Origin of the sequence: Halomonas sp. DP4Y7-1 (genome assembly GCF_019800705.1) — a bacterium.
GTDB lineage: Bacteria > Pseudomonadota > Gammaproteobacteria > Pseudomonadales > Halomonadaceae > Halomonas > Halomonas litopenaei_A.
In genome coordinates, this window is sequence record NZ_JAHVKS010000003.1 from 287,210 (window position 1) to 342,211 (window position 55,002).

The 55,002-nt window shown below is 62.9% G+C and carries 58 protein-coding genes (2 of these 58 only partly in view); 34 read left to right on the forward strand and 24 right to left on the reverse strand.

Going from position 1 to position 55,002, the window contains the following annotated elements; all coding sequences use genetic code 11:
- The 17 genes from KUV72_RS07690 to ruvX form a co-directional block, all read left to right on the forward strand.
- Positions 1-448: the final stretch of a TRAP transporter substrate-binding protein gene (locus KUV72_RS07690; RefSeq protein WP_222237927.1), read on the forward strand. 527 nt of this gene lie to the left of the window's left edge; only the last 448 of its 975 coding nucleotides appear in the window; its start codon lies beyond the left edge, outside the window; the stop codon is at positions 446-448.
- Between the two features lie 108 nt (positions 449-556).
- Positions 557-1,111 (forward strand): TRAP transporter small permease, encoded by a 555-nt coding sequence (locus KUV72_RS07695; protein ID WP_222237928.1) that lies wholly within the window; start codon positions 557-559, stop codon positions 1,109-1,111.
- Positions 1,108-2,391, forward strand: a complete 1,284-nt coding sequence (locus KUV72_RS07700; RefSeq protein WP_222237929.1) for a TRAP transporter large permease — start codon at positions 1,108-1,110, stop codon at positions 2,389-2,391. The genes KUV72_RS07695 and KUV72_RS07700 overlap by 4 nt, the downstream gene beginning before the upstream one ends.
- 56 nt (positions 2,392-2,447) lie before the next feature.
- A complete protein-coding gene (locus KUV72_RS07705; RefSeq protein ID WP_222237930.1) occupies positions 2,448-3,443 on the forward strand; it encodes a 4-hydroxythreonine-4-phosphate dehydrogenase PdxA in 996 nt (331 codons plus the stop codon).
- A 163-nt stretch (positions 3,444-3,606) separates the two neighbouring features.
- Positions 3,607-4,779, forward strand: coding sequence for an L-rhamnonate dehydratase (locus tag KUV72_RS07710; protein WP_222162244.1), 1,173 nt, complete (start codon positions 3,607-3,609; stop codon positions 4,777-4,779).
- 7 nt (positions 4,780-4,786) lie between these two features.
- A complete protein-coding gene (gene araD1 / locus KUV72_RS07715; RefSeq protein ID WP_222237931.1) occupies positions 4,787-5,788 on the forward strand; it encodes an AraD1 family protein in 1,002 nt (333 codons plus the stop codon).
- 78 nt (positions 5,789-5,866) lie between these two features.
- Positions 5,867-6,877 (forward strand): TRAP transporter substrate-binding protein, encoded by a 1,011-nt coding sequence (locus KUV72_RS07720; protein WP_222237932.1) that lies wholly within the window; start codon positions 5,867-5,869, stop codon positions 6,875-6,877.
- 29 nt (positions 6,878-6,906) lie between these two features.
- Positions 6,907-7,893, forward strand: a complete 987-nt coding sequence (locus tag KUV72_RS07725) for an amidohydrolase family protein (RefSeq protein ID WP_222237933.1) — start codon at positions 6,907-6,909, stop codon at positions 7,891-7,893.
- 120 nt (positions 7,894-8,013) lie between these two features.
- Positions 8,014-9,009: a TRAP transporter substrate-binding protein gene (locus KUV72_RS07730; RefSeq protein WP_222237934.1), complete on the forward strand. Its 996-nt coding sequence runs from the start codon at positions 8,014-8,016 to the stop codon at positions 9,007-9,009.
- Positions 9,010-9,077: 68 nt separating this feature from the next.
- Positions 9,078-9,635 carry a TRAP transporter small permease gene (locus KUV72_RS07735; RefSeq protein ID WP_222237935.1) on the forward strand — a complete coding sequence of 186 codons (558 nt, stop codon included), beginning with the start codon at positions 9,078-9,080 and terminating at the stop codon, positions 9,633-9,635.
- Complete coding sequence (locus KUV72_RS07740) at positions 9,632-10,912, forward strand: TRAP transporter large permease subunit (RefSeq protein ID WP_222237936.1); 1,281 nt, start codon at positions 9,632-9,634, stop codon at positions 10,910-10,912. The genes KUV72_RS07735 and KUV72_RS07740 overlap by 4 nt, the downstream gene beginning before the upstream one ends.
- A 9-nt stretch (positions 10,913-10,921) precedes the next feature.
- Positions 10,922-11,839: an amidohydrolase family protein gene (locus KUV72_RS07745; RefSeq protein WP_222237937.1), complete on the forward strand. Its 918-nt coding sequence runs from the start codon at positions 10,922-10,924 to the stop codon at positions 11,837-11,839.
- Between the two features lie 102 nt (positions 11,840-11,941).
- Positions 11,942-12,286 carry a hypothetical protein gene (locus KUV72_RS07750; protein WP_206942150.1) on the forward strand — a complete coding sequence of 115 codons (345 nt, stop codon included), beginning with the start codon at positions 11,942-11,944 and terminating at the stop codon, positions 12,284-12,286.
- Positions 12,287-12,395: 109 nt separating this feature from the next.
- Positions 12,396-13,148 (forward strand): S1 RNA-binding domain-containing protein, encoded by a 753-nt coding sequence (locus KUV72_RS07755; RefSeq protein ID WP_206942151.1) that lies wholly within the window; start codon positions 12,396-12,398, stop codon positions 13,146-13,148.
- Between the two features lie 64 nt (positions 13,149-13,212).
- A complete protein-coding gene (gene gshB, locus KUV72_RS07760) occupies positions 13,213-14,187 on the forward strand; it encodes a glutathione synthase (protein WP_206942152.1) in 975 nt (324 codons plus the stop codon).
- Positions 14,188-14,364: 177 nt separating this feature from the next.
- Positions 14,365-14,922: a YqgE/AlgH family protein gene (locus KUV72_RS07765; RefSeq protein ID WP_206942153.1), complete on the forward strand. Its 558-nt coding sequence runs from the start codon at positions 14,365-14,367 to the stop codon at positions 14,920-14,922.
- A complete protein-coding gene (gene ruvX, locus KUV72_RS07770; protein ID WP_222237938.1) occupies positions 14,922-15,377 on the forward strand; it encodes a Holliday junction resolvase RuvX in 456 nt (151 codons plus the stop codon). The genes KUV72_RS07765 and ruvX overlap by 1 nt, the downstream gene beginning before the upstream one ends.
- A gap of 36 nt (positions 15,378-15,413) precedes the next feature.
- On the opposite strand, the gene ada is transcribed toward ruvX, so the two are convergent.
- Both ada and KUV72_RS07780 read right to left on the reverse strand, forming a co-directional pair.
- Positions 15,414-16,505 carry a bifunctional DNA-binding transcriptional regulator/O6-methylguanine-DNA methyltransferase Ada gene (gene ada, locus KUV72_RS07775; protein ID WP_222237939.1) on the reverse strand — a complete coding sequence of 364 codons (1,092 nt, stop codon included), beginning with the start codon at positions 16,503-16,505 and terminating at the stop codon, positions 15,414-15,416.
- Between the two features lie 422 nt (positions 16,506-16,927).
- On the reverse strand, positions 16,928-17,071 hold the full coding sequence (locus tag KUV72_RS07780) for a hypothetical protein (RefSeq protein ID WP_222237940.1): 144 nt from the start codon (positions 17,069-17,071) through the stop codon (positions 16,928-16,930).
- Between KUV72_RS07780 and KUV72_RS07785 the strand changes: the two genes are divergently transcribed.
- A complete protein-coding gene (locus tag KUV72_RS07785; protein WP_222237941.1) occupies positions 17,070-17,798 on the forward strand; it encodes a DMT family transporter in 729 nt (242 codons plus the stop codon). The genes KUV72_RS07780 and KUV72_RS07785 overlap by 2 nt on opposite strands.
- A 173-nt stretch (positions 17,799-17,971) precedes the next feature.
- On the opposite strand, the gene pyrB is transcribed toward KUV72_RS07785, so the two are convergent.
- Positions 17,972-19,000, reverse strand: a complete 1,029-nt coding sequence (pyrB, locus tag KUV72_RS07790; RefSeq protein ID WP_206942159.1) for an aspartate carbamoyltransferase — start codon at positions 18,998-19,000, stop codon at positions 17,972-17,974.
- A 264-nt stretch (positions 19,001-19,264) separates the two neighbouring features.
- Between pyrB and KUV72_RS07795 the strand changes: the two genes are divergently transcribed.
- The 7 genes from KUV72_RS07795 (at position 19,265) to KUV72_RS07825 (ending at position 26,477) form a co-directional block, all read left to right on the forward strand.
- Complete coding sequence (locus KUV72_RS07795; protein ID WP_222237942.1) at positions 19,265-20,170, forward strand: PhzF family phenazine biosynthesis protein; 906 nt, start codon at positions 19,265-19,267, stop codon at positions 20,168-20,170.
- A 198-nt stretch (positions 20,171-20,368) separates the two neighbouring features.
- Complete coding sequence (locus tag KUV72_RS07800; protein ID WP_222237943.1) at positions 20,369-20,773, forward strand: hypothetical protein; 405 nt, start codon at positions 20,369-20,371, stop codon at positions 20,771-20,773.
- Positions 20,774-21,179: 406 nt separating this feature from the next.
- A complete protein-coding gene (locus KUV72_RS07805; protein ID WP_222237944.1) occupies positions 21,180-22,121 on the forward strand; it encodes a hydroxymethylglutaryl-CoA lyase in 942 nt (313 codons plus the stop codon).
- 137 nt (positions 22,122-22,258) lie between these two features.
- Positions 22,259-23,416 (forward strand): CaiB/BaiF CoA transferase family protein, encoded by a 1,158-nt coding sequence (locus tag KUV72_RS07810; RefSeq protein ID WP_222162226.1) that lies wholly within the window; start codon positions 22,259-22,261, stop codon positions 23,414-23,416.
- A gap of 144 nt (positions 23,417-23,560) precedes the next feature.
- Positions 23,561-24,559 carry a TRAP transporter substrate-binding protein DctP gene (gene dctP / locus KUV72_RS07815; RefSeq protein ID WP_222162225.1) on the forward strand — a complete coding sequence of 333 codons (999 nt, stop codon included), beginning with the start codon at positions 23,561-23,563 and terminating at the stop codon, positions 24,557-24,559.
- 44 nt (positions 24,560-24,603) lie between these two features.
- Positions 24,604-25,197: a TRAP transporter small permease gene (locus tag KUV72_RS07820; protein WP_222237945.1), complete on the forward strand. Its 594-nt coding sequence runs from the start codon at positions 24,604-24,606 to the stop codon at positions 25,195-25,197.
- Positions 25,194-26,477, forward strand: coding sequence for a TRAP transporter large permease (locus tag KUV72_RS07825; protein ID WP_222237946.1), 1,284 nt, complete (start codon positions 25,194-25,196; stop codon positions 26,475-26,477). Before KUV72_RS07820 ends, KUV72_RS07825 begins: the two co-directional genes overlap by 4 nt.
- A gap of 14 nt (positions 26,478-26,491) precedes the next feature.
- On the opposite strand, the gene KUV72_RS07830 is transcribed toward KUV72_RS07825, so the two are convergent.
- The 5 genes from KUV72_RS07830 to hmgA all read right to left on the reverse strand — a co-directional run bounded on the left by KUV72_RS07830 (position 26,492) and on the right by hmgA (position 31,856).
- The gene (locus KUV72_RS07830) at positions 26,492-27,400 is read right to left on the reverse strand and encodes a LysR substrate-binding domain-containing protein (RefSeq protein WP_222162222.1); all 909 of its coding nucleotides are present in this window, start codon (positions 27,398-27,400) and stop codon (positions 26,492-26,494) included.
- 30 nt (positions 27,401-27,430) lie between these two features.
- Positions 27,431-28,639, reverse strand: a complete 1,209-nt coding sequence (locus tag KUV72_RS07835) for a multidrug effflux MFS transporter (protein ID WP_222162221.1) — start codon at positions 28,637-28,639, stop codon at positions 27,431-27,433.
- A 197-nt stretch (positions 28,640-28,836) separates the two neighbouring features.
- A complete protein-coding gene (gene maiA / locus KUV72_RS07840; RefSeq protein ID WP_206942167.1) occupies positions 28,837-29,472 on the reverse strand; it encodes a maleylacetoacetate isomerase in 636 nt (211 codons plus the stop codon).
- A gap of 21 nt (positions 29,473-29,493) precedes the next feature.
- Positions 29,494-30,510, reverse strand: coding sequence for a fumarylacetoacetate hydrolase family protein (locus KUV72_RS07845; RefSeq protein ID WP_222237947.1), 1,017 nt, complete (start codon positions 30,508-30,510; stop codon positions 29,494-29,496).
- A 26-nt stretch (positions 30,511-30,536) separates the two neighbouring features.
- Complete coding sequence (hmgA, locus tag KUV72_RS07850) at positions 30,537-31,856, reverse strand: homogentisate 1,2-dioxygenase (RefSeq protein ID WP_222237948.1); 1,320 nt, start codon at positions 31,854-31,856, stop codon at positions 30,537-30,539.
- A gap of 525 nt (positions 31,857-32,381) precedes the next feature.
- Here hmgA and KUV72_RS07855 point away from each other — a divergent pair.
- Together KUV72_RS07855 and KUV72_RS07860 are read left to right on the forward strand one after the other, a co-directional pair.
- Complete coding sequence (locus KUV72_RS07855) at positions 32,382-33,584, forward strand: GGDEF domain-containing protein (protein WP_261317391.1); 1,203 nt, start codon at positions 32,382-32,384, stop codon at positions 33,582-33,584.
- A gap of 221 nt (positions 33,585-33,805) precedes the next feature.
- Positions 33,806-34,312, forward strand: coding sequence for a MarR family winged helix-turn-helix transcriptional regulator (locus KUV72_RS07860; protein WP_206942173.1), 507 nt, complete (start codon positions 33,806-33,808; stop codon positions 34,310-34,312).
- 133 nt (positions 34,313-34,445) lie between these two features.
- Here KUV72_RS07860 and KUV72_RS07865 read toward each other — a convergent pair whose 3' ends face one another.
- The 4 genes from KUV72_RS07865 to KUV72_RS07880 all read right to left on the reverse strand — a co-directional run bounded on the left by KUV72_RS07865 (position 34,446) and on the right by KUV72_RS07880 (position 37,257).
- Entirely contained in the window at positions 34,446-35,042 is a 597-nt protein-coding gene (locus KUV72_RS07865) for a nucleotidyltransferase family protein (protein ID WP_261317392.1), read from the reverse strand.
- A complete protein-coding gene (locus KUV72_RS07870) occupies positions 35,039-35,413 on the reverse strand; it encodes a Rieske (2Fe-2S) protein (RefSeq protein WP_222237949.1) in 375 nt (124 codons plus the stop codon). Before KUV72_RS07870 ends, KUV72_RS07865 begins: the two co-directional genes overlap by 4 nt.
- Before the next feature lie 43 nt (positions 35,414-35,456).
- Positions 35,457-36,293 (reverse strand): IclR family transcriptional regulator, encoded by an 837-nt coding sequence (locus KUV72_RS07875; protein WP_222162214.1) that lies wholly within the window; start codon positions 36,291-36,293, stop codon positions 35,457-35,459.
- Between the two features lie 154 nt (positions 36,294-36,447).
- A complete protein-coding gene (locus KUV72_RS07880; protein WP_222162213.1) occupies positions 36,448-37,257 on the reverse strand; it encodes an enoyl-CoA hydratase in 810 nt (269 codons plus the stop codon).
- A 231-nt stretch (positions 37,258-37,488) separates the two neighbouring features.
- On the opposite strand from KUV72_RS07880, the gene KUV72_RS07885 reads away from it, so the two are divergent.
- Positions 37,489-38,049, forward strand: coding sequence for a GNAT family N-acetyltransferase (locus KUV72_RS07885; RefSeq protein WP_222237950.1), 561 nt, complete (start codon positions 37,489-37,491; stop codon positions 38,047-38,049).
- A 124-nt stretch (positions 38,050-38,173) separates the two neighbouring features.
- On the opposite strand, the gene KUV72_RS07890 is transcribed toward KUV72_RS07885, so the two are convergent.
- The 4 genes from KUV72_RS07890 to serA form a co-directional block, all read right to left on the reverse strand.
- On the reverse strand, positions 38,174-39,523 hold the full coding sequence (locus KUV72_RS07890) for a uracil-xanthine permease family protein (RefSeq protein WP_222237951.1): 1,350 nt from the start codon (positions 39,521-39,523) through the stop codon (positions 38,174-38,176).
- Between the two features lie 199 nt (positions 39,524-39,722).
- A complete protein-coding gene (locus tag KUV72_RS07895; protein WP_222237952.1) occupies positions 39,723-41,078 on the reverse strand; it encodes an 8-oxoguanine deaminase in 1,356 nt (451 codons plus the stop codon).
- A gap of 322 nt (positions 41,079-41,400) precedes the next feature.
- Entirely contained in the window at positions 41,401-42,303 is a 903-nt protein-coding gene (locus KUV72_RS07900) for a DMT family transporter (RefSeq protein WP_222237953.1), read from the reverse strand.
- Positions 42,304-42,452: 149 nt separating this feature from the next.
- The gene (gene serA, locus KUV72_RS07905; RefSeq protein WP_222237954.1) at positions 42,453-43,703 is read right to left on the reverse strand and encodes a phosphoglycerate dehydrogenase; all 1,251 of its coding nucleotides are present in this window, start codon (positions 43,701-43,703) and stop codon (positions 42,453-42,455) included.
- Positions 43,704-44,040: 337 nt separating this feature from the next.
- Between serA and KUV72_RS07910 the strand changes: the two genes are divergently transcribed.
- The 3 genes from KUV72_RS07910 to dxs are packed head-to-tail and all read left to right on the forward strand — an operon-like array spanning position 44,041 to position 47,111.
- Positions 44,041-44,319 (forward strand): exodeoxyribonuclease VII small subunit, encoded by a 279-nt coding sequence (locus tag KUV72_RS07910; RefSeq protein ID WP_206942185.1) that lies wholly within the window; start codon positions 44,041-44,043, stop codon positions 44,317-44,319.
- 4 nt (positions 44,320-44,323) lie between these two features.
- A complete protein-coding gene (ispA, locus tag KUV72_RS07915) occupies positions 44,324-45,193 on the forward strand; it encodes a (2E,6E)-farnesyl diphosphate synthase (RefSeq protein ID WP_222238055.1) in 870 nt (289 codons plus the stop codon).
- Positions 45,194-45,209: 16 nt separating this feature from the next.
- A complete protein-coding gene (dxs, locus tag KUV72_RS07920) occupies positions 45,210-47,111 on the forward strand; it encodes a 1-deoxy-D-xylulose-5-phosphate synthase (RefSeq protein ID WP_222237955.1) in 1,902 nt (633 codons plus the stop codon).
- A gap of 41 nt (positions 47,112-47,152) precedes the next feature.
- Here dxs and KUV72_RS07925 read toward each other — a convergent pair whose 3' ends face one another.
- Positions 47,153-47,323 carry a hypothetical protein gene (locus KUV72_RS07925; RefSeq protein ID WP_222237956.1) on the reverse strand — a complete coding sequence of 57 codons (171 nt, stop codon included), beginning with the start codon at positions 47,321-47,323 and terminating at the stop codon, positions 47,153-47,155.
- A gap of 249 nt (positions 47,324-47,572) precedes the next feature.
- Between KUV72_RS07925 and djlA the strand changes: the two genes are divergently transcribed.
- Positions 47,573-48,352, forward strand: a complete 780-nt coding sequence (djlA, locus tag KUV72_RS07930; protein ID WP_222237957.1) for a co-chaperone DjlA — start codon at positions 47,573-47,575, stop codon at positions 48,350-48,352.
- An 80-nt stretch (positions 48,353-48,432) separates the two neighbouring features.
- On the opposite strand, the gene KUV72_RS07935 is transcribed toward djlA, so the two are convergent.
- Positions 48,433-49,353: a LysR family transcriptional regulator gene (locus KUV72_RS07935; RefSeq protein ID WP_222237958.1), complete on the reverse strand. Its 921-nt coding sequence runs from the start codon at positions 49,351-49,353 to the stop codon at positions 48,433-48,435.
- 216 nt (positions 49,354-49,569) lie between these two features.
- On the opposite strand from KUV72_RS07935, the gene KUV72_RS07940 reads away from it, so the two are divergent.
- On the forward strand, positions 49,570-50,586 hold the full coding sequence (locus tag KUV72_RS07940; RefSeq protein WP_222237959.1) for an aldo/keto reductase: 1,017 nt from the start codon (positions 49,570-49,572) through the stop codon (positions 50,584-50,586).
- Between the two features lie 163 nt (positions 50,587-50,749).
- Complete coding sequence (locus KUV72_RS07945; protein ID WP_206942202.1) at positions 50,750-52,309, forward strand: Na+/H+ antiporter NhaC family protein; 1,560 nt, start codon at positions 50,750-50,752, stop codon at positions 52,307-52,309.
- Positions 52,310-52,516: 207 nt separating this feature from the next.
- Here the strand turns inward: KUV72_RS07945 and KUV72_RS07950 are convergent, their stop codons facing one another.
- From KUV72_RS07950 to ribA, 6 genes are all read right to left on the reverse strand, one after another.
- Positions 52,517-52,810 (reverse strand): hypothetical protein, encoded by a 294-nt coding sequence (locus tag KUV72_RS07950; protein WP_222162205.1) that lies wholly within the window; start codon positions 52,808-52,810, stop codon positions 52,517-52,519.
- Positions 52,811-52,931: 121 nt separating this feature from the next.
- Positions 52,932-53,225 carry a hypothetical protein gene (locus KUV72_RS07955; RefSeq protein WP_222237960.1) on the reverse strand — a complete coding sequence of 98 codons (294 nt, stop codon included), beginning with the start codon at positions 53,223-53,225 and terminating at the stop codon, positions 52,932-52,934.
- 271 nt (positions 53,226-53,496) lie between these two features.
- Complete coding sequence (locus tag KUV72_RS07960; RefSeq protein ID WP_222237961.1) at positions 53,497-53,790, reverse strand: hypothetical protein; 294 nt, start codon at positions 53,788-53,790, stop codon at positions 53,497-53,499.
- 376 nt (positions 53,791-54,166) lie between these two features.
- Entirely contained in the window at positions 54,167-54,367 is a 201-nt protein-coding gene (locus tag KUV72_RS07965; RefSeq protein WP_222162203.1) for a hypothetical protein, read from the reverse strand.
- A 188-nt stretch (positions 54,368-54,555) separates the two neighbouring features.
- Complete coding sequence (locus tag KUV72_RS07970; RefSeq protein WP_222162202.1) at positions 54,556-54,834, reverse strand: hypothetical protein; 279 nt, start codon at positions 54,832-54,834, stop codon at positions 54,556-54,558.
- 85 nt (positions 54,835-54,919) lie between these two features.
- Positions 54,920-55,002, reverse strand: partial view of a GTP cyclohydrolase II gene (ribA, locus tag KUV72_RS07975; RefSeq protein ID WP_206942213.1) — the 3' portion only. Its footprint extends 553 nt past the window's final position; 83 of the gene's 636 nt are visible here — the last part of the coding sequence; its start codon lies off the right edge, out of view; it ends in the stop codon at positions 54,920-54,922.

Consider the following 55,002-nt stretch of genomic DNA (forward strand, 5'->3'; position numbering starts at 1 on the left):
CGAGACCTGGGGGGCCAATCCCACGCCGATGGCCTTCTCCGAGGTGTTCGTGGCGCTGCAGACCGGCGTCGTCGATGGTCAGGAGAACCCGCTGTCCAATATCGACGGCGCCAAGTTCCAGGAAGTACAGGACTATCTGTCGCTGTCCAACCACGTCTATTCGCCGATCTGGCTGACCGCCGGCAAGGGCGGCTGGGAAAAACTGCCTGAGGACGTGCGCAGCGCCATCCAGGAGGTGGCCGTGGAAACCCAGGGGTGGGCGCTGGCCAAGGGTGAAGCGCTGGACGGCGAGCTGGTGTCGGTGCTGGAGGAGGCCGGCATGCAGGTCAATATGGTCGACCGCGGCGCTTTCGTGGAAGCCAGTACACCGGTCTATGAGGCCTTTGCCAGTCAGGTGGACGGCGGCCAGGCGCTGATCGATCGGGCGCTGGGCCTGGCCGGCGAATAACTGGCCGGGTGCCACCAGGGACGTCGCCATGGCATCCCTGGTGGCTACTGTCCTTTCTCTTTTGTTGCTATACCCGCTGCCCATATATCCCTGCTGGAGATCGAGACCATGACGCCGCTCGACACGGCACGCCTGTGGCTGGAACGCCTGCTGGAGTGCTTTACCGTCACCTTGCTGCTGACACTGACGACCATCGTGCTGGTCGCCGTGGCACTGCGTACCTTTGGCGGCAACCTGCCCTGGTACGACGAGGTGGCCTCCATCAACCTGGCCTGGTTGAGCTTCTACGGCGCCTGTCTGGCCGCGCTCAAGCGTGCCCACATGGGCTTTCCCGGTCTTGTCGCCAAGGCCAGCCCTGGCCTTCGCAGCAGTCTGTTTGTGCTTTCCGAGATCATCGTTGTCGGCTTCTTTCTGGCGGTGGGCTACTACGGCTACCTGGTGCTGCCGATCCTGGCCTGGGACAGCCTGGTGGCGTTGCCGTCGATCGGGCTGGATGTGACCCAGTCGGTGATTCCGATCAGCGCGGCGCTGTTCATCCTGTGTGAACTGCTGAGCCTACCGGTGGCGTGGAACAAGGTGCGTGCCGGTATCGACAGCGAAGAGGAAGCCATCGAAGAGGCGATCCGCATCGCCGAGCAAGACTTGAAGGAGCACCGCTCATGACGCTTTTGATCGTGATCGCCGCGCTGTTCGCGTTGGTACTGATCAATGTGCCCATCGCGGTGGCCATCGGCACCGTGGGCGTGGTCGGGGTGGCCGTCTTCATGGGCGTCGATTCCCTGGTCAATGTGCCATTGACGCTGTTCAACGGCGCCACCAAGTTTCCGCTGATCGCCATTCCGCTGTTTATCTTTGCCGGCGCCCTGATGAATACCTCCGGCATCTCGCTGCGCCTGATCAACCTTGTCTCCGCCATGGTCGGCTTCGTCCGTGGCGGCCTGGCCATGGTCAACGTTGGGGTGTCGATGTTCTTCGCCGAAATCTCGGGGTCCGCCGTGGCTGACGTGGCGGCCACCGGTTCGGTGTTGATTCCCGAGATGAAGCGGCGCAAGTACAACGCCAACTTCTCTGCGGCCATCACCTCATCCTCGGCGTCGCTGGCGATCATCATTCCGCCGTCGCTGTCGATGATCCTGTACGGCGCCATCGCCGACACCTCCATCGTCAAGCTGTTCGTGGCCGGCATCATTCCCGGCATCCTGGGCGGCGTCGGTCTGGCCATGGCCTGCTACTACTACGCGGTGAAGTACGACCTGCCCCGCGAAGAGGCGTTTTCGCTGTCGCGCCTGGGCAAGGCGTTCAAGGACGCCTTCTGGGCGCTGACCCTGCCGGTGATCATCCTCGGCGGCATCTTCGGCGGCTTTGTCACCGCCACCGAGGGAGCAGGTATCGCGGTGCTGGCCGCGCTGGTCATCGGTGGCCTGGTCTACCGCGAGCTCAATCTCAAGATTCTCTACCGCGCGGTGATCGAAGGCGTGATCCAGACCGCGGTGGTGATGCTGCTGGTGGCGACCTCCGCGGTGCTGGGGCTGTTTCTCACTGAAATGCAGCTGCCCCAGGAGCTGGCGCGCCAGATTACCGCCATTACCAGCGACCCGGTTGCGGTACTGGCGTTGCTCAACATCCTGCTGCTGCTGCTCGGCATGTTCCTGCACGGGGCCGCCGCGATCATTCTGGTGGTGCCCATCGTGATGCCGCTGGTCCAGCAGATCGGCATCGACCCGATTCACTTCGGCCTGATCCTGACGCTCAACCTGGCCATCGGCCAGCAGACGCCGCCGGTGGCCTCGGTGCTGGCGACCTCCTGCTCGATCGCCAAGACCGACATGTGGGAGGTGACCAAGGTCAACCTGCCGATGATCTTCGTGCTGTTCGTGGTGCTGATGCTGGTCACCTACGTGCCGGCGATCCCCATGAGCCTGGTGCATGCCTTCTACGGCTGACGCTTTCGAACTTCCGCCTCACTGGCGCTACAGACAATCGAACAAGGAATAACGACATGACCCAGAAGACTCCCCTGATCGCGCTGACCCTCGGTGACCCTGGCGGTATCGGCCCGGAACTGGTGGCCAAGCTGTTGGCCGAGGGCGAGGCCACCCAGGGCTGCCATACCGTGCTGATTGGCGACCGCTGGCTATGGCAGGAAGGCCAGCGCGTGGCTGGGGTGAACCTCGAACTGCCCGAGGTGGAGAGCTTCAAAGAGGCCCGCGATCACCGTGGTCCTGTGTTTCTCGAGATGGACACGGTGTCGCCTGAGCAGACCGCCTACGCCGAGGCCAACGCCGCGGGTGGCGCCTCGGTGCTGGCGGTGCTGAGCCGCTGCATCGAAGCCCACAAGGCCGGCGAGGTCGACGGTATCTGCTTTGCGCCGCTCAACAAGTACGCCATGAAGCTAGGTGGGCTGGGCCACGAGGACGAGCTGCACTGGTTCGTCGAGAAGCTGGGTGTGACCACCTTCTTCAGTGAATTCAATACCCTGGGAACGCTTTGGACCTCGCGTATCTCGTCCCATGTGCCACTCAAGGACGCCCACACCTACATCACCGAGGAGCGTATCGTCGCCGCGGCCACCCTGATTCACGACACCCTGAAAAAGGCCGGCTTCGACGCGCCCAGGGTCGCGGTGGCGGGCTTCAATCCCCACGCCGGCGAAGGCGGCACCTGTGGACGTGAAGAGATCGACATCATCGCCCCGGCGGTGGAGGCATGCGTCGCCAAGGGCTACCCCATCGTGGGGCCTTTCCCTGCTGACACGGTGTTTCTCAAGGCCCGTGATGGCGAGCTGGACGCGGTGGTCACCATGTACCACGACCAGGGCCAGATCGCGATCAAGATGCTGGGCTTTGATCGTGGCGTGACCATCCTCGGTGGCCTGCCGGTGCCGGTAGGGTCGCCGGCCCATGGCACCGCCTTCGATATCGCGGGCCAGGGCAAGGCCAACCTGACCCCGACTCGTAACGCCTTCAACCTGGTCAAGGCCATGTGCCTCAACTGATTGACGGCTTCTCGATTTACCAGCCCTTTTAACCAGCCCTATGAACCAGCCCTTTTAACCAGCCCCGGCCATCGGCCTTGGCGGCAACTCTTGCCGATAGCGGTGATGGCGATACGAGCATCGGCAGCTTGGGCGGCATGACAAGAATGCGACAGGAACCGACATGAAGATCACAAACGTACGTACCCGAGTCTTTGAGTGGAACGGTCATACGGTAGCGCCCCAGGCGCACTTCTGCTCCAACGCCATGGACGAGCTGTGGGACAAGGGCGACTCCATGGGGACCTTCCGTTTCCACGGCTGGACCACGGTCGAGGTCGAGACCGACGCTGGCCTCGTTGGCCTCGGCAATGTGGCCCTGGCACCGCGCATCGCCAAGGCGATCATCGATCAATATCTGGCGCCGCTGGTGATTGGCCAGGACCCCTTCGACTACGAGTACCTGTGGCAGCGCATGTATCGCTCGACCCATGCCTGGGGTCGTCGTGGTATCGGTATGGCGGCGATTTCCGGCGTCGATATCGCCATCTGGGACCTGATGGGCAAGGCGGTCGGCAAGCCGGTGTTCAAGCTGCTTGGCGGACGCACCAAGGAAAAGATTCCCTGTTACGCCTCCAAGCTCTATCGCACTGACCTCAATGAGATGCAGCGTGAGGCCCAGTCCTATCTGGACCAGGGCTTCAAGGCCATGAAGATGCGCTTTGGCTATGGCCCGAAGGACGGCCCGGAAGGCGTTCGCGAAAACCTCAAGAGCGTCGCAGCGGTGCGCGAGGTCATCGGCGACGACATCGACCTGATGCTCGAGTGCTATATGGGCTGGAACCTGGAGTATGCCAAGCGCATCCTGCCCAAGCTCGAGCGCTTCGAGCCGCGCTGGCTCGAGGAGCCGGTGCTGGCAGATGACATCGACGGCTACGCCGAACTCAATGCATTGACCAGCATTCCGATCTCCGGTGGCGAGCATGAGTTCAACCACTACGGTTTCCGCCAGCTGCTGGAGAAGCGCGCCGTATCGGTGGTGCAGTACGACACCAACCGGGTCGGGGGTATCACCGCCGCGCGCAAGATCAACGCCATCGCCGAGTCGTTCAGCGTGCCGGTCATCCCCCATGCCGGCCAGATGCACAACTACCATCTGACCATGTCGACATTGGCGTCTCCGATGTCAGAGTTTTTCCCGGTGCATGACGTCGAAATCGGCAATGAACTGTTCTATTACCTGTTCAAGGGCGATCCCGAACCGGTCAATGGCTTCCTCGATCTGGATGACGACCTGCCTGGTCTGGGGCTCGAGCTCAACGAACAGTACTTCGACCAGTTCACCATCATCGAGTGAGACGACCATGCGTGTGATCCAGTACGAAGAGCAGGGTCGTCTGCGCGCTGCGCTGGTCGATAGCCCTGAGCGGGTCATCCCCATCGATATCGATGGTGGGGTCTATGCCCTGGCCTTGCAGGCCATCGACACGGGGACGTCTCTCGCCAGCGTGATCGAGGCACGTCTGGAGACGGGCAGCGTCGACTACCAGGCACTGGTCGACGAAGGACGCTTGCGGCCGCCGCTGACCCATCCGGACCCGGCCCACTGTCTGGTGACCGGTACCGGCCTGACCCACCTGGGCAGCGCCGATACCCGCAGCGCCATGCATGCCAAGATCGAGGGTGCCAGCGAAGCCGAGCTGACCGATTCCATGCGCATGTTCCAGATGGGGGTCGAAGGCGGCAAGCCTGGCCCGGGTCAGAGCGGCGCCCAGCCCGAGTGGTTCTACAAGGGGGACGGACGCTGGGTAGTGGCCCCGGAGGCTACGCTGACGTCACCGGCCTTTGCCGAGGATGCCGGTGAGGAGCCGGAGCTGGTCGGGCTGTACGTCAATGGGTCCGACGGGCGCCCCTACCGGGTCGGCTTCGCCATCGGCAACGAGTTCTCCGACCATGTCACCGAGCGCCACAACTACCTGTGGCTGGCCCATTCCAAGCTGCGTCAGTGCAGCTTCGGGCCGGAGCTGCATATCGGTGAGCTGCCCGAGCATCTGGAAGGGGTGAGCCGTATCACCCGTGCCGGCGAGGTGCGCTGGGAGAAGTCGTTTCTCACCGGCGAGGCCAATATGTCCCACAGCATCGCCAACCTGGAGCGCCACCACTTCAAGTACGCAGGCTTTCGCGCCCCTGGGGATGTGCACGTGCATTTCTTCGGTACCGCCACCCTGAGCTTCGCCGACGGCATCCAGGTGGCACCGGGGGATCGTTACGAGATCGAGTTGCCGGCCTTTGGCCGTCCATTACGTAATCTGCTGGCTCAGGAGGAGGCAGCCCCCGAGGCCGAGACCCGGCCCACTGCACTGTAAACGCCGACGCGCATAGCGCAGATCACCGCCGCGCCTGGATGACGTGGCGGTGTCTATCACCTCCTCGAGGATACGATAATGATAACGTCCCTGAACGCCTTTGCTCCGACCCTTCGTTTTACCGCGCTCGCTGCCCTGGCCGGAGGCTGTGTCCTTGGCGCGGCCTCGGTGTCTGCCGCGACGCTGACCTTCGCCCACACCCACCCGGTGCAGGATGCCCAGCACAAGGCCGCCGAGCGCTTCGCCGAACTGGTCAAGGAGGGCAGCGATGGCGAGCTGGAAGTGCGTGTCTTTCCCAGTGGCCAGCTTGGCAGCGACACCGCCCTGGTCAGTGGGGTACGCAGCGGCAGCGTCGATATCGCACTGACCGGCAATCCCTACTACACAGGCCTGGTGGGCGAACTCAACGTGCTCGATCTGCCGTTCCTGTTTGACGACTACGACCATGCCTACCGGGTGCTGGACGGCGACGTCGGTCAGTCGCTGCTGGACAAGCTCGGCGAGCACGACATGACCGGACTGGCGTTCTGGGAGATCGGCTTTCGTAACCTGACCAACTCCCGCCGGGCGGTGGAAAGCGCCGCCGACATCGAGGGGCTGAAGCTGCGCACCACGCCGAATCCGGCCCATATCGCGGCCTTCCAGGCGCTTGGGGCCAACCCTACGCCGATGCCTTTCACTGAGCTGTTCACGTCGTTGGAGACCCGCACCGTGGACGGTCAGGAGAACCCGGTCAGCCTGATTCGCTCGGCCAACTTCTACGAGGTGCAGGACCACCTGTCGCTGACGGCTCACGCCTACACCGCGGCCCCGCTGGTGATGAACAAGGCCAGGTTCGAAGGACTGCCCGAGGACCAGCGCCGGCTGTTGGTGGAGGCCGCCCGGGAAGCTGCCAGTTACGAGCGTGCCCTGTTGGCGGATGGCATGGCCGACGACCTGGCCTTCCTCAAGGAGCAGGGCATGCAGGTGGTCGAATCCCCGGATCGAGATTCCATGCGCGAGGCGGTGGCGGATTCGGTGCGCTCGACCTTCGCCGACGAGTACGGCAGCGAACTGATCGATGCCATCGTCGCCGCCAAGGCCGAGTAGCCCTGGGCGCCCCAGCAGGAGGAGTGGTCATGCAGCTTGACGTAGCGCGCCGGCGCTTTCTGGAAAGCGGTGAGGATCGCGATCTGCCGATCGTCGATGCGCACCTGCATTTCTGGGACCCGACCCAAAATTACCATCCCTGGCTGTGTGACGAGCCGCTGATCCCGTTTCGCTACGGCGATTACCGGGCCATTCGGCGTCCCTTTCTGCCACAGGAGTACCGGCGCCTGGCCGGCGTTCACCGAGTGCTGGGGTGCGTCTACATGGAGGCCGAGTGGGCGCCGGACCAGGCCGTGGGTGAGGCGGCCTGGATCCAGCGCCTGCATCAGGCGACAGGCTGGCCCAATGCCATGCTGGCCCAGGCCTGGCTGGACCGTGACGATATCGAGGAGCAGCTGGCGGCGCTGTCCGACTATCCGCTGGTCAAGGGGGTGCGCCACAAGCCGACCAGCATGCGACGGCAAGACTATCGGCCGGGTCATGGCCTGGCCGGTTCGCTGGAATGCTCGCGCTATCAGACCGGCGTGGCGGCCCTGGCGCGGCGGGGCTGGATCTTCGAGCTGCAGGTGCCCTGGTGGCATTTGGGCGAGCTTGTGACACTGCTCGAGCGCCACCCCGACATGCCGGTGGTGATCAACCATGCCGGTGTTCCGGGAGATCGCGGTCCCGCGACCCTGGCAGGCTGGCGCGCCGCCATGCACAAGATCGCCGGCTATCCCCAGGTCATGCTCAAGCTCTCGGGCATTGGCCTGGCGGACCAGCCCTGGCGGCTCGCCGACAACCGGGAGCTGTTGCACACCGCCATCGAGCTGTTCGGCCCCGAGCGCTGCATGTTCGCCAGCAACTTCCCGGTGGACAGCCTCGTTGTCGATCTCGCCGAGCTGTTCGATGCCTTCAAGGCGGTGAGCGCGGGCTATACCCGTGAGCAGCGTCTGGCGATGTTCTGCGATAACGCCGTGCGCTGCTATGGCCTGGACGATTCCCGCCTGGCGCTCATCTCTGACGATCACCCCTGACGACTACACCTGCCGCTGGCCCTGGCATCAACTCTGGTATCAAGCCTGGTATCAAGCTTGGTATCAACCCCAGGGCGGCGAATGAACCCCCTAACGGATAACGAAAAAGGTAGCCCCAACATGATATCCGCAAAGCACATTCTGCTCGCTTCAGCGCTGGTCGCCGGCCTCGGTCTTGGCGGTACCAGTCAGGCCGCGGTCACCGCGCGTATGGGCACCAGCCTGCCCGATACCCACCCCCAGACCCTCGGGGCAAAACGCTTCGCCGAGCTGGTCGAGGAGAAGACCGATGGCGAGATCAAGGTTCAGGTCTTCAGCAACGGCATTCTCGGCAACGACGTCAACATGACCTCGATGCTGCAGGCGGGCACCCTGGCCTTCACCGCACCGTCTACCGCCACCCTGGCCAGCCTCAACCCCAATTTCAGCATCGTCAGCCTGCCGTTCCAGTTCGACGACAGCGAACATGCCGACGCCGTGCTCGACGGCCCCGCCGGGCGTGATCTGCTGGCGAGCCTCGCCGACAAGGGCCTGGTGGGCTACGAGTTCTGGGAAAACGGCTTTCGCCATATCACCAACAGCCGCCGGGCGGTTGAGGCCGCCGACGATGTGGAGGGCCTGAAGATCCGCACCATGCAGAACGAGCTGTACATCGACATGTTCAATGGCCTGGGCGCCAACGCCGTGCCGATGCCGGTGAATGAGCTGTTCACCGCGCTGGAGACGCGCACCGTCGACGGCCAGGAAAACCCCTATAGCGTGATCGAGTCCAAGCGCTTCTTCGAGGTGCAGCAGTACCTGTCCCAGACCGCCCATGCCTACGACGCCCAGGTGTTGATCGGCTCGGCCAGCTTCCTCGACGGCCTGACCGACGACCAGCGCGAGGCCATCGCCGAGGCAGCGCGGGAGGCCACTCTGTATCAGCGTCAGGCCAGCCGCGAGCTGAATGACCGGCTGCTGGCAGAGCTGTCCGACAAGATGACCGTCAACGCGGTGCCGCTGGAGCAGCGTCGCGCCATGGGCGAGCGCCTGGCGCCAGTGATCGAGGCCCATCGTGACGCCCTGGCTGCCGACTTCGTGGCTGACTTCGACAAGGCCCTGGCCGAGGCCCGTTAACAGGCGCCAACGCCAGGTAGGTATCTCCGGGGCGGAGTGTCCGCCCCGACTGCAAGGAGGTCGACGCCATGTCGCCATCCTCTCCGTCCTCCGTGAAACACGATCCGCCCGCCCACGGCGTGGGGGCGTCGCTGATGCGACTGTCACGGGTTACCGAGCGTCTGCTCAATGCCCTGATGGTGCTGGCGCTGGTGGCCATGATCGCGCTGGTATTCACCAACGTGGTGCTGCGTTATGGCTTCAACAGCGGCATCTCCATGAGCGTCGAGCTGTCGCGCTTCCTGTTCGTCTGGGTGACCTTCCTGGGCACCGTGGTCTGCCTGATGCGCCACGAGCATCTGAGTGTGACCACCTTCAGCGACCGCCTGCCGGCGCCGTTGCAGGCCGTGCTGGCTCGCCTGGTGACCCTGGTCATGCTGGGCTGCTGCCTGATGCTGCTCAAGGGTAGCTACGCCCAGACCCTGCTCAACTGGAGCAACGTCTCGCCGATCAGCGGTATCCCGGTGGGGGTGTTCTATCTGGCGGGGCTGGTGGCGGGGGGGCTGATGTCGGTGATCCTGCTGTTTCGGCTGGTAGCGCCGGCCTCGTTGAGCCGCCCGGCTGTCTCTGGGGAGGAATTGCCATGACCATCGGTCTGTTTCTGACGTCACTGCTGGCGTCCATCGGTCTCAGCCTGCCGATCGCCTTCGCACTGCTGGTCAGTGCGGTGGTGCTGATGCTCCACCTGGGGCTGTTCGACTCCCAGATTCTGGCCCAGAACCTGGTCAACGGCGCCGACAGCTATACCCTGCTGGCGATTCCGTTCTTCCTGGTGGCGGGCGAGGTGATGTCCCGGGGTGGCCTGTCCAAGCGCATCGTGGTGCTGGCGATGAGCCTGGTCGGCCATCGCAAGGGCGGGCTCGGCTTTGTGGCCATCTTTGCCGCTATCGTCATGGCCAGCCTGTCCGGTTCGGCGGTGGCTGATACCGCGGCGCTGGCCAGCATGCTGCTGCCGATGATGCGCGAGGCGGGCTACCCGCTGGGGCGTTCGTCGGGGCTGATGGCGGCCGGGGGCATCATCGCGCCGATCATTCCCCCGTCGATTCCGCTGATCATCATCGGCGTGGCGGGCAGCATCTCCATCACCAAGCTGTTTCTGGCAGGTATCGTGCCGGGGCTGATCATGGGCGTCACCCTGGTGGTGATGTGGCTGTTCATGACCCGCAAGGAAGACCTGGTGGTGGCTGAGAAGGCGTCCGGCAAGGCGCGCCTCAAGGCATTACGCCAGAGCTTCTGGGCGATGATGCTGCCGGTGATCATCATCGGGGGCATCAAGACCGGCATCTTCACCCCGACCGAGGCCGGAGTGGTGGCGGCGGTCTACGCCATTGTCGTGTCGACCTTGATCTACCGTGAGCTGAATCTGTCCGAGCTGTACCAGGTGCTGATCCAGGCGGCGCGTTCCACCGCCGTGGTGATGTTCCTGATCGCCGCTGCCAGCGTGGCCTCATGGCTGATCAGCATTGCCCAGCTACCGATGCTGGTGGCGGACCTGCTGGCGCCCCTGGCCGACAACCCGCGGCTGCTGATGCTGGCGATCATGGCTATCGTGCTGATCGTTGGCATGGTCATGGACCTGACGCCGACCATTCTGGTGCTGACACCGATCCTGATGCCCATCGTCAAGATCGCCGGCATCGATCCGGTCTACTTCGGCATCATGTTTGTACTGAACTGTGCCATCGGGCTTATCACGCCGCCTGTCGGCAACGTGCTCAACGTCATCACCAGCGTGGGCCAGCTCAAGTTCGAGAAAGCGGTGGCGGGCGTCATGCCCTTCGCCCTGGCCTATGTGGTGATCCTGCTGCTGTTCGTGGCCTTCCCGCAGATCATCACCGTGCCGCTCTACTGGCTCGCAGGATAAGGAGACATCATGGCAATCCAGGATCTGATCGACGCCCACCATCACTTTTGGGCGCTGGATGGCAGCGTGCATTACCCCTGGCTCGAGGACGAGATCAATCCCCACTTCTTCCTCGGCGACTATCAGGCCTTTCGCCGCCCCTTCGAGGCGCCGGACCTCAAGGCGCTGGTGCCGGAAGGCTATCGCCTGGTCGGCACGGTGCACTGCGAGGCCGAGGCCGAGCGCAGCGACCCCGCCCGGGAAACCGCCTGGTTGACCGAGCATGCCGAGCGCCACGGGCTGCCGGTGGCGCTGGTGGGCTGGGCCGACTTTGCCAGCGCCGATTGCGAGGCGCAGCTCGAGGCGCAGATGGCCTCGCCGCTGTTTCGTGGCGTGCGCGCCAAGCCGGTGACCGCGGCGCGGCCTGACCAGGTGGGCGAGATCGTCGGCCAGCCTGGCTCGCTCAGAGATCCTGCCTGGACCCGGGGGCTGCGCTTGCTGGAGGAGCGGTCGCTGTCCTGGGATCTGCGTGTGCCTGCCTGGCATCTGGAAGAGGCCGCCGAGGCGCTGGAAGCGACGCCCGCACTAGAGGTGATCCTCAACCATACCGGTCTGCCCTGGGACCGCTCCCCCGAGGGGCTTGCCCAGTGGCGGCGGGGCATGCACCGGTTGGCCGACAACTCGCGGGTCACGGTCAAGCTGTCGGAGCTGGGTAGTCCCATGGCGGCCTGGGATGAACAGGCCAATATCGCCATTCTGGCCGAGGCCATCGACATCTTCGGGCCCGAGCGCTGCATCTTTGCCAGCAATTTCCCGGTGACCGGGCTCAATGCCAGCTACGCCACCTGGTTGGCCATGGTGGAGCGGGCCATCGCCCAGGCTGCGCCCCAGGCTCGCCAGCGGATTCTCCACGACAACGCGGTGCGCTGTTACCGCCTTGATGCCTGAACGTGATGCCTGAAGGGGAGCATTCTCCGCTATCGTAAGGAAGTATGCTTTTTCGCCTACCCTGCAAAGGGTACTTCTGCCCGATGATGAAGGAGTCGCGCCATGGCAAGACGTCCTGCCGGAATGTCGTCCGCTCAGTGGGGATCCCCCCTTGGCTATTGGTTGATGGGCATGCAAATGACCCAGATGATGGTCGAAGCGCAGTGGGTCATGGGCATGCGCTTGCTGGGTATGCGAGGTCTGTGGGCGGTGGCGCCCAACGAGGATGTGCGCATGGTCACGGAGAAGATGACGGCGTTCACCCAGTCGGCCCTGGCCGCACAGCGGGCCGTGATGAAAGGCCACAGCCCTGATCAGGTATGGACCGCAGCCATCCGGCCGCTGGGGCGCAAGACGTCGGCCAACAGCCGGCGCCTGGGGCGTCGGGGTCCCCGCTGGCCGAACTGAAGGGCGTCATTGTTGACGTTGCCTGATCGTAGGGTCTGCCGCGGGCGGTATCATGTGCCCGCGGTAGTCGCCATAATAGGCGCTGCACACTTTTGCGGAACCCTTCCCCATGTCCGATTCCCGCCATCGCGGGGCGCCCCCGCGCTCCAGCAATAGCCGTTCTTCCTCCTCACGGACCCGCCAGGGCCACGGCGCGCCGAAGGTGATGGTGGGTGAGGTGGCCGACCTGCGTGTGGTGCAGGTCACCGACTTCGGTGCCTTTCTCGATTGGGGGCACGAGCGTGACCTGCTGTTGCCCCGCAGCGAACAGCGCCTGACGCCCGCGGTCGGGCGCCGTGTGCTGGTCAAGGTCAGCGAGGATCACAGCGGTCGTCCGGTGGCCTCTCAGCGGCTTGAGCGCTACCTCAGCGATCATAGCGACGAGCACCGCACCGGTGACCAGGTGGTGTTGATCATTGCCGATACCACCGAGCTCGGGGTCAAGGCGGTGGTCGATCACCGCTGCTGGGGTCTTCTGTACCATGATGAGATCAGCCGCCCGCTGCGTCGCGGCCAGCGCTTGACGGGCTACATCAAGCGCGTGCGCGAGGATGGACGGCTGGATCTGTCGTTGCTGCCTCCCGGCGAGGCCCGCCTGGACGTGGTGGGGGAGCAGGTACTGAAGGCGTTGCGAGATGCCGGGGGATATCTTCCCCTGTCCGACAAGAGCCAGGCTGCAGAGATCAAGGCACGCCTGGGCGTCAGCAAGAATGCCTACAAGCAGGCGATCGGCAGGCTCTACAAGCGCCGACTGATCGTCATCGAGGACAGCGGCGTGCGGCTGGCGCCCAGGGAATCGGGCTCGGTTGCCGACAGTGACTGACCTTGGTGGCGCCGGGGGTGTCGGGCATACTTGACGTCATCAACCGCTAGCGGACGACGCCCGAATGACCAATCGCCCCCTTCGCGTCGGCGTGGTGATGGACCCCATCGACCAGCTGACCTACAAGAAAGACACCAGCCTCGCCATGCTATGGTCCGCTCAGGATCGTGGCTGGAGCCTGTCCTACATGGAGCAGGAGGACCTGTTTCTGCGGGAAGGACGGGCGTATGCCCGGCAGCGCCCGCTCCAGGTACACCGTGATCCGACCCACTGGTACGACCTGGGCGAGGCCGAGTCACTCCCCCTGGCCGAGCTTGACGTGATCCTGATGCGCAAGGATCCGCCGGTGGATAGCCACTTCCTCAACGCCGTGCACCTGCTGGCCTTCGCCGAGCGCGAAGGCGTGCTGGTGGTCAACCCCACTCGGCCGCTGTTCGAGTGCAACGAGAAGCTGTTCGCCCAGCAATTTCCGCAGTGCTGTACACCGACCCTGGTGTCCTGTCGCGACAGCGAGATCCGCGCCTTCCAGGCCGAGCACGGCGACGTCATCCTGAAGCCGCTGGACGGCATGGGTGGCAGCGGGATCTTCCACATCGGCCCCGAAGGCCGCAATCTTGGCGCGGTCATCGAGACCCTGACCGAACGTGGCCAACGCCAGATCATGGCCCAGCGCTTCCTGCCCGAGATCAAGGACGGTGATACCCGCATCCTGCTGGTGGACGGCGAACCCGTACCCTACGGTCTGGCCCGTATCCCTTCCGCTGGCGAGACCCGCGGCAATCTGGCCGCCGGTGGCCGAGGGGTCAGCCGCGAACTCACCGACCGCGACTACTGGCTGGTCGAGCAGGTCAAACCGGTGATCAAGGAAAAGGGGCTGATGTTCGTTGGGCTGGATGTGATCGGTGACTACATCACCGAGATCAACGTGACCAGCCCCACCTGCGTGCGCGAGATCGATGACCAGCGCGGCACGGACATCGCTGGACTGCTGATGGACGCCATCGAGCGTCGTGTGGCTGCGCATCACGCCGGGCGCTGACTCGGCTCACGGGGTGGCGTCGGACAACGCTTGCCTGGCCCACTGTCGCTGAGCGCGATAGTCACTGAGTGCGATGCCCCCGAATGGTACAATGGGGGCATTCTGCCGGGGCATATGGGCTGACAGCCCTTCCCCGGCCATGCATCTGGATGGCGCGCGAGACCGCCTGGGAGACACATGCAAAGCTTGAAGAATCATTTCCTGATGGCCATGCCCCATCTGGAAGACCCGAATTTCGCAGGAACGCTGAGTTATCTGTGCGATCACGATGACAACGGCACCATGGGCGTGATCGTCAACAAGCCTACCGACCTGACCCTCGAAGCGTTGTTTGAGCAGCTGGAAATCAGTGTCGAGGAAGGCGCCATTGCCGAGGCCCCCGTGTATTACGGTGGTCCGGTTCACAAGGATCGCGGCTTCATTCTGCATACCGGCTCCGCCGAACCTTGGGACTCCAGTATCCAGGTCACCGATGACATCGCCCTGACCACGTCCATGGACATGCTCCAGGCACTGGCCCAGGGCCAAGGCCCCGAGAAGTTTCTGGTATGCCTCGGCTGCGCTGGCTGGGAGTCCGGTCAGCTCGAGAACGAGCTGATGGAGAATGCCTGGCTCACCGTGGAAGGTAGCGCCCATGTGCTGTTCGAGACGCCGCCGGAACAGCGCTTGACGGCCAGTGCCGGAATCCTTGGTGTCGACCTCAACCTGATGACCCGTGAAGCCGGGCACGGCTGATGGCCGGTTCCAAGCGTTCCCCGGGCGAGCGCCTGATCCTGGCCTTTGACTTTGGCACCCGCCGTATTGGTGTCTCGGTCGGCAACGAGCTCTTGCGCAGTGCTCGGGAGCTGTCTCCGCTGCCGGCGCGGGACGGCATTCCCGACTGGGATCGTATCAGCGCGCTGGTGGAGGAGTGGCAGCCCGACCGCTTTGTGGTGGGGCTGCCGCTCAACATGGACGGCAGCGAGAGCGAGATGAGCACCCGCGCGCGCAAATTCGGCAAGCGGCTGTTTGGCCGCTACGGTGTCGAGTGCGAGATGTTCGACGAGCGCGGCACCACCCGGGAGGCCAAGGCCATCGCCCGTGAGCAGGGACATGGGGGGAATTTTCGCAAGGAGAGCGTCGATGGCATCGCCGCCGTCCTTATCCTTGAGGGTTACTTCGCCCAAGAGGAAGGACTGCCCAGCCGCTGAGGGGCCTCCTCTATCTCGATGCCCCGTATTTCCCGTTCACTTAGCGGCTTTTCCTTGTGCCAACTCTCGCATCAGCAGGGTGCGCTTTCTGTCTACGCCCCAACGGTAGCCGGACAGGGCTCCATCGCTGCGCACGACCCGGTGACAGGGAATCGCCAGTGCGAGGGAGTTGGAGGCGCAGGCCCTTGCCACGGCTCGCACCGCCTTGGGCGAGCCGATCCGCTCTGCCAACTCGGCGTAACTGATGGTGCTGCCAAGGGGAATCTCGGTCAGCGCCTGCCAGACCCGCTGCTGAAAGGCGGTCCCGCGAATATCCAGCGGCAGTGACAGTCCGACACCAGGCTCTTCGACGAATGCCACCACCTTGGCCACCCAGGCGTCGAAGCGCTTGTCGCCGGGGGTCAGGCTGGCGTTCGCGAACTGCTCCTGAAACGCCTGCAAGAGCTGTTCCGCATCGTCCCCCAAGGAAATGGCACAGATGCCCTTGTCGCTGGTCGCCACCAGTATCGTGCCCAGTGAGCATTCTCCCAGGGCGAACTGAATCTCCATGCCCTTGCCGCCTTCACGGTAGCGCTTCGGGGCCATGCCCAGGATACGTTCGGCACTGGCATAGAAGCGTCCGCTGGAATTGAAGCCTGCCGCATAGATCGCGTCGGTGACCGTGTCTTGCCGAGTCAGCGCTTGGCGAACCCGTTCGCTGCGGCAAGCGGCCGCGTAGGCCTTGGGCGTCAGCCCGGTGACGGCAGTGAAGACACGATGGAAGTGGAAACGACTTAGCCCCGCCACCTGGGCCAGTTCATCAAGCGATGGCAGCGTGTCAGCGTGCTGTATCAGCCGACAGGCCCTGGCGACACTCTGGGCGTGCCGCTGGGGCAAGGAGGCGGCCTGGGGATGGCAGCGCTGACAGGGCCGGTACCCGGCCTGCTCGGCGGCGGCCGCATCGGCATAAAACTCGGCGTTCTCTCGGCGCGGACGGCGCGATGGGCAAGTAGGGCGGCAATAGATTCCGGTGGTGCGCACGGCGTAGATGAAGGCATCCACCGCGGCGACGTCGCGGGCCAGTACCGCGGCCCATCTGGCCTCATCGGAAGCGAAGCGTTGCGGACTATCTTCGGGTATCTCGTTCATGGCGGGCTCCTGCAGATGCTGCGGCAATTTTCATGGGGACAAGATGCGCCCCGACGGCGCCTGACACACTCCGCCTCTTGCTTTCAAAACACCTGCACACTGGTGGCGTGACATGCCCGTTACCTCGTGTGCCGCCCCGCCCATCTGCCACTCTACCACGCCGATCGCCACCGCCAGGCAGGGAAGGCCTCTGAGGTGGCGTCGAGTCGCGTGACCATTATCTCGTTTCTGTCTATTCCCCACCTCGACGCTATCTCGACGTTATCTCGACTTTCGCAGCAATAAACGAAGTTCGCTCGCCGTGTCATCGGCCTAGGCTGCCAGGGTGTCCCGACCGGAGTCGCGTAATGAAGATGATCGATCGCACCATGGGGCCCATGGAGTGGGCGCTATTGCTGGGCTTGTCGATATTGTGGGGTGGCTCATTCTTTTTCGTGGGAGTGGCCGTCGCGGAACTTGGGCCGCTCACCATCGTGGCCCTGCGAGTGGGCCTGGCTGCTGTGGCGCTGAACGTCCTGATACTGCTGCGAGGCCAGCGCATGCCCCTGGACTGCCTTCTTTGGCATGGGGCTGCTCAACAACATGCTGCCGTTCAGCCTGATTACCTGGGGGCAGGGGGTTATTGCCAGTGGCTTGGCGTCGATTCTCAATGCCACCACGCCATTTTTTACCCTCGTCGTGGCGCACTTTCTTACCCGTGACGAGCCCCTGAGCGCAGGGCGGCTGTTGGGTGTGGCGATTGGCTTTGCCGGTGTGGTGTATATGCTGGGCAGCGAGGTTCACGCGGGTTCCGATAGCCACTCATGGGCAGCGCTTGCGGTGCTGGCTGGCGCCCTGTCCTATGCCTTTGCCGGGGTCTTCGGGCGCCGTTTTCGCACCCTGGGCTGTCCGCCCCTGATCGCCGCCTGTGGCCAGGTCACGGCCTCGGCATTGGTGCTGATGCCCTTGGCCTTGGGGGTAGAGCGTTTCTGGCAATCACCCTGGCCGGGGCTGGCAACGTGGACGGCGGTGGTCAGCCTGGCACTCTTCTCGACCGCCCTGGCATATCTGATCTACTTTCGCCTGCTGGAGCGTGCGGGGGCAACGAACCTGCTGCTGGTCACCTTGCTGATCCCGGCCAGCGCCATTCTGCTGGGAATGTGGGTGCTGGACGAGCGCCTGGAGTGGCGCCATCTGGCAGGCCTGGGGCTGATCGGCCTTGGGCTGTTGGCCATCGACGGGCGGCCATGGAGATGGTGTCGAAGCGTTGCCTGGACGCGTGGGAAGGCCCGGCGAGAAGGCGCGAGGCACTGACGCCCACGGCGGGAGTTCAGGAAACACTGCATAGATGCCGGCGCCGACGATGCGCTGCGTTGCGCGCTGCTCGAACTCGTCACCTATACCGCATAGGCTCGGGGTGCTGCGCGGCGGGCGCCTAGCGCTTCCTTCAGGCGCCCGCCGGATAAGTGCGGCCCGGGACGATCTGCCTAGAACGCTGCGTCATCGACCCCGACGGTGGCTGGCACGAACCAGGGAACATCGCGCATGTCGCGCTCGATCAGATGCTCGACCTTCAACAGCGTCGCGAAGATCGCCATACGCACCGGGATGCCGTTGTCGGTCTGACGGAAGATCGCCAGGCGCGGGTCTCCGTTGAGGTCCACGTCCAGGTCGTTGGCTTCTGGCCGGCTGTCACGGGGCAGTGGGTGCATGATGATGGTCGAGGGGTTGCAGCGGCTGTCCATGAAGGCGCGATGGACGGTGAAATCCCGCGACAGGTTGAAGCCTTCGCTCATCTCGGCGGTGAAGCGCTCCTTCTGGATGCGAGTGGTGTAGACCACATCGACGTCGGAGAAATCGCCCGCCAGGCTGTCGCGCACTTCCACGTCCAACCCCTGGCGGCTGACGCGCTCGATCAGATGTTGCGGCATCTCCAGCCCGGGCGGCGCCACCAGCGTGATACGCATGGGCGCGTACAGTGCCAGCAGCTTGATCAGCGAATGCACGGTACGGCCGAACTTCAGGTCACCGGTCATCAGCACATGAGCGCCCTTCAGCGCCTTGCCCTGACGGTTGAACTCCTTGTCGATGGTGTAGAAGTCCAGCAGCGCCTGGCTCGGGTGCTCGCCGGGACCGTCGCCTGCGTTGATCACCGGTACGTGGGTGGCGCTGGCGAATTCGGCCACGGACCCCTGATCCGGGTGACGCATCACGATCGCGTCGCAATAGCCCGCCATCACCCGGCTGGTGTCGTAGAGCGATTCCCCCTTGGCCATGGACGAGAAGGTAAAGCCGGTGGTGTCACAGACGCTACCGCCAAGCCGCGAGAAGGCGGTGTGGAAGCTGACGCGGGTGCGGGTGCTGGCCTCGAAGAACAGGTTGCCGAGTACCGCGCCTTCCAGAACCCTGGTGACCTTGCGCCGCTGGGCAATGGGTTCCATGGTGGCCGCCACCCGCATCAGGTGGTCGATATCGTCGCGGGACAGGGAATCGATGGAGAGCAGGTGGGACATCACAGCGGCCTCGGCAGTGGGAACGGGCGCTAGTGTAACGCCGGAGCACAGTCAGTTCAGCCTCGATAAGCCCCTCAGCTGTCTGGGGTCAGCTCGAAACCCCTGATAGCCCCCGTTGCCGTGGCCTGGCGCTGACTTTGCCGTAGAGAAAAGTGGCGCGCCATGTGCTGGCGAGAAAGCGGCCCAGGCCAGTATGCTGGAAGGCGCTACCTGGCCCGGGTGAATGTTGCCTGTTGCTGGTCCAACCTGCTTCCCGTGGAGTCGCCGATGCTACCGTCCTTGACCCGCTATTATCTGCTCGATGTGTTTACCGACCGGCCCTTCGCCGGAAACCCCCTGGCGGTATTTCTCGATGCCGATGGTCTTGAGGCGGAGCGCATGCAAGCGATCGCCAATGAACTCAACCTGGCCGAGACGGTGTTCGTTGGGCGGGCCCAGGCGGGCGCTCACTTTCCGCTGCGCATCTTTACCCCCGACAGGGAGCTGCCCTTTGCCGGGCATCCTTGCATTGGCACGGCGCACCTGCTGGCGGCCCAGGGACTGGTGGATAACGCCCGCAGCGAACTGGTGCTGGACCTTGCGGCAGGGCCCCTGAAGGTGACCTATGAAGGCGATCTGGCACGCTTTCGCATTGCCCGTGCCCCGGAGGTTGGCACCAGCACCCTGGGACAAGCCAACGCGGCCGAGCTTGCCGGTCTCGCCCCGGATGACATCACGGGTGATCCGGTCCAGGCGTCCTGCGGGCTGCCGTTCCACCTGGTTCCGTTGGCCAGTGTCGATGCCCTGTCGGGCATTCAGCTGGCCTCGAGTGTCTGGCATTCTCACGTTTCGCCCAGCGGCGTGGAGCAGGTCTATTTTTACGTGAGTGCCGACAACGCCAGACAGGCGAAGGGCGCCGGCACGCTTCACGCGCGAATGTTCTCCCGTCACGGGGGCAGCTTTGTCGAGGACCCGGCAACGGGCAGCGCTGCGGCCGCACTGGCAGGATTTCTAGGGACAGAAATGAAGGGCAAGAGCGTCGACTGGCGAATCCATCAGGGCGATGCGATGGGGCGGTCTAGCCTGATCCATGCGCGTGCCCGGCGCGATGACAAGGACAAGGTGAGCATCGAAATTGCCGGCCAGGCCGTGTTGATCGGCGAGGGGGGACTCTATCCTCAGCCCGGTGGCTAACGCCTGCTTTCGATGACGGCGCCCGCTGAAGACATGCACAGTGAGGCATGGGGAGCCAACCCGCCACGATGGCGGACGCGGCGCTTTTCCTGATGGCCCTTGAGCGATATAGGCCGCCGTGGGAGTCTGATGAACACCAGCCGGACGCTGCTGGTGTCAGAGAATGATCCCTGTCCACGCTTCTCAGGAGGAGTCGCCATGTCCCGCCATCTTGCCCTTGCCTTCGCCGCCGGATTTCTTGCCGTCATCTGCTTCCACCAACCCGTGGTGGGATTGCTCAACGCCTACGGAGTGATCCCCTTTTCACCTTATTCCATGACGCCGGTCGCCCCTCTCGACGTCCCCGCCTGGTTTTCTGCAAGTTTTTGGGGCGGTGTCTGGGGCCTGGTCATGATGCTGGTGTTTGCGGCAGCACGTATTGAGCGCGGTGGCTGGTGGAAGGCGGGCCTGTTCGGCGGTATCGCGCTGACGCTGGTGGCGATGCTGGTGGTCTTCCCGCTCAAGGGGCGCGGTATCGATCCTGCCGTGTTCCCCATTGGCTTTCTGGTCAATGGCGCCTGGGGCATCGGCACCTGGACCTTCGTGCGCGCCTGGCGCCAGTAGCAGCGCCGCAATGCCAGCGGCCCCGTCGGGTCAGTTCATCTCGACGGGGCCGCTTGGCGATGGAAGAGAATGCAAAAGAGAGGATTCAAGGGGAGGCGTGTGCACCAAGCATTCTGCTCGGGAACGATTGTAGAAATCGACGATGTTTCCACTGTCCCAACACTATCGCGATATCAGATGGATGTTTGATATATACGCCTTTAGTCGATGAAGAGCAGACCAAGGTTGTAGAGACCGGCTAGCAAATAGTCTTTTCATTTATTATATAAGAGTTTGAAAGTTATCTGGTTATGGTCTTATCGTTCCATCCTGGAACGTGTTGGTTGAAAATTGCGAACTGTTGTTCCTTTCTCGGGCTTTCTAGAGTCGGTTTACCACTTGCCACTACGACTCATCGGAGTTGCCCATGGTTTCCTCTGCGTTTCACTCCGCTACCATCTGTGAGGTGGGTCTTCGTGATGGTCTGCAGAGCCTGGCGATGACCCTACCTACCGAGCGAAAGCTCCGCTGGATTGAAGCCGCCTACCGGGCTGGTCTGCGGGAGATCGAAGTGGGCTCCTTTGTGCCCCCACGCTTGATGCCACAACTGGCTGACACGGCTGAACTGGTGTCACTTTCCCGTCAGTGGGAGGCGCTCTTTGTTTCGGTGCTGGTGCCCAATCTAAAGGGCGCCGAGCTTGCTATCGACAGTGCCGCAGATCTCATGTTGCTGCCATTGTCGGCAAGCCACGCCCACAGCATAGCCAACGTCAAAAAGACGCCTGATGCGATGGTGGAGGAGGTGGCCCGGATACGCGATGCCCGGGACAGTGCGGCGAGCGCCACCTTGATCGAAGTCGGAGTCGGTACAGCCTTTGGCTGCACGCTCCAGGGCGAGGTTCCACGGGAGGAAGTGCTGCGGCTGCTAGAGGCAGCGCTTCAGGCTGGTGCGGACCGCGTCAGCCTGGCCGATACGGTTGGCTATGCCGACCCGCAAAGTGTTCGGGAGCTGTTCACCGCCGCCCGCCAGGTAGCGGGCGATGCCTTGTGGCGTGCCCACTTCCACGATACGCGAGGTCTCGCCCTGGCCAATACCCTGGCCGCGCTCGATGTCGGCATCACCCGCTTTGATGCTTCCCTGGCCGGCATCGGAGGCTGCCCTCATGCGCCTGGCGCCAGCGGCAATACCACCACCGAAGACCTGGTCTTCATGCTCGAAGCCATGGGACTGGCTACCGGTGTCGACATCGACAGGCTGCTTGAACTGCGCGCCGATCTCGTCGGCTGGCTGGACGGTGAAGCCACCCACGGCACCCTGTGGCGAGCTGGGCTGCCTCGCACCTTCTGCAGGGGGCGGGTCGCTTCCTGACAGAAGCCGCCACGCCGAAAGTCCTGTGTCTCTACCCCACCATATCCCGTGGACCCTGCCGTGCATCCCTGGGCCTCTGACATGACCGCGCTAGCAATGCGTTAGATAGCCATGACCTTGATTGAAAGGACCGTGCCATGACCGCTTCTGCCGACACCCCGCTGCCACTATCAGGCATCCGGGTCATTGAATTCAGCCATATGGTAATGGGCCCGACCTGCGGCATGATTCTTGCCGACCTGGGGGCCGAGGTGATCAAGATTGAGCCTCCATCAGGGGACAAGACGCGCAAGATGAGTGGAGTGGGTGTGGGCTTCTTCCGTACCTACAATCGCAACAAGAAGAGCGTTGTGCTGGATATCAAGTCGGAAGCGGGTCAACAGGCGTTGCATGCCTTGCTCGCAGAAGCTGACGTGATGATCGAGAACTTCCGCCCCGGATTGATGGAGAGTCTTGGCTTTGGCTATGCAGAGCTGTCATCACGCTACCCCGCGTTGATCTATGTCTCCCACAAGGGCTTTCTGCCTGGCCCATATGACAAGCGACTGGCGCTCGACGAGGTGGTGCAGATGATGGGTGGCCTGGCTTACATGACCGGTCCACAGGGGCGGCCGCTGCGGGCAGGTGCCTCGGTCAATGACATTATGGGAGGCATGTTCGGGGCGATCGGAGTACTGGCGGCCTTGATGGAACGGGGCAAGACCTTGCGCGGCCAGGAGATCCAGAGCGCGCTGTTCGAGAACTGTGTGTTCCTCAGCGCCTCGCATATGCAGCAGGCGGCCATGTCGCAGCAGGTTCCGCCACCGATGCCCTCCCGCGTATCGCCATGGACCGTGTATGACGTGTTTACCCTGGCCGAAGGCGAACAGTTATTCATCGGTGCCGTCAGTGACAAGCAGTGGGCCCAGCTGTGCGAGGTGCTAGGGAGAAAGGACCTGCGCGACGATCCGTCGCTCGCCACCAATGAGCAACGTCTGCCGCTCCGACGAGCGCTGCTCGATACACTTGGAGAGACCCTGGCGGGCCTGGAGATCGACGATGTCAGCCGTCGACTGGATGAGGCGGGCTTGCCTTATGCACCGATCACCCGCCCCGATGAGTTGCTTAATGATCCTCACCTCAAGGCCAGCGGTGGCCTGACACCGCTGTTGAGTGAGAAAGGAGAGCCCACCCAGACGGTACTGCTGCCGCTGCTGATGGGGGGGAGACGGCCACAGGTTCGCATGCCACTGGCCAGCATTGGTGAGCACACCGACGAGATACTGGGGCGCGCGGGTATCACCCCCACAAACTGAACAGGTCCGCCGGGCCCTCGAGCCTGGACAAGGCCGTGCGAATGAATCGAGCACAGCAAGTGACGGTCATCCTGATGGATGACACGCAACGTGTGACGAGAGCAACGCACAACCACGTACAACGATAACAAAGAGAGTCCAGCCATGACCCCATCCCATCGAAGCGTCTCTATCCTAGCCGCCGCCATCGCTCTGTTTGGCCTGTCGAGTAGCGCCTGGGCCGCGGATTACAGCCTGCGTCTGGCTCATCAGCTGCCGGCATCTCACCATGTTGCCCAGGCGCTGGAGACCTTTGCCGACGAGGTCGAGGCCGACAGCGACGGACGTATCGATGTCGAGATCTTTGGCGCTGCCCAGCTCTATGGCCCGACCCAGTTCCATGCTGCGGTCGCACGCGGGCAGATCGAAGCGGCATCGATGCTTAACTTGCTTTGGGGTGGGACGATACCTGCCATGCAGGTTTTCAACATACCCTACCTGATCACCCGTCCTGAAGACCTGGCAGCCTTCGCTGACTCGGAGGCGGCCAGCTGGCTTGATCAGCGCATGGCGGAAAAAGGGGTCACCAATTTGGCCTGGCTGGTGGATGCCAACAACCTGGTCTACACCTCCGCCGATGCGCCGTTAGCGAGCCCGGATGCCTTCCAGGGCATCAAGATTCGTGGGCTCAGCAAGGTCTTTGATGCGGGCCTGATCGCCATGGGCGCCTCACCCTCCACCATGCCCGGCTCCGAGGTCTACCAGGGGCTGCAAACCGGCGTGATCGATGCCGCCATGAGCAGTGCCAGTGCTGTCTATGCGCGCCGTTACTTCGAGGTGCAGTCGTTTGGTGTGGGATCCAACCTGATCACCGTCTTCCAGAATGTCATCGTCAATCCGCGCTGGTGGAACGATCTACCCGACGACCTCAAGGAGGTGGTGGGCGCCGCGCTGGAGCGCGCCGAACAGCAGCTGCTGCCTACTGAACCGGGAATCCCTGACGATCAGGTCGCCAAGCTCGAGGACAACGGCATGCAGATCACGCTGCTTGATGAAGCGCAGCAACAGGCCATGGCGGAGATCATGCGACCGGCGGTGGAAGCGGCTTTTCTGGAGAGTGCTCCCCGCGGACAAGAATTGCTGGATCTGATTGAACAGCGCTGAGCCGATCTTCGTTGAATTCCATGCCCACCGGAAAGGAGGGTGACATGTCTATCGAGACGTCTTCCCGCCCAGCAGGATCCGTCAACCTGGCAGCACGCCTATGTCGCTGGATATCTCCCTTGGTGACGGCCATCACTACCCTGTTTATGGCGCTATCCGCCGTGGGCGTGCTCGCCGCCATGCTGTTGATTGGCTACTCGGTGATCGCTCGCTATCTGCTGGGCAGCCCATCGCTATGGGTCGATGATGTGGTGACCTTTGTTCTGGTCGGTATCGTCATGTGCGCCACCGCATCGGCGCTGCGCGAGGGACGCCACCTTGGCGTCGACTTGATGACGGAGCGACTGGGGCAAGGGCATCGTCGCTGGGTTCAGGCCTGGTCGATGATCGCAGTGCTGGTGGTTGCGGTGTTTCTGGTGGTGGATGGCTGGCAGACGGCGATGTTCTCGCGAATGCTCGGCATGACGACCATCGGCTATGTTCAGATCCCCCTGTATCTGTTGCAGCTGATGATTCCTTTTGGTGGCGCGATGCTGGCCATGGTGGCGCTGGAGTCCCTGCTGCGACTCGCTGGTGGGGGGCATGCCTTTGTCAAAGCCGATTCGTGCGAGTCTCACGTACGAGGGGGTCGCGCATGATGACCATCGCTGCCATTTTGCTGGGCCTGGTGGTACTGCTGTTTACCGGTCTGCCGATCTTCGCCGGGCTGTCGATCTTTGGGGGAGGCCTGCTGCTGGCGTCAGGAGCAGGCATTGAAGGTATTTCCGAGATCATCTTTCACAAGATCAGTCTGTATGTGCTGCTGGCCATCCCGCTGTTTGCTTATATGGCACATATCATGATTCGCGCGCGGATCATCGATGATCTCTACGCTACCGCCTACACCTTGACCCGGCATCTTCCGGGTGGCGTCGGCGTCGCCACCATTCTGGCCTGCATGATCTTCTCGGCGATTTCCGGCTCCAGTGTGGCGACGGCCTTGACCATCGGAGCGGTGGCGATCCCGCAGATGATTCGCTATGGCTATGATCCTCGAGTGGCCTATGGTCTGGTGGCCGCTGGCGGGACCCTGGGCATCCTGATACCGCCCTCGGGTCCCATGATCATCTATGGGGTGGCGACCGACACCTCCATCGGCGGACTGTTCATGGCGGGCCTGGTGCCCGGCCTGATGCTGGCGCTGATCTTCATGCTGTCGACGGCCTTTCAGCAGCGTCATTGCCGACGAGAGCCAAGGGCCGGCCTGGGCGAAGTACTACGAGCCTTGCGAGCGTCGTGCTGGGCGCTTGCGCTGCCAGCACTGGTGCTTGGGGGAATGTACGTCGGAGTGTTCACGGCCACCGAGGCGGCAGCTGTAGGAGCCTTGTTGGCCCTTGCCGTAGGAGGCCTCATCTACCGAACTATCGGTCCACGCCAGATCTGGGCCTCCGCCATCGACGCCAGTCGTACCTCGGCGATGCTGTTCATGATCCTGGCCGGTGCGGCGGTGTTCAGTCATGCCTTGACCAAGCTGCTGATTCCCCAGCAGATAGTGAGCCTGGTGTCGACCATGGAACTGGGCACCTTTGGTTTCTTGCTGATGATGATGGCGCTGATCTTTGTGCTCGGGATGTTCCTCGAATCCATCGCTATCATCTTGATCACCTCGCCGGTCGTGCTGCCGGTGCTCGCGTTGCTCGAGATTAGTCCCATCTGGTACGGCGTGATGCTGGTGATCAACCTGGAGCTGGCGATGATTACACCGCCGGTTGGGATGAACCTGTTCACCATCAAGGCGGTGACTGAGGCCCCCATCGGTCAGATCATTCGTGGCTCACTGCCCTTTGTGTTGCTGATGTTGCTGGGCCTTGCTCTGGTGATGGTGTTTCCGGGGCTTGCGCTTTGGCTACCCGGCACCATGCTGGAACTTGGCCCATAGCCGTCGAGAAACGCTCAACGACCGGATGAATCCGTTGGCGTGTCGGTCAAATAGTCAAACAGGTGGCGCGCCGGAGCGCTGAGAGCGTCGATGTCTCTGACGAAGGCGACGAAGCGCCGGGTGGCCCAGTCATCGGTCAGCGGAATGGCTCGTATATCCATCGCCTTGGCATAGAGAACCGCCGCATCCATAGGGACCACGGCGACCGCCAGGCCCGAATCCACGATTCGGAAGGTAGCGTCAAAGGTAGTGACGTGGACGCGAAAGCGAATCGGCTGGCCCAACAGTGACGCTTCTCGCTGCAGGGTCAGGCTGACCAGGCTACCAGGCAGAATCTCTACATGGTCGTAGGGAAGGGTTTCTTCGAAGCGCAGACACTGTCGGTTGGCCAGTGGATGTTCCGGTTTGACCACCAGGCCAAGCTGGTCGGTGTGGTAGTGCCGATGATGCAGGTGATGGGTACGCGCGTTTTCCCAGCACAAGCCGATATCGGCACGACCTTCCTCGATGCCCCGGGTGATCAGTGCACTGATCTTTTCTTCCAGATTGACCTGGACGCGGGGGTGTTCCTTCATGAACTGGCTGATCTGGCCGGGCAGAAATTGGCATACCGCCGACAGACTGGCAAGAATGCGCAGGTTGCCTTGCAGGCCATGACTGAACTCGCTCAGCTCAGCCTGGAGGCGTTCCAGTGAGGACAATGTCTCGCGTGCCGCACGCAGCATGACCTCTCCCGCCGGTGTCACCATGATCCCGCGCTTGCGCCGAATCAGCAGGCGTACCCCTGCCTGCTGCTCAAGTGCCGTCATGCGTTTGCTGATGGCCGAGGGCACGATGGCCATCTGCTCCGCGGCGGCCGCAATGCTACCGTGATCGCACACGGCGACGAATAGTGCCAGGGAGTGAGGGTCGAAGTGTCGCATTGGCTATCCTCCAGTGGCCCGGTCGCAGGATCAGGCCGTTGCCCCTGCACGTTCTGGTTGACCCCTATCGCTGACAATACAGCGGTAGCAGACCAGCGCCAGCATCCCGGAAAGCCCGATGGCGATCGCCATGCTATGGGAGGTGCCGTCGTGTAACTGGCCGACCAGCGCGCCTGCGGCGGCGGCGATACTCATCTGGATAAACCCGAACAGCGCCGAGGCCGAGCCCGCACAATGGGGGTTGGGCGCCAGGGCGCCTCCCATGGTCTGCGGCATGATGATGCCGAAGCCGACCATGTAGACCATGTTGGGGACGATGACCGCCCAGGGCGTATGCACCCCGGCCACTGACAGCAAGGCCATGGTGATACCGCCCAGGGCAGCGATCAGCGTTGCTACCGTCAGCAGCTGGTGTCGGCTACGCCGACGGCTGAGCTTGGCGCTTGCCATCGAGCCGATAAAGAAGCCCAGCACGATAGCGGCGAACAGATAGCCGTAGACGTCGGGACTGACACCCATGTAGTCGATCAGCACGAAGGATGAGCCTGATAGAAAGGCGAACAGGCCGGAGAAAGCCGCGGCGTTGGCCAGGGTATAGCCGATAAAGTCTCGCTGTCCGAGCAATGAGCGGAAGGTGGTAGCCAGTGCCGAGGGCTTGATCGACTGGCGGCGATCCTTGGGCAGTGGCTCCGGCATCATCGCGATCAGCCCGAGCATGGCCAGGGCGTAGAACGCCAGCGCCAGGAAGATCGCGTCCCAGCCGAACCACACCAGCAGGCCCGCGCCCACCACCGGTGCCAGCGCCGGGGCCAGGGCCATGACGCTGGCCATGTAGGAAAGGATACGGCTGGCCTCGAAGGGGCCGTGGATGTCGCGTACTGCGGCCCGGCCCAGCACCGGGCCGGCAGAGCCGCCCAGGGCCTGGAAGAAGCGCGCCACCAGCAATGTCTCGATGTTGGGGGCGAACGCGCAGGCCAGGCTTGCCAGCAGGAAGATACCCATGCCGGCGGCGAGAATCGGCTTGCGGCCGAAACGGTCCGACAGTGGGCCGCACAGCAGTTGCGCCATGGCAAAGCCAATCAGGTACAGCGATAGAGTCAACTGGATCTGGTCGGCGCCGGTACCGAGGGCCTCACGCATGGCGGGCATGGCGGGAAGATACATGTCGGTGGCCAGCGGCCCCAGAGCGGTCAGCGCGGCCAGCAGGCCTACCGTAGCGCGGGATGTCGGGTTCAGCACGTGCAGCTCCAGATCGGCGATGGCAAGTGTCAGGGAACGCGAAGGGAGCGCCGCGCGACGCTCCCTTCACGATGATATGGCGGGCTGCTCGGCCATACCGGCAGCGCCTGGTGGGGCCTCGGGTGGCTGACCAGGGTAGCTGGCTAAGGTAGCTGGCTAAGATAGCGGAGCAGCGTAGCCGAGTAGTGTAGCCGATCTCAGCGCGCGTCGGGCTGAACCTCGGGTGCCGCTTTGGCGAACGCTGGTAGACAGCGAGCCTGCTCGCAGATCGCTTGTATCGCGGGATAGGCGGACAGGTCACAGTCGAAGCGTTCGGCGTTGAACACCTGCGGCACCAGACAGACGTCGGCCAGGGTCGGCTGATCGCCAACACAGAACCTGCCTCTATGAGGCTCAAGCATGGTCTCGACCGCTGTCAGCCCCGTGGCGACCCAGTGGCGGTACCAGGCCAGCCGGGAGTCTTGGGACAGGCCTAGCGCGCCGGTCAGATGCGTCAGCACCCGCAGGTTATTGAGCGGATGGATATCGCAGGCGATGACCTGGGCCAGGGCGCGGATGCGCGCCCGCTGTGCGGCATCGCCGGGCAGCAGCGGCGGATCGGGATAGCATTCGTCCAGATATTCGCACAGCGCCAGGGACTGGGTCAGCGGCTGCCCATCATCGGTGATCAGGGTCGGCACCAGCCCCTGGGGGTTGCGCGCCAGATTGACGCTGTCCCGCTGCTCGCCCTTGCTCAGGTCGATCGGATGATGGTCGAGGGAGATGCCCTTGAGGTTGGCGACGATTCGCACCCGATAGGCCGCCGAAGAGCGGAAATAGCCGTAGAGCTGCATGTGGAGTATCCGCTGGTGGGATCAGAGTGTGTACTTCACCACTCGCTGGTCGATGGCACCGAAGATGCTGTGACCGCCGTCGTCGAACATCTCGATGCGCACGCGATCGCCGAAGCGCATGAAGGGTGTCGTGCTGTCACCGTGGAGAATCTTCTCTACCATGCGTACCTCGGCCAGGCAGCTATAGCCTACGCCACCGTCGGCCACCGGCTTGCCGGGGCCGCCATCCGGGTCCGGGTTGGACACGGTGCCGGAGCCGATCACCGCACCGGCACCCAGGTGGCGGGTGCGCGCGGCGTGGGCCACCAGTCGGGGGAAGCTGAAAATCATGTCGGGCCCCGCCTCAGGCGCGCCGAACATCTCGCCGTTGAGGTGAACCGTCAGCGGCAGATGCACGCGGCCATCGCGCCAGGCCTCGCCCAGCTCGTCCGGGGTGACGCAGACCGGCGAGAAGCTCGAGGCCGGCTTGGCCTGAAAGAAGCCGAAGCCCTTGGCTAGCTCTCCAGGAATCAAGCCACGCAGACTGACGTCGTTGACCAGCATGATCAGCTTGATATGTCCGGCTGCCTGGTCGGGGCTGGTCGCCATGGGCACGTCGTCGGTGATGACGGCAAGCTCACCCTCGAAGTCGATGCCATGGTCCTCGCTGATCGCCTCGATATCGTCAAAGGGACCGATAAAGCGGTCGCCGCCGCCTTGGTACATCAGCGGGTCGCTCCAGAAGGTCTCTGGCATCTCGGCGTTGCGCGCCTGGCGTACCAGCTGTACGTGATTGAGATAGGCCGAGCCATCGGCCCAGTGGTAGGTGCGTGGCAGCGGCGAGTGCAGTGAGTGATGGTCGAGCTCGAAGGCCTGATCCAGCTCGCCGTCATTGAGCCGCCGGTAGATGTCCTCGAGCAGGGGCGCGTTGGTGTCCCAATCTTCCATCAACTGTTGCAGGGTGGTGGCGATCTGGGGAACGCGCACGGCGCGAGTCAGGTCACGGGAGACGACCACCAGTTCGCCGTCGCGTCCGCTCTTGAGGCTAGCCAGTTTCATCGCAGGATTCCTTGTTGTCGCGTGGCTCAGGGCCGGTTCGGGTCGAAGTGGGAGCGCAGTCCCTGCCACACGCTCACGTAGTCGCGTTGGCGGAAGTCGGCGGCCAGAGCCTTTTCAGTGGGCTGGAACACGTAGCGACTCTCGAACATGAAGGCCAGAGTCGCGCCCAGGTAGTGGGGTTCCAGGCATGCGTTCGAGGCCTTCTCGAAGCTCTCGGCGTCGGGGCCATGGGGCGACATGCAGTTGTGCAGGCTGGCGCCGCCGGGCAGGAATCCCCCAGCCTTGGCGTCGTACTCGCCATGGATCAAGCCCATGAATTCGCTCATCAGGTTGCGATGGAAGTAGGGCGGGCGGAAGGTGTTTTCGGCCACCATCCAGCGTGGGGGAAAGATCACGAAATCGATATTGGCCATGCCTGGGGTATCCGACGGAGAGGTCAGCACGGTGAAGATCGATGGGTCCGGGTGGTCAAAGCTCACCGTGTTGATGGTGTTGAAGTTGGCCAGGTCGTACTTGCAGGGCGCCAGGTTGCCGTGCCAGGCCACCACATTCAGTGGCGAGTGGTCGAGCCGGGCCGCCCATAACCTGCCTGAAAACTTGGCCACCAGCTCGATGTCGCCGCTGACCTCCTCATAGGCGGCGACGGGGGACAGGAAATCGCGCGGGTTGGCCAGGCCGTTGGCCCCGATAGGGCCAAGCCCCGGCAGCTCCAGCGGACTGCCGTAGTTTTCGCAGACATAGCCTCGGGCCTGGTCGCCCTCAACAATGCGTACCTGGAGCTTGACCCCACGGGGGATCAGCGCGATCTCGCCATTCCCTACGTCCAGGGTGCCGAACTCGGTGCGCAGGCGCAGGGTGCCGAGCTGGGGCACGATCAGCAGCTCACCGTCGGCGCTGTAGAAGAAGCGCTCGGTCATGTCGCTGTTGCAGGCATAGAGGTGGACGCCGCAGCCGGTCTGGGTGCCGGCGTCACCATTGACCGCGATGGTGGTCAGGCCGTCGATGAAGTCGGTGGCCGCCTCGGGCATAGGGGCTGGGTCCCAGCGCATCTGGTTGGGGTCTGCGGCAGGCCGTGATAGTGGCGCGGTGGCAAGATCACCGCCATCCAATGGATGGTAGGCGCTTTGGGCCACCGACGGGCGGATGCGGTAGAGCCAACTTCTCAGGTTGTGGCTACGCGGCGCGGTGAAGGCCGAGCCGGTGAGCTGCTCGGCGTACAACCCGTAAGGGCATCGCTGGGGCGAATTCAGCCCTTGGGGCAGGGCGCCAGGCAGTGCCTCGCTGGTGAAGTGGTTACGAAAGCCACTCTGGTAGGTCAGAGAGCTTCGTCCAGGGCGGGGAGACATGAAAGACACCTCCATCGAAAAGACGACTGCTGATGTCCTTTCAATATAGTTTCAAAAGAAACTAATTGGCACGTGACTTTAGTGGAATACGCCCAAAGAGTGTTCTCCGACACGGTTCGCGCAAAACGGGCGTGAAGTTTATACGCTTCCACTTTCCGGAAAAACGTCTTGCTAGCGGGACTTTTTCATGCTGAACAAGCACTTTTTTGTCGGTGGTGAAGACGTGATAACACGGCGGCTAAAGTGCACTTCGGTCTCGTTCAACCATCGCTGTACGGATACGATTAACGGCCTAAAATCGATGTTTGTTTTTCACTGCAGGTGATCTTTACTTGTGTAATTTCAATGGTTTGTATTTTAATATAAGCGTTTGTTTAATTTAATAAAATAATGATTTAGGGGTTCTGCCGGGGACAGCAGCCGCTCAGGCTGTTGCACGAGCCGCAGGCTCGCGTTCTGCCGACCGGCAAGGCGACGCCGGCAACACCTGCCAGGTATAGGCGGGGAGGCAGACAGGGAGATGAGATGTCATTGATGGCACCTGAGTTCAGAGAGAGAACCGATCACCAGGTGTACTGGATGACCGGGCAGTTCCGCGAGCGTGACCGTGAAGATGTATATCGCCGCACCATAAAACCAAGGGTTCGCTTTGAGTCGCGCCTGGCGATTGTCGTGGCGGCGATGATCTTTGGTATGTTCACCATTTCCGATTATTTTTATGTCGGTCAAAGCGCTGCCTTTTATGCGCTGGTCATCATGCGGGCCATTGTCGTCGGCTGTTGTCTGGCGCTGGCCATGGCCATAGGGCGTTGGGGCAACTACAGCCAGCGCCTGTGGTTGCACGCCCTGCCGCTCTGGATATTGGCGACCGGCATTATCCTTATCGTTCCGCTGCGCCCTGATACGCTGTCGACGCAGATGCTGGCGGTCATCGTGGCGATCATGGCGTTCTACCTGCTGATTCCTAACCTGTTGACGGTGGTGACCGGCGCCAGCCTGTACCTCAGCGTGGGCTTTCTGGTGGCTGTGGTGCTGGCGACGGATGTCTCTGCGGTGGTCATCTTGCGCATCACGCTGCTGCTGATCATGGCCAATGTAGTGGGATTCTTTGCGCTGCTTCGGGTGGAATACCTGCAGCGCAAGCAGTTTGCGTTGTTGCATGAGGAGCGCGGCCACAATCGGCAGCTGCTCAGGGAAATGGCCCATCGGCGTTCACTGGAGTCACAGCTGAGGCGGATGGCCGAGCAGGACGCATTGACCGGCCTGGCTAACCGAGGCCACTTCATGAAGCGTGCCCAGACCCTATTTCAGCGCTCCCGCGTGGAAGGCATTCCGCTTAGTCTGTTCATGCTGGATGTCGATCACTTCAAGGTCATCAACGACACCTGGGGCCATAGCCAGGGGGATCAGGTCCTCATCGAAATTGCCGAGGCCTGTCAGCAGTCGCTGCGCCCACAGGACATTATCGGGCGTTTCGGCGGCGAAGAGTTTGTGGTGGCGCTGCCGGACACTCGCCTTGACGATGCGAAACAGGTGGCTGCCCGCCTGCAGCAGGCTATCGCCGGGCTTGCCTCGCGTTCCGACATGAGCATGCTGGCCTTGAGCGTGACGATCGGTATTGCCGAAATGCGACCAGGGGACACGGACCTGGATGCGCTCTTGAAGCGGGCTGACAAGGCGCTGTATGTCGGTAAACGGGAAGGCCGGGATCGCGTCGTGGTGAGCTGAGTCGGGTGTTAAGCCCGCCGACTCAGGGGGGCATACTGGATGGCATCATGAGTGACGGTCGCAAGCGTCACGTTCGTATCACCACACGGATGTCTCTTCAGGGGTGTCACTACAGGGGTGTCACCGCATTGCTGCCCCTGCCTATCCCGGCTATCGTTCGGTATTCATCCATAAGCTGGCGTTCACGTCGGCGGCCGAACGTATCCTCCGGGGAAGACGCCATGGGCTCGCGTGAGCGCGATACCGCTACCAATACCGATATTGCTAGGCTGGATCTGCAGCAGTTTCTTCCGTACCGGCTGAATCGGCTGGCGGACAGGCTCAGCCAGGCGCTGGCGCAGATGTACGCAGAGCGCTACCAGCTGACCATTGCCCAGTGGAGAGTGCTGGCGTGGCTGTCCCATCTGGATGAACTGTCGGCCAAGCAGATCGCCCAGGCCACGGGCATGGACAAGGTGCGTATCTCCCGCGCGGTACAGGCGCTGGAGGAGCGAGGGTTCATCCTGCGCCAACCCGCGGATCATGACCAGCGGGTGCAGCACCTACGCCTGACGGCGGCTGGAAGGACGCTGTTGTCCACGCTGATTCCCGAGGCAAGACAGTGGGAAGCCGATGTCGTGGCCACGCTCAGCGCTGAGGAATATCGCGACCTGATGGGGCTGGTCGGGCGGCTTGAGGACCGGCTCGATCAGCTGGAGCAGGGGTGTGATTCCTCTCTTGGGGAATGATCTTTGCCTAATCTGTGGCTGATCTGTGGCTTATCTATGGCTGACCTGTGCTTGAGGGGGGAGACCTACGACGGCGCTCCCTCGCCGTGATGATCAGCCTCACTTGGTGAGAGGTCGGGGAGACGATGTAGCGTCACGGGTGCTGCTGGACCTTCAGCTTCGGCCAATGAGCAAGCCAGGCTTTTTCTTCGACTCGCTGCCGAAAAGCGTCGGCCTTGCCGCTTTTCGGGTTGAGTGTAATTGTGCCGGCGAAAAGTGGCGCCAGTCCGAAGGGGGCGATCAGTTCGATCTCTTGATCGCGTGAGAGCCTGACGCCAACCGCTGTTTCCAGCTCCACCCAATAGCTCATGGCATCCGCGGTCGACGTATAGGGGTCGTCATGATTGCGAATGTGCATTCTTGCCTGGTTTTTGACCGACCAAGGCAAGGGGGATTGCTGTTCAAGGAAGTGCTGGATGGCCGCGTCGCTCTTCTGACACGTCCTGGTGGGCGCGTAGTGGATGAGGTCAAGGTCGTTGAGAGGGGAGGGCGTCAGCTTGTCATGAAGCTTATCCCAGACCAGATTTCGCACAAAGCCTGCGGCTAGGCACCAATCTTCCAGGTCCAGCTCCGCTGCCAGACGGAGGGCTCGCATTCTTGATGCGTCACTGCGAAGCCACGTCCTGAGGGTGGCTTCATGATCACTGTGGCGGGTCGCTCTTCGGTGTGAAAGCGCGGATAGCGTTTTCATTCACCTATCACCCACCAGCCATCTTTCTCAACCACGGGTACCGGGTCCAGCGCTTCGCCCTGGGCGGGGCCGGAGATGCCTTCACCGCTGTCGAGGCGAAAGCAGGCCTGGTGATGGGTGCAGATCAGCAGTTCGCCGTCCCGACTCATTATCGTGTCGCTGCGCCCGTTCAGGGGCAGGTACTGGTGGGGGCAGGCGTTGACGTAGGCGCGCACCTCTCCGCCGGCATCACGGGCGATGATCAGAGGAAACCGACCGTTATCGCTTTCCAGGGACAGGCACTGACTGTCACCAGGGGGCAGGCGGGAGCATTCCAGCAGCACGGTACCGGCGGGTGGAGCGCTCTTGTACTGACGCCAGGCGTCGCTCATGACAGCTCCTGTGGAGGATGACGGAATGATGCCGGTAGAGATATCAGGGCTTGAACTCGTCGGCCTCGGGAACGCGCCCGCCTAGTTGTGCGGTGATCTCGGCAGCGGTATCGCGCACCCTTTCGCCCAGCGCGTCCAGTCGCTCATCGGGGATGCGTGCTACCGGACCCGACACCGAAATGGCGGCCAGAGGCGTGCCGAGTTCGTCATGAATGCAGGCCGCCACACAGTGCAGGCCGATGGCATGTTCCTCGCGGTCGCAGGCGTATCCACGCTGACGAATCTCGGCCATGGCGCGGCGCAGCTCCGAAGGGCTCGACAGAGTATTGACGGTAACACGGTCCAGTCCACGTTCTGCCAGGACCCGCTCTAGATCATCATCGGGCAGCCAGGCCATCAGTGCCTTGCCCACGCCGGAGGCATGCAGCGGTGCACGAGAGCCCAGGCGGGTGATCATGCGCATCATCTGGGGGGATTCGCTCTGGGCCAGAAATACCGCGGTTGTTCCATCGCGTACGCCCAGGTTTGCCGTTTCGCCGGTGTCTCTGGTTAGCCTGCGCAGGTAAGGGCGGCTGGTGGCAACAAAGTCGCGAGCCTCGAGAAAGCTGTTGCCGATGCGGAAGGTCTTGACGTCGATGCGCCACACGCCAAGGGTTTCGTCCTGTGTCACGAAGCCCTGGCTCAGCAGTGCCTGCAGTAACCTGTGCGTCGTAGAGGGGGCCAGGTCGGCCTGCTCGGCAATATCGGACAGGGCCAGCCCGCCGGGGCGCATGGCCAGCAGCTCCAGCAGATTGAGTCCCCGCACCAGCGACTGGCTATGGCCTCCGCTGGTCTTGCCGGTGGCCGGTCGCCCGGCTGCTCTGCGCTTGTTCTCCGTCACCTGTCTTCTCCTGGGGCTAGCCATGAACCTGTTGCTGAAGGGCTAGCATACCTGCAGGTGCAGCGTCTTGTCGCGTTTACGGAAAACGCTTCCATAACCAGTCCTTGGGTGAAAAGTGAAGGATGAAAGGAGAACGTCGTGAGTCGAGCGCCCTTTATCGATGTGTCCACCGGGGGCGGCGCTTGGCGACAAAAGCGTCGATGCCCTCTGCCACATCCTCGGCCATCATGTTGGCCGCCATGACCTCCCCCGCATAGGCGTAGGCCTGGCCCAAGGGGAGTGCCCGTTGGCGGGCCAGCATCGACTTGCCGGTAAACAGCGCCACCTGGCTCTTGGCGCGCAGGTTATCCAGCAGTGCCTCAAGGCAGTCATCGAGCGCGTCGGGTTCGGCGACACGGTTGATCAATCCCCACGCCAACGCCTGCTCGGCATCGATGAAGTCACCGGTAAACAGCATCTCAGCCGCCTGCTTGGGGCCGATGTTGCGGGTCAGGGCAACGGCGGGTGTCGAGCAGAACAGACCCACGTTGATGCCAGATACGGCGAAGCGCGCGCTGCTGGAGGCGACCGCCATGTCGCAACTCGCGACCAGCTGGCAACCCGCGGCAGTGGCCAGGCCTTGAACCCGGGCGATCACGGGGACCGGGCAGTCCTGCAGGCGCTGCATCACCCGCGAGCATTGGGCGAACAGCTGGCGGTAGGCGTCTTCATCTTCCAGGGCGCGCATCTCCTTCAGGTCGTGGCCGGCGCAGAACGCCCGGCCCTCTGCGGCGATCACCACGGCACGCAGGTCAGGGCTGGGGGAGATGGTCGTAAAGGCATCATCCAGCGCCGTCAGCATGTCCTGGGACAGTGCATTGAAGCTGGCGGGACGATTGAGGGTCAGGTGCACGATCCCGCGGTCGTCGTGGCGGACGACGGCAGCGTCGTCGTTGGCAGGTAGCGCAGAGGGTGAGGCGGACATCGTGGTGGCTCCAACGAGGGCGAACCTGGCAAGACTAGCGCGGGAGCACCGGTTGTCGGGGCGTGCTTCGACCAAAGGGCTAGACCAAGGAACGTGATCATCGGGCGAGTAATCGGGCCCGGTGGTGATAGATCGTGAGGGAGGCCAGACCCAGAGGCGCGTGCTAGACCATGGTCAGGCGCTGCCAGGATGACGTAGATTCGTTGGCATGCCTGACGATACGGAGCCCGCATGCACAATGACGAGCAACCGCCGATACCGATGAGCGGCGACGTGCTGGCCACGCCGCGCAGCCGCCTGCGCCCCTTCGAAGCGTACGACCTGCCCGCCTTGAGCCGGCTGTTGGCAGATCCCAGGGTCATGCGTTACTCCCTTGGTGGGGTCTGCGATGTTGCGCGTAGTCAGGCATTTATCGAGGCGTGTCGTCAGACGTACAGGCAGAAGGGGTTTGGCTATTGGGCCGTGGTGCATCCGGTCTCCCGTGCCCTGATGGGGTTTTGCGGTTTCGATCACGAGACCCTGGATGGCGAGCAGGAACTGGCGATTGGCTATCGCTATGCGGTGCGTCATTGGGGCAGGGGCCTGGCTACCGAAGTGGCGCGTGCTGTCGTCACCCATGCTTTTACGGTCACCGACAGCGAGTCATTGGTGGCGGTCATTGATCCTGCCAATGTGCCATCGACGCGAGTGGCTCAGCATGCAGGTTTCCAATGGGAAGGGATAACGACGCTGCAGGGCCAGCGCGTCAAGGTCTACCGGCGGCATCGCTACCGTGACGTCAGAAGCTGCTGAGTCTGGACACGTGGCTGCACCCACGGGCCCTGGTTGGGGCTCGTGGGTGCTGTTTCTGCGCGGGAGAATGACGTCGTGAGCAGGGCCGGTTCAGTTCGGTCGCTGCCGGTGGTGGCGCCGAGGCTTAGACGTCGTCACGGAACACTCGGTCGCTTTTCGGGAGAACCAGGTTGAGGACGATGGCGAACAGCGCACCAGGAATCAGCCCTGACTCAATGATGGCTTGAAGGTTCTCGTTCAGGTTGGCGTAAAGCCCCTCCTGGGCGGGTAGACCCACCGCGGCGGAAAGCGATACGCCGATGATGACCATGTTGCGTTTGTTGAAGTCGATGTGAGACAGCATCTTGATGCCGGCGCTGGCAATCATGCCGAACATGATCAACACGGCGCCACCCAGCACGGAGTTGGGAATGCTGGAGACAATCGCGCCCAGCTTGGGGATGAGCCCGGCCAGCAGCAGGAAGGCACCGCCAATGGCGACCACGTAGCGACTGACGACGCCGGTGAGGGCGACCATGCCCACATTCTGGCTGAAGCTGATCTGCGGAAAGGCGTTGAAGATGGCGGCGAACACGCTGGAGATGCCGTCCGCCATGACACCACCGGAGAGTTCCTTGGGCGTCGGCTCCCGGTCCAGGCCTCCGGCAGTGGTGCCGACAATATCTCCGATGGATTCGGCGCAGGTGACGATGGCCAGCAGCACCACGGGAAGAACGGCAGCCAGATGAAACTCGATGCCGATGGCCAGGGGCACAGGAAGGGACAGCCAGTCAGCTGTGCCGATGCCTGAAAAATCAATCAAGCCAAAGCTGGTGGCCGCCACGTAACCGACGACCAGGCCGATCAACGGTGCCGTTTCGGACCAGATGCCGCGTCCATACTGGTGCAGGCCCAAGGTGACGATCAGTACCAGGGCGCCCAGCAGCAGGTGATGGGTGGCGCCAAAGTCCGCCGCGCCGAAGCCGCCACCCCAGTAGGCAAAGCCCACCGGCATCAGCAGTGTACCCAGCATGACCACAAAGGTGCCGGTGACCACTGGCGGGAACAGAAAGCGAAAGACCGGGAGAAACAGGCCTACCAGGGCCATGGCGATACCGCCGCAGAGTGCAGCTCCGAGCGCTGCTGGCAGGCCCATGCCTACGGCGATGGGAATCAGAACCGGCACGAAGCCGAAGCTGGTGCCCATCACGATAGGCAGTCGAGCACCAATGGGGCCGATACCGAGTGACTGCACCAAGGTGGCGACACCGGCGACAAACATCGCCGCCTGGATCATGAAGGTGGTTTGATCCGGCGGCAGGTCCGCAGCACCGGCAATCAGGATGGGAACGGTCACGTTGCCGACGAACATCGCCAGCACATGCTGCAAGCCAAGCGGTATCGCCCTTCCCAGTGGCGGCATGGCATTGACGTCGTGGGTGGAGCGAACCGTGGGTCGGTCGCGGTTATCGCCAGTGGATTCTTGCGTATGCATGGCGGGATCCTCTCCTGTTGTCGTTGTAGTGCCAGGCCGTCCCCTGGCCTGGGCGATGAGTCCGGTCCACCGCATCAGGTGTCAGTCCTGGTGGCTGACTGCCGTGATGCAGCGGTGATGAACAATGGCGTTGCAAGAACGATGCCACGCAGCAGGGTTCCGTGGCGTCGGTATCGCTCTTGCCGTGTTGCCCTGCTGGCTAGACCGCTTGGCGAAGCCGCGCCGCCGCCTCGCCATGACGGGCCAGCAGGGCGCCCAGGTCGACGTCGACGGGCAGCCCGTCGACGACTCGCCAGCGGCCGGCCACCATGACGCGATCGGCCCGATGTGCGCCGCACAGCAGTAGCGCCGCAAGCGGGTTTTCTGCGCCGGAGAAACGAGGCTCGTCCAGGCGAAACAGCGCCAGGTCCGCCTGTTGTCCAGCGTCAAGGCCGCCGATGTCGGTTCGGCCCAGGCAGCGGGCGGAGCCTTCTGTGGCCCAGCGAATCACGTCCTGGTGACGCACCTGACTGGGGGAATAACGTAGCCTGCCGATCAGCATGGCCTGGCGCATCTCTTCGGCCAGATTGGAATGGTCCGCCGAGGCCGAGCCATCCACGGCAAGCCCTACCGGGCTTCCGGCGGCCTCCAGCTCCAGCGTTCGGCACATGCCGGAGCCCAGGACCATGTTGGAAGAGGGGCAGTGAGCGATACCGGTACCCGCCTTGCCGAGTCGGCTGACCTCGTCGTCGTTGAAGTGAATGCCATGGGCCAGCCAGGTGCGATCGCTGAGCCAGCCGGTATCTTCCAGATAATCCAGCGGACGCATGCCGAACAGTTTCTGGCAGTAGTGGGTCTCGTCTTCGGTTTCGGCCAGGTGGGTATGCAGACGAACGTCCTTGGCCTCGGCCAGGCGGGCGCTGTCGATCATCAGTTCGCGGCTGACCGAAAACGGGGAGCAAGGTGCCAATGCCACGGTAATCATGGCGCCATCGCCGCGCTGGTGATAGGCGTCGATCAGGCGGGTGCTCTCATCGAGAATGGTGGCTTCGTCCTGGACGACGGATTGAGGTGGCAGGCCGCCCTGATCGCGACCCACACTCATGGAGCCTCGCGTCAGCGCTGCCCGCACCCCCAGCCGATTAGCTGTCTCGACCTGTACGTCGATGGCATGTTCCAGGGCCCCGGAAAACACATAGTGATGATCCGCCACGGTGGTGCAACCGCTCATCAACAGTTCCACCATGGCGAGTTCGCTGGCCAGCGCCAGTTGAGCCTCATCCAGGTGGGCCCAGACGTCGTACAGGGTAGTGAGCCAGGGAAACAGTTCCTTGTTGAGCGCAGGCGAGTAGGCCCGTGTCAGCGTCTGGTAGAAGTGGTGATGGGTATTGACCAGTCCGGGCAGCAGCACGTGCCGGGAGGCATCGAACACCTCGTCGACGGCTACGCTGGGCACCTGGCCCGCGCCGAGCTTCTCGACAATACGTGAGCCCTGCACCACGACGCCTGCTGTAGCGGCGGGGTCGCTGGTGGCCAGCGGCTGCCGGATCCATGTCGTGGGTGTGTGTGAATGCATGCATTCCTCCTTCGCGAAGCGAAGGGTTACCCAGGCAGGGTGAGGCGCTTTCGGCACGCGGTAGTGCACATGACACGAACCGCTGCCAGGAGCCGTCACCGCATGGCGTCTGGCCGAATACCTGGTTCAGGTGCCTTCAAGGATGGCTACCGATGGAGGTGTGCGCGGTCTGTGTCCGACTGCACCTCCATGGAACCGACGGTGGCCGTGTACGACAGCAGATGTGCGATATGAGTGCACAGTCCTGGTACGCAATCGCTGTCAGTTATTGTGTACAAAATGGCCGTGGCCTGATGAGTTGTCAAGCCGACGCTCATAAGGGTCAAGTGTCGCCGTGATGCCGAGCCGCCCGACGGCGGCTCAGGCGGTCACCGAACAGATAGGCGCCAAGCGCGACGAGAATCAGCGCGGCGCCGGCCAGCATGGAGGCTGAAGGGGTCTCCTGGTTGAACAGCATGCCAAGAGATAGCGCCAGAACCGGAGTGATCAGCGTGACCAATGCAACGCTGGCCGCGTGCAGCCGCGACAGAATGAGGTAGTAGCAGAGGAAACCGATCAAGGAGCCAAACAGGGCGAGATAGAGCACTGCCCACAGGCCGCGGTCACTCAGGGGGATGGTCAGGGGCTCGCCACTGGCTAGCCACAGCACCAGAAAGCACGGCATGGAGCCCGCCAGGGCGCCGACGGTCTGCTCGAGAGGGTGAAGTCCCGCAGAGATGCGCTGGACCGCTATTCCGCTGCCACTGAACAGCGTGACGGCGGACAGCATCATGATCAGGGCCACCAGCTGCTGGCCGCTGCCGAGGGCGAGGCTGTCGAGAAAGACCACCGCCAGGCCTGCCACTCCCAGGCCGCAGCCAATCCAGTGCCAGCGCTTCAGCCGCGTGCTGCCCGGCAGCGCTTGCAGGATGATGCCAGAGATCAGAGGGGCCATGCCGAACATCACTGAGAGCATGCCCGATGGCAAGAATTGGGAGGCATAGTAGCTCAGCGCCATGGCGCCAAACACACCCGGAATGGCGGCGGCGTAGCTGACCAGCGCGCGGCGGTCTGTGCGCAGTGTTCTGCGCAACACCAGCAGCAGCACGATGCCGGCGACCAGCGCCAGTCCCATGCGCAGCATGACGCTGCCGATGGGGGCGCCGGCTTCTGCGCTCCATTTGATGGCGAGGGGCGTCGAGGCCCACACCAGTACCACGATCAGGTAGGCCAGTCCGGTCGGCATCAGGCATCCTTGTGAAGCGCTCAGCGGGGAGAGATCAGGATAGGTCTTGTTGGCATTAAATGTCGTCTGTCGCTCATCCTGAGACGACAGCAAGACGCCGCCCTCCCGAAGGAGCGCGGCGTCGTCGAGCTGGAACAGCGTCCGGCGGCCTAGTCGGCGTAGTTGGTCTCGGAATAGAGAACCCGGGTACGCAGGGTGTGATTGACCTCGCGCAGCGCCTCCAGGGCCTGGGGTCCATAGGCCTTGTCCACATCAATGACCACGTAGCCGACCTTTTCATTGGTCTGCAGGTACTGGCCGGAAATGTTGATGTCATTTTCGGACAGCACGCGGTTGATCTCGGACATCACGCCAGGCACGTTCTCGTGGATGTGCAGCAGGCGGTGCTTGTCCGGATGGGCCGGCAGGGCCACCTCGGGGAAGTTGACCGAGGTGATGCTGGTGCCATTGTCGGAGAAGGTCACCAGCTTCTCAGACACTTCGACGCCGATGTTTTCCTGGGCTTCCAGGGTGGAGCCGCCGATGTGCGGGGTAAGAATGACGTTCTCCAGACCCCGCAGCGGGCTTTCGAAGATGTCGTCGTTACCCTTCGGCTCGACCGGGAAGACATCGATGGCGGCGCCATTGAGGCGGCCTTCCTTGATGGCCTCGGCCAGCGCCTCGATCACCACCACGCTGCCGCGGGCGGCATTGATCAGGATGGCGCCAGGCTTCATCAGGCTGATCTGCTCTTCGCCGATCAGCCAGCGCGTGGACGGCAGGTCCGGCACGTGCAGGCTGACCACATCGGAGCGGGCCAGCAGCTCCTCCATACTGGCGACCTGGCGAGAATTGCCCATCGCCAGCTTGGTGATGACGTCGTAGTAGATGACGTCAAAGCCAAGCGCTTCTGCCAGTACCGACAGCTGCGACCCGATGCTGCCATAGCCGACGATGCCCAGGGTCTTGCCACGAGCCTCGTGGCTGTTCTTGGCACTTTTCAGCCAGCCGCCCTGGTGGGCGCGCGCATTCTTTTCGGGGATACCGCGCAGCAGCATGATCGCTTCGGCCAGCACCAGTTCCGCCACCGAGCGAGTATTGGAGTAGGGCGCATTGAATACCGGGATGCCGCGCACCAGTGCCGCACCCAGGTCGACCTGGTTGGTGCCGATGCAGAAACAGCCAACCGCGACCAGCTTTTCGGCTGCCGCGAACACCCGCTCATTGAGCTGAGTGCGGGAGCGGATACCGATGAAGTGCACGTCCCGGATCTTCTCGATCAGCGTGGCCTCGTCCAGCGAGGTCGGCAGATGCTCGATGTTGGTGTATCCGGCATTGAGAAAATTGTCCACTGCACTCTGGTGGACGCCCTCGAGCAGCAGGATCTTGATCTTGCTTTTGTCCAGGGACGTTTTGGCCATGGTCGAATCAACCTCTTGGAAGTGGCGGCAGCCAGCGGCTGGTTGGCGGAGAAGGCGCTAAATCAGGGTCGATAGCCTACCACATGCAGCCTTTGCCACGTTGAAAATCCTTGCACCGCAGCATGAGTCTTGTGCATGTACGCTGGCCACCGCGGTGACGTCTTCGACCAAGGCGCAAGGAACGCGGGGCAGACGACCCCAGGGGCAGAGCGTGTATACTGTCGCCCTTTAGGGTGACCGGGTGCCTGGCGATGGCGTCACGGTGTCCCGCACGGTCGGCGATGGCCGTGACCAAGCCATTTCGGGTCAGTCCCTGGCCCACTGTCTGGAGGGGCGCATGGCAACGCAGGACCGCCAGCCATCACAGCAAGATGCCGAGCCTCAGGACTTTGCCGCGGCCATGGGGCAACTGGAGCACCTGGTGGAACGGCTGGAGTCGGGGGAGCTGTCGCTCGAGGAGTCGTTGAAGGCGTTCGAGCAGGGCGTGGCCTTGACCCGCCACGCCCAGCAACGCTTGGACGATGCGGAGCTCAAGGTTCGCAGTCTGACGGAGAACGCCGAGGGGGGGATGCAGCTGTCGCCCTTTGATATCGGGGAGGACGCGGGTGAACGCTGATACCATGCTGGCCCGTCTGGCCGCCGACAGGGCGCGAGTCGATCGCTGCCTGGAGACGCTGTTCGTGGGTCGCCAGACTGTCGAGCCGAGACTCGAAGCGGCGATGCGCCATGGTCTGCTTGTCGGCGGCAAACGGCTTCGCCCGATTCTGGTCTATGCCGCCGGTCGGGCGCTGGGCGCCAACGACGACGATCTCGACATTCCTGCTGCGGCCATTGAGCTGGTGCATGCCTACTCGCTGGTGCACGACGATCTGCCGGCCATGGACGATGACGACCTACGCCGCGGTCAGCCCACGGTGCACAAGGCGTTCGATGAGGCTTCTGCGATTCTTGCCGGCGATGCCCTGCAGACACTGGCCTTCGAGTTGCTCGCCACCTCAACGTCTCCTCGCCTGGGGGCATTGGTGGCCACCCTGGCGCAAGCGTCCGGGCGTGATGGCATGGTGGCCGGGCAGGCGCTGGACCTGGCGGCAGTAGGAGAACGCCCGGACCTGTCCAGCCTTGAAACCATGCATCGCCACAAGACCGGCGCGCTGATTCGCGCCGCCGTCAGGCTTGGCGGTTTGATCGCGGTGCCCGCAGACGACGCGCGCCTGGCCGCCCTGGATGTCTATGCCGCCGCTATCGGCCTGGCCTTTCAGGTACATGACGATGTGCTTGATGTCACGGGTGACACCGATACGCTGGGCAAGACGTCGGGTGCCGATGCGGCCCGTGACAAGCCGACCTATCCCGCCCTGCTCGGGCTTGAGGGAGCTCGGGCCAAGGCGACGGCACTGATCGATGAGGCGCTCGAGGCCATCGCCCCCTTGGGCGAGTCGGCGGCGCCTCTGGCAGGGCTCGCCCGCTACATGATCGAACGCGATCACTGACGACCACAGGGCTACCATGAAGCTGTTCGACACGATTCCCACCGAGCGGCCGGCAACGCCGCTGCTCGATACTCTGGATACCCCGGCTGCGCTGCGTGCGATGACCGCAGACCAGCTCAAGCGCGTAGCGGATGAACTGCGCGCCTACCTGCTCTACAGCGTTGGTGTTTCCGGCGGCCACTTTGGTGCCGGCCTTGGCGTGGTCGAACTGACCGTCGCCCTGCATCATGCCTTTCGTACGCCCCATGACCGCCTGGTGTGGGATGTGGGTCATCAGGCTTATCCGCACAAGATCCTGACCGGTCGTCGCGAAGCGATGACCGGCATACGCCGCTACGGTGGCCTGGCGGCCTTCCCACGGCGAGCCGAATCGGAGTACGACACCTTTGGCGTCGGCCATTCCAGTACCTCGATATCGGCGGCTCTGGGCATGGCGCTGGCGGCACGTACCCAGGGCCAGGATCGTCGCGTCTGCGCGGTGATCGGTGACGGCGCCCTGACCGCCGGCATGGCCTTCGAGGCGTTGGCTCATGCCGGCCATGTGGATGCCAATCTGCTGGTGGTGCTGAACGACAATGAAATGTCGATTTCCGAGAATGTCGGCGGTGTGGCCAGCTACCTGGCCCGCATTCTGGTCAGCAAGCCGTACCTGAGCATGCGCGAGAACGGCAAGAAGGTGCTGTCTCATCTGCCGGGTGCTCTGGAGCTTGCACGCCGTACGGAAGAACATGTGAAGGGCATGGTCAGCCCGGCCACGCTGTTTGAGGAGATGGGGTTCAATTATGTCGGGCCGATCGATGGACACGACCTTGATGCCTTGAGTGCCGCCCTGACCAGCATGCGTGAGCTCGAGGGGCCGCAGTTTCTGCACGTCAAGACGCGCAAGGGCCGTGGCTTCCTGCCGGCGGAGTCCGATCCTATTGGCTATCACGCCATTACCAAGCTCGAGACGCCCGATGCGGCCAAGGCTCGGGAAGCTGAGGTGGCAACGCCACCCGCGCCGCCAAAGAAGAAGTACTGCAGTGTCTTTGGCGATTGGATCTGCGACATGGCCGCGGCAGACGAGCGCCTGATCGGCATCACGCCGGCCATGCGCGAAGGCTCTGACCTCATCCGTTTCTCGAAGGAGTATGCGGATCGTTACTACGATGTGGCCATTGCCGAGCAGCACTCGGTGACCCTGGCCGCCGGCATGGCCTGCGAAGGCATGAAGCCCGTGGTCGCGATCTATTCCACCTTCCTCCAGCGTGGCTACGACCAATTGATTCACGATGTGGCCGTGCAGGATCTGGACGTGACCTTTGCCATCGACCGCGCAGGCCTGGTCGGGGAGGATGGTCCCACCCACCACGGTGCCCTGGATCTATCCTACCTGCGCTGTGTGCCCGGCATGGTGGTGCTGGCCCCGGCTGACGAGGCAGAATGCCGCGCCATGCTCAGTGCGGCCTATCACCACCCGGGTCCAGCGGCGGTGCGCTATCCGCGCGGTACGGGGCCAGGCGTGGCGATTCCCGATCACCTTGAGCCGCTGCCGATCGGGGTGGCCGAACCGCGTCGCCAAGGCCAAGGCGTAGTATTGATGGCCTTTGGCAGCTTGAATGGTCCTGCTGCCGAAGTGGCGGAGCGGCTCGATGCCAGCCACATCAATATGCGCAGTGTGAAACCGCTGGACCGGGACGCCGTGCTCGAGGCGGCCCGCGCTCACGAGCTGGTAGTGACCCTGGAGGAGAACGTCGTGGCGGGCGGTGCCGGAAGCGGCATTAATGAGCTGTTGCTGGCCGAAGGGATCTCTGTGTCGGTGCTCAACCTGGGCCTGCCGGATGTCTTTGCCGAGCACGGCAAGCCGGCTGAACTGCTGCGAGACTGCGGTCTGGACGCTGAGGGAATTGAAGCGGCGATCCGGCAGCGCCTCGGCTGAGTCAGCCTACCGTCCCTTCAGAGCACGACGCTATCGGCCCCCTACATGGGGGCCGATCGCATATGGGTCGGTAGCACAGAGACCGGCAACACCGAGACCGATGGCGTCAGTGCGCAGTGGGTCGGCGCCACGGCGTGGGACGCCACGCTGACGCTGGCGCAAGCCGAAACAATAGCGCCAACAATGGCGAGTCGAGTGAAGGAAAGTCGCATAAGACGTCCTGGGCAGTGCATTCGTCGTTTACCTGGCGGCCAGTATCGGTGACGCCCATGACCATTCGATGAAAAGGTGGGCGGCGCACGCTTTCGCCCGCGTCCGGGTGGCGGTGGTATCCTGCCTCGCGTACCCCCATGGTGGTGGGTGGGCGTGATGGCGAGTCGATGACCGTTCAAGCACCTGCCAGCGCCACCTGAGCAGACAGCACGCCGTGGACTGAAACACGGCTCCGACAGAGAGGAATTATGCTGACCATCATTGTTATCGGGGCGGTAATTGGGCTGCTGACCGGAGGCCCGCTGGGCATGTTGATCGGTGGCGGCATCGGCTGGTGGTTGGGCGGACGTCTGCGCGGCGGCGTGATGCTCGGCAAGGGTCTGGCCGAGATGCAGCGCCAGTTCATGGACTCCACCTTCGCCGTCATGGGCGCCGTGTGCCAGGCAGACGGTCAGGTCAGCGGGGAAGAGCGTCAGGTGCTCGAGCAACTGCTGGTGCGCCTGCGCTTGCCCGAAAGCACCAAGGCCAGTGCTCGTGCCGCATTCGAACGCGGACGGGCCAGTGACTTCGATCTGGATGCCGAGATCGCCAGAGTGGCACGCCTGACCCGTGGTCGCGGTGCGCTGCGACAGATCTTTTTGCAGGTGCAGTTGTCGGCCATTGCAGCAGACGGCGTGCTGCACCCAGCCGAGCACAACATGCTGATGCGGGTGGCCCGCGGCCTTGGCTGCAGTGAGGCGGAAATAGCCCAGATCGAGGCCATGCTGCGCGGTGGAGCCTCCCATGGGGCAGGCGCCACTCAGGAAAGCCAGAGCCCGCTGGAGGACGCGTACAAGGTGCTGGGTATCAGCCCGGAGGCCAGCGATGCCGAAATCAAGCGCGCCTATCGCAAGCTGATGAGCGAAAACCATCCTGACAAGCTGGCCAGCCGGGGACTGCCGGATAGCATGCGCGAGGTCGCCGAGGCCCGCACCGTCGAGATCGGCAATGCCTATCAGCGCATCCGGCAGACCCGGGGCCAGGCCTGACCGTACTTGGACGACGCGGCTGAGCCGTGCTGCTTACGCCTCAGTCGCTCTGCTTACGCTTCAGTTGCTCTGCTTACGCTTCAGTTGCTCTGTAGGGCCGCCACAAGGCGCTGTGCCAGTCGGCAGGACGTGTCGTCATGTCGGTTCCAGGCGAGGGCGAGGCGAGTGCGCAGGTCGCTCCAGCGAGGCGACAATGGTCGCGAGGTCACGCCCTGCCGGTGAGTCACCAGAAAGCTCTGGGGCGCCAGGGCGATGCCCTCATCTGCCGCGACCAGCGCCAGCAATTGGTGATGGTCGTCGGGCTCACGCAGTCGCTGGGGCTGGTAGCCGTGAATGCGAAAGAGGCGCTCGCAGTGGTCGAAGTAGTCCGGATTGTCCCTGCGGGAAAACCAGAACAGGGGGCGGTCGCTCAGCCTGCAAAGATCCACGTCCCGGTCCTCTTCAAGCCGCTCGGCAAGGGCGTCGGACATCAACACCCATAGCGGGTCGTCGGCGACGATGTGGCACTTCAACGGCTCAGGGAGGGTGATGGGCAGACCGACAAGGGCCAACGATAGCGGCCTCGCGTCATCCTTCAGCAAGCGTGACAGCAGCCTGCTGGACGGTTGGCGCTCGATGTCCACGCTCTGGTCCAGCTGCGCCTCGAGCCATGCGCGGGAGGGCAGCAGGCCATCATCCACTGCGGGCGTCATGCCGATGGCAATGGGGCAGGGCTGGTCGGTAGGTGCGCTGGCTTCGTGCCAGGCGGCTTCTATTTCCTCAAAGCAGGGGCGCAGCCGGCGAGCAAGGCGCTCTCCTGCCGGGGTCAGGCGCACCTGACGAGTGGTGCGGGTGAACAGCGTGACGCCCAGCTCATGTTCCAGCGCCTGGATGTGGCGCGTCAGCGGAGGCTGAGTGATATGCAGCCTATCCGCGGCCTGGCGAAAGTGCCCAGTATCGGCAACGGCGAGAAAGCTGATGAGCCGGTCGCAACGCTTGAACCATTGTCTGCTGGGCGGCATGGGGCGCTCGTCATGATAGTGAAGAGAAGCAAGGACGCCACTGCCCCCCGGCGGTCGACTCATCGTGGATGACCGGGAGGTGTCTCGTGGACGCCAGGGATTGATACGCTGCAAGTATCAATCTATCAGCAATTCTCCCGCGGGCCCACGGCCAGGATCATGCAGCAGGTCAGACAACGCGTCTGACGTGATCCGCCTTACGTTAAGGAGCCTGCGATGACCTCTCCCTCACATTCCCCACGTTCACTGGGTGACCACCTGCACGTTCTGCCCTTGGGGCTAGGGTGCATGGGCATGTCCGAATTCTATGGTGCCAGTGATGACCGTGATGCCACCCGGCTGATTCACGAGGCCCTGGAGCGAGGCGTGAGCCTGTTCGACAGTGCCGACACCTACGGCCAGGGCCATAACGAGCAACTTTTGGGCAAGGCACTGCACGGTAGGCGAGACAGCGCTGTGATTGCCACCAAGTTTGGCATCGTGCGCAGGCCTGGCGACTACGCCCGGTCGATCAACACGCGCCCAGAGTATGTTCGCGCTGCCTGTGAGGCTTCTCTCGCACGCCTTGGGATTGACACGATTGACCTCTACTACGCCCACCGTCTCGATCCCGAGGTGCCGATCGAAGAGACCGTCGGCGCCATGTCCGAGCTAGTCACCCAGGGCAAGGTTCGTGCGCTAGGGCTGTGTGAGGTGTCACCTGCCACCCTGGAGCGAGCTGTGGCGGTGCATCCCATTGCTGCAGTCCAGAGTGAGTACTCACTCTGGAGTCGCGGAGTGGAGGACAGCGTGCTCCCTACGTGCCAGCGGTTGGGGGTGTCACTGGTGGCGTACTCACCGCTGGGTCGCGGTTTCCTCAGCGGCCAGATTCGACGTCGTGCTGACATCAGCGAGACCGATTTTCGTCGCCACGCACCGCGTTTCTCGGCGCCGAACCTGGCCCGTAACATCGCCCTGCTGGATCGCCTGGAAGGGTTGGCACAGCAGCGAGGTGCCACCCCCGCCCAGGTGGCACTCGCCTGGCTACTGGCTCAGGACGACGCCATCATCCCCATTCCTGGCACCCGCAAGCTGAACCGCCTGGACGAGAATCTAGGAGCGCTGTCGCTGTCCTTGAGTGACGCCGATCTGGCGAGTCTCAACGACTGGTTTCACCGGGAGGCCGTGGCAGGGGAGCGCTACACTGAGGAGGGCATGAAAGGGGTCGAGGTGGAGACTCGTCAGCCTGGTTGAACGGCGTGTCGACTTGCACCTAAAGAGGATGGGTTGCGGGGATGGGACAGCGCGGTTGCCGTTTGTGCCGTTAGCGCCTAGGATGCCCCGCTGCCCGCGCGACGCCACCTCCCATGGTGTTGCCCCCTCGGGCCAAGACCGACAAGAACCCAGGAGACTCCCGATGTCCTTCGGACTCTTATCCCTGCTGCCGCCGCTGCTGGCGATTCTGCTGGCGCTGGCGACACGCAATGTCATACCCGCACTGTTCTGCGGTGTCTGGCTCGGGGCCACCATGCTGGCTGGTTACAATCCCGCAGCCGGCCTCTATAACAGCTTTTCTGACTTCATCGTGCCGAGTATCGGTGACGAGTGGAATGCCACCGTACTGATCTATTGTGGCCTGTTCGGCGTGCTGATCAGTGTCCTGCAGCGTACCGGCGGGGCCCATGCCATTGCCCGCGCCATTTCCCGCAAGGTGGCCAGTGCGCGAGGCGCACAAGGCAGCACCCTGGGGCTTGGCATGCTGATCTTCTTTGAAGACTACTTCAATGCGTTGACAGTGGGCAGCGTGATGCGTCCCATCACCGATCGCATGCAGGTCTCCCGCGAAAAGCTGGCGTATATCGTCGATTCGACCTCGGCGCCGATGTGCCTGCTGGGCCCCGTATCCACCTGGGTGGTGTTTGTCATGGGCCTGATTGGCACCCAGCTTGGCGAGATGGAGTTGAGTGGCTCGGAATACCTGATCTATCTGTCGTCGATTCCGCTGAACTTCTACGCTTGGCTGGCGCTGGGCATGATCTTCTTCATTGTCATCACCCAATGGGACTTTGGCCCCATGGCGCGGGCGGAACGGCGTGCCCGTGAGACCGGAAAACTGATGGAGGACACCGCCAAGCCGCCCTCTGATACCGATGCGATGGAGCTCAAGGCGCCACAGGATACTGCCCGCAAGCGCAACATGCTGGTGCCTATCGGTGTTCTGCTGGCCATGATTCCACCGCTGTTTCTGTGGACCGGTGACTTCCCGAACAACGACCTGGTGACAGCGGTCGGCAGCGCCGACGGCGGTCAGTCGATTCTGATCGCGACCCTGGTGGCGGTGATGGTCGGCTTGACCATGGGCATGAGCCAGCGCCTGTTCGACTTCCGCGAGGCGATGGATATTGTCGTGGAAGGCATCAAGAGCATGACGCTGGTGTACATCATTCTGGCGTTGGCCTGGTCCATCGGCAGCGTCACCTCGGAGCTGGGCACGGCTGACTATCTGGTGAGTCTGACCGAGGCCAGTATTCCGCCCAGCCTGGTGCCGGTGTTGCTGTTCTTGATTGGCGCCGTGGTGGCCTTCACCACCGGCACGTCCTACGGGACCTTTGCCATCATGATTCCGATTGCCATGCCGGTAGCCGCGGCCATGGATCTGCCGATGGCGTTGGCGATCGCGTCGGTGCTGAGTGGAGGCATCTTTGGTGACCACTGCTCGCCCATTTCCGATACCACCATTCTCTCGTCGGCGGGATCAAGCTGCGACCACATCGACCATGTGCGGACCCAGCTGCCCTACGCCATGACCGCCGGCATCGCCGGGCTAGTGGCGTTCTTTGTGGCAGGAATCAGTGGCACGGTGTGGATGGGCGCTGTCAGTGGCATTGCCGTGATGCTGTCCTTGGCGCTGCTGTTGAAGCTTTTGTGGCAGCCCCGCAGTGACGGGGTGAGGGATGAAGTGACGTACCGCGAGTAACGTGCTGGTTCAGGTCTACGCTGGCAGCGTGGCGCTGAAGACATATCGAACATCGCTGCTGGCGCCCTGCAGGCAGGCGATGGCCGAGAGCAGTACAGCAAAAGGCCCCGTCTGCCTGGCAACATCCAGGTGGGCGGGGCCTTTGCGCTTAGCGGAGCAGGAGGGTCAGGTATCGAGCGGTTAGCTTCGCTCGGCAACATCTCCTGATCAGCCAGTGGTGGCTTGGCGAGCCAGGTCCAGATCGTCTTCGCTCATGGCGAAGTCAGTATGGCGTGCCTGGTTGCGCAGCAGTTCCAGCCGGGCATTGGCCATGGCGTTGCTGGCGTCGTCAGCGATATGCGCATTGCCAACACGGTGTGCTGTTTCAAGTGCGCCAGCATCAATCGTGGACAGCGGCTCGGCGTTAACGGCCAGGGCACGCTCGCTGGCCCGGTCTGCCTGGGCGGTCAGCGGCAGGGCAGCGGCGATCAGCAGGGCGGTAGCGGCAATCTTGGCGTTCATGATGTCTCTCCTGGGGAAGCTCTCGACAGATCGTCTGTCGGTCAGTTCGATGCCGTGGGCACCGAGGCTGTGATATTTCTTGGTTCGAATAAAACGGTCGTTTTAATTTCGGCCGAAAACATTACCCGGTAGTGGCCTGACGAGCCAGGTCCAGGTCGTGCTCGCTCATGGCGAAATCGGTGCGCTTGGCTTGCTCGCGCAGCAGCTCAAGACGGGCGTGGGCCATGGCGTCACTGCCGTTGTCGGCGATATGGGTGTTGCCCACCTGATTGGCGACGTTCACGGCGTCAGCAGTGAGCTGGGACAGCGGCTCAGCGTTAAGCGCCTGGGCACGCTCACTGGCATTATCGGCCTGGGCGGTCAGCGGCAGGGCGGCGGCGATCAGTAGGGCGGTAGCGGCAATCTTGGCGTTCATGGTCTCTCTCCTGTGGAAGCTCTCCAGGGAGCTTCTATCGGTCAAACTGTGTCAGTGATGTCGTGAGTGGTGTTGCTGCCTTGACGCATCCCATGTCTATGGTCAGCGAGTCGCGGCTTTCGTTTGTTGTTCACGCCGAAACGATCGGCGCAACCATGGATCAAGAGGCCATCTCACCGGTGATCGTGTGTCGTCACCATCAATGTCGTCGACTCGATGGCACGGTGATCTGGCCTTAATTAAACGGTCGTTTTAATTTCCGCCGAAAACGTTAACCGGTAGTGGCCTGACGAGCCAGATCTAGGTCATGCTCGCTCATGGCGAAGTCGGTGCGCTTGTCTTGCTCACGCAGTAGCTCGAGGCGGGCATTGGCCATGGCATTGCTGCCGTTGTCGGCAATATGGGTGTTGCCGACCTGGTGTGCTGCATCGACAGCGGCGCCTGATACCTGTGCCAGCGGCTCGGCGTTGATGTGTTGCGCGCGGTCAGTGGCAGGATCAGCGTTTGCCGTCAGTGGCAGGGCAGCAGCGATCAGCAGGGCTGTGGCGATAATCTTGGCTTTCATGATGTCTCTCCTTGCGGGCCGCTTGGCCCCCTTCTCATTGGTCGACCTGTTTAAAATAAAACGGTCGTTTTAATTTCTCCGGCATTTTTTGGCCCATCTGGGCCTACCGTGTCTTGGCTGTCACGAGTGCTTAGCCATCCACCGCCTTGGTCAGGCGTAACGTCGAACCTGTTGGTCGCTGATGGGGGTGGCTATTGCTTGGCGACATAATATTAACAGACTAACTAACTGTCAAATACCTTTTCAACCTTGGTCTAACTCCGCTTCGTTCCATGGCGCGACTTTCAGGACTCGCTTCTCCGGGCTCGTTTTTGCTGACCCGCTCTTGCGGACCCGTTCTTACGGACCCGTTCTTACGGAAAAGAGATCAGGGCTCTCAGCTATAGCGTTGCACCTGGCTAGGCTGCTGTGCCTCGATCATTGCCGGCATACGGGTGCGTAGCTGATGCTGTGTGCTATCTCCGTCCACTGTGTCCAGCTGCGCCAGCGCGTACTTGGGTGGCGCTGCGATGGCCGTAGCGGGCAGGACGACGGCGAGAGCAGCGGTGACGGTAACGAGTCGTAGAGCGCGTTTCATGATGTCTCTCCTTGCCGTTACAGCGGAGCCTGAAGGTAGCTCACAGTGTGAGCGCTTGCTGGCCCCGCCGAACGCTGAAGTGAGTATGCTGGGCAGCGGTGCTGTGTGCCAGCCAAGGTCTTCAATGATGCTGATTGACGGTTTCTATTAAAACGGTCGTATGTCTTCAGGGTGTTGAAAATAAAGCCTTACTTTGTAGCGGCTCGGCTTAAATCAAGGTTCAGCATGAAGTTGGTCATATCGACATGACGGGACTGCAGGCGCAGGCGAGCCTTGCTCAAGGCCTCAGTGCTGTCACTGGCGATATGCGCATTGATGATGTCGTCTCCTGGCTTGGCCATCGCGTCGCGCATGGACAGGGGTTCGCTGTTGAGCGCCCTGGCGAGATCGGTGGCGCGAGCATCAGCCTGGGCGGTCAGGGGAAGAGCGGCGATGGCAGCAAGGGGCAGCAGGAACTTGAATTTCATGGTGACACCTCATCAGTAGGAATCCATGGAACGCCATGTTGACGTTTGATCCTCTGTCGGGGCCGCCTTCAGGTTCCTTACAACCTCAGGACTTTCTTTCGATGTCCACGTCGTCTGCTTGAGTGAAATCACCAAGGGCCATCATGTGTCCAAGCTTGCCAGCCTTGG

Excerpts from the sequence above, each read along its gene's own strand:
- KUV72_RS07695 (WP_222237928.1), top strand. The coding sequence starts at position 557 with ATGACGCCGCTCGACACGGCACGCCTGTGGCTGGAACGCCTGCTGGAG.
- KUV72_RS07700 (WP_222237929.1), top strand. The coding sequence starts at position 1,108 with ATGACGCTTTTGATCGTGATCGCCGCGCTGTTCGCGTTGGTACTGATC.
- KUV72_RS07705 (WP_222237930.1), top strand. The coding sequence starts at position 2,448 with ATGACCCAGAAGACTCCCCTGATCGCGCTGACCCTCGGTGACCCTGGC.
- KUV72_RS07710 (WP_222162244.1), top strand. The coding sequence starts at position 3,607 with ATGAAGATCACAAACGTACGTACCCGAGTCTTTGAGTGGAACGGTCAT.
- araD1 (WP_222237931.1), top strand. The coding sequence starts at position 4,787 with ATGCGTGTGATCCAGTACGAAGAGCAGGGTCGTCTGCGCGCTGCGCTG.
- KUV72_RS07720 (WP_222237932.1), top strand. The coding sequence starts at position 5,867 with ATGATAACGTCCCTGAACGCCTTTGCTCCGACCCTTCGTTTTACCGCG.
- KUV72_RS07725 (WP_222237933.1), top strand. The coding sequence starts at position 6,907 with ATGCAGCTTGACGTAGCGCGCCGGCGCTTTCTGGAAAGCGGTGAGGAT.
- KUV72_RS07730 (WP_222237934.1), top strand. The coding sequence starts at position 8,014 with ATGATATCCGCAAAGCACATTCTGCTCGCTTCAGCGCTGGTCGCCGGC.
- KUV72_RS07735 (WP_222237935.1), top strand. The coding sequence starts at position 9,078 with ATGTCGCCATCCTCTCCGTCCTCCGTGAAACACGATCCGCCCGCCCAC.
- KUV72_RS07740 (WP_222237936.1), top strand. The coding sequence starts at position 9,632 with ATGACCATCGGTCTGTTTCTGACGTCACTGCTGGCGTCCATCGGTCTC.
- KUV72_RS07745 (WP_222237937.1), top strand. The coding sequence starts at position 10,922 with ATGGCAATCCAGGATCTGATCGACGCCCACCATCACTTTTGGGCGCTG.
- KUV72_RS07750 (WP_206942150.1), top strand. The coding sequence starts at position 11,942 with ATGGCAAGACGTCCTGCCGGAATGTCGTCCGCTCAGTGGGGATCCCCC.
- KUV72_RS07755 (WP_206942151.1), top strand. The coding sequence starts at position 12,396 with ATGTCCGATTCCCGCCATCGCGGGGCGCCCCCGCGCTCCAGCAATAGC.
- gshB (WP_206942152.1), top strand. The coding sequence starts at position 13,213 with ATGACCAATCGCCCCCTTCGCGTCGGCGTGGTGATGGACCCCATCGAC.
- KUV72_RS07765 (WP_206942153.1), top strand. The coding sequence starts at position 14,365 with ATGCAAAGCTTGAAGAATCATTTCCTGATGGCCATGCCCCATCTGGAA.
- ruvX (WP_222237938.1), top strand. The coding sequence starts at position 14,922 with ATGGCCGGTTCCAAGCGTTCCCCGGGCGAGCGCCTGATCCTGGCCTTT.
- ada (WP_222237939.1), bottom strand. The coding sequence starts at position 16,505 with ATGAACGAGATACCCGAAGATAGTCCGCAACGCTTCGCTTCCGATGAG.
- KUV72_RS07785 (WP_222237941.1), top strand. The coding sequence starts at position 17,070 with ATGGGGCTGCTCAACAACATGCTGCCGTTCAGCCTGATTACCTGGGGG.
- KUV72_RS07780 (WP_222237940.1), bottom strand. The coding sequence starts at position 17,071 with ATGCCAAAGAAGGCAGTCCAGGGGCATGCGCTGGCCTCGCAGCAGTAT.
- KUV72_RS07795 (WP_222237942.1), top strand. The coding sequence starts at position 19,265 with ATGCTACCGTCCTTGACCCGCTATTATCTGCTCGATGTGTTTACCGAC.
- KUV72_RS07800 (WP_222237943.1), top strand. The coding sequence starts at position 20,369 with ATGTCCCGCCATCTTGCCCTTGCCTTCGCCGCCGGATTTCTTGCCGTC.
- KUV72_RS07805 (WP_222237944.1), top strand. The coding sequence starts at position 21,180 with ATGGTTTCCTCTGCGTTTCACTCCGCTACCATCTGTGAGGTGGGTCTT.
- KUV72_RS07810 (WP_222162226.1), top strand. The coding sequence starts at position 22,259 with ATGACCGCTTCTGCCGACACCCCGCTGCCACTATCAGGCATCCGGGTC.
- dctP (WP_222162225.1), top strand. The coding sequence starts at position 23,561 with ATGACCCCATCCCATCGAAGCGTCTCTATCCTAGCCGCCGCCATCGCT.
- KUV72_RS07820 (WP_222237945.1), top strand. The coding sequence starts at position 24,604 with ATGTCTATCGAGACGTCTTCCCGCCCAGCAGGATCCGTCAACCTGGCA.
- KUV72_RS07825 (WP_222237946.1), top strand. The coding sequence starts at position 25,194 with ATGATGACCATCGCTGCCATTTTGCTGGGCCTGGTGGTACTGCTGTTT.
- KUV72_RS07830 (WP_222162222.1), bottom strand. The coding sequence starts at position 27,400 with ATGCGACACTTCGACCCTCACTCCCTGGCACTATTCGTCGCCGTGTGC.
- maiA (WP_206942167.1), bottom strand. The coding sequence starts at position 29,472 with ATGCAGCTCTACGGCTATTTCCGCTCTTCGGCGGCCTATCGGGTGCGA.
- KUV72_RS07845 (WP_222237947.1), bottom strand. The coding sequence starts at position 30,510 with ATGAAACTGGCTAGCCTCAAGAGCGGACGCGACGGCGAACTGGTGGTC.
- hmgA (WP_222237948.1), bottom strand. The coding sequence starts at position 31,856 with ATGTCTCCCCGCCCTGGACGAAGCTCTCTGACCTACCAGAGTGGCTTT.
- KUV72_RS07855 (WP_261317391.1), top strand. The coding sequence starts at position 32,382 with ATGTCATTGATGGCACCTGAGTTCAGAGAGAGAACCGATCACCAGGTG.
- KUV72_RS07860 (WP_206942173.1), top strand. The coding sequence starts at position 33,806 with ATGGGCTCGCGTGAGCGCGATACCGCTACCAATACCGATATTGCTAGG.
- KUV72_RS07865 (WP_261317392.1), bottom strand. The coding sequence starts at position 35,042 with ATGAAAACGCTATCCGCGCTTTCACACCGAAGAGCGACCCGCCACAGT.
- KUV72_RS07870 (WP_222237949.1), bottom strand. The coding sequence starts at position 35,413 with ATGAGCGACGCCTGGCGTCAGTACAAGAGCGCTCCACCCGCCGGTACC.
- KUV72_RS07880 (WP_222162213.1), bottom strand. The coding sequence starts at position 37,257 with ATGTCCGCCTCACCCTCTGCGCTACCTGCCAACGACGACGCTGCCGTC.
- KUV72_RS07885 (WP_222237950.1), top strand. The coding sequence starts at position 37,489 with ATGCACAATGACGAGCAACCGCCGATACCGATGAGCGGCGACGTGCTG.
- KUV72_RS07890 (WP_222237951.1), bottom strand. The coding sequence starts at position 39,523 with ATGCATACGCAAGAATCCACTGGCGATAACCGCGACCGACCCACGGTT.
- KUV72_RS07895 (WP_222237952.1), bottom strand. The coding sequence starts at position 41,078 with ATGCATTCACACACACCCACGACATGGATCCGGCAGCCGCTGGCCACC.
- KUV72_RS07900 (WP_222237953.1), bottom strand. The coding sequence starts at position 42,303 with ATGCCGACCGGACTGGCCTACCTGATCGTGGTACTGGTGTGGGCCTCG.
- serA (WP_222237954.1), bottom strand. The coding sequence starts at position 43,703 with ATGGCCAAAACGTCCCTGGACAAAAGCAAGATCAAGATCCTGCTGCTC.
- KUV72_RS07910 (WP_206942185.1), top strand. The coding sequence starts at position 44,041 with ATGGCAACGCAGGACCGCCAGCCATCACAGCAAGATGCCGAGCCTCAG.
- ispA (WP_222238055.1), top strand. The coding sequence starts at position 44,324 with ATGCTGGCCCGTCTGGCCGCCGACAGGGCGCGAGTCGATCGCTGCCTG.
- dxs (WP_222237955.1), top strand. The coding sequence starts at position 45,210 with ATGAAGCTGTTCGACACGATTCCCACCGAGCGGCCGGCAACGCCGCTG.
- KUV72_RS07925 (WP_222237956.1), bottom strand. The coding sequence starts at position 47,323 with ATGCGACTTTCCTTCACTCGACTCGCCATTGTTGGCGCTATTGTTTCG.
- djlA (WP_222237957.1), top strand. The coding sequence starts at position 47,573 with ATGCTGACCATCATTGTTATCGGGGCGGTAATTGGGCTGCTGACCGGA.
- KUV72_RS07935 (WP_222237958.1), bottom strand. The coding sequence starts at position 49,353 with ATGCCGCCCAGCAGACAATGGTTCAAGCGTTGCGACCGGCTCATCAGC.
- KUV72_RS07940 (WP_222237959.1), top strand. The coding sequence starts at position 49,570 with ATGACCTCTCCCTCACATTCCCCACGTTCACTGGGTGACCACCTGCAC.
- KUV72_RS07945 (WP_206942202.1), top strand. The coding sequence starts at position 50,750 with ATGTCCTTCGGACTCTTATCCCTGCTGCCGCCGCTGCTGGCGATTCTG.
- KUV72_RS07950 (WP_222162205.1), bottom strand. The coding sequence starts at position 52,810 with ATGAACGCCAAGATTGCCGCTACCGCCCTGCTGATCGCCGCTGCCCTG.
- KUV72_RS07955 (WP_222237960.1), bottom strand. The coding sequence starts at position 53,225 with ATGAACGCCAAGATTGCCGCTACCGCCCTACTGATCGCCGCCGCCCTG.
- KUV72_RS07960 (WP_222237961.1), bottom strand. The coding sequence starts at position 53,790 with ATGAAAGCCAAGATTATCGCCACAGCCCTGCTGATCGCTGCTGCCCTG.
- KUV72_RS07965 (WP_222162203.1), bottom strand. The coding sequence starts at position 54,367 with ATGAAACGCGCTCTACGACTCGTTACCGTCACCGCTGCTCTCGCCGTC.
- KUV72_RS07970 (WP_222162202.1), bottom strand. The coding sequence starts at position 54,834 with ATGAAATTCAAGTTCCTGCTGCCCCTTGCTGCCATCGCCGCTCTTCCC.